Annotated in this window: 35 protein-coding genes (2 of these 35 cut by a window edge); 4 read left to right on the top strand and 31 right to left on the bottom strand. The window is 34.0% G+C overall.

Going from position 1 to position 57671, the window contains the following annotated elements; translation table 11 throughout:
• From GEMHA0001_RS04240 to GEMHA0001_RS04320, 18 genes are all read right to left on the bottom strand, one after another.
• On the bottom strand, positions 1–532 hold the 5' end (the start) of the coding sequence (locus GEMHA0001_RS04240) for a glycosyltransferase family 4 protein (protein WP_003144616.1). Its footprint begins 572 nt before the window's first position; only the first 532 of its 1104 coding nucleotides appear in the window; its start codon is at positions 530–532; its stop codon lies beyond the left edge, outside the window.
• Positions 533–978: 446 nt separating this feature from the next.
• Complete coding sequence (wecB, locus tag GEMHA0001_RS04245) at positions 979–2076, bottom strand: non-hydrolyzing UDP-N-acetylglucosamine 2-epimerase (protein ID WP_003144546.1); 1098 nt, start codon at positions 2074–2076, stop codon at positions 979–981.
• Positions 2077–2130: 54 nt separating this feature from the next.
• Positions 2131–3189: a glycosyltransferase family 4 protein gene (locus tag GEMHA0001_RS04250; RefSeq protein WP_003144621.1), complete on the bottom strand. Its 1059-nt coding sequence runs from the start codon at positions 3187–3189 to the stop codon at positions 2131–2133.
• Positions 3182–3922, bottom strand: coding sequence for a WecB/TagA/CpsF family glycosyltransferase (locus GEMHA0001_RS04255; RefSeq protein WP_003144571.1), 741 nt, complete (start codon positions 3920–3922; stop codon positions 3182–3184). The genes GEMHA0001_RS04250 and GEMHA0001_RS04255 overlap by 8 nt, the downstream gene beginning before the upstream one ends.
• Positions 3923–3931: 9 nt before the next feature.
• Entirely contained in the window at positions 3932–4744 is an 813-nt protein-coding gene (locus tag GEMHA0001_RS04260; RefSeq protein WP_233445915.1) for a LicD family protein, read from the bottom strand.
• A gap of 146 nt (positions 4745–4890) precedes the next feature.
• Complete coding sequence (locus GEMHA0001_RS09185) at positions 4891–5643, bottom strand: sugar transferase (RefSeq protein ID WP_003144577.1); 753 nt, start codon at positions 5641–5643, stop codon at positions 4891–4893.
• 27 nt (positions 5644–5670) lie between these two features.
• Positions 5671–6255, bottom strand: coding sequence for a hypothetical protein (locus GEMHA0001_RS09190; protein ID WP_003144467.1), 585 nt, complete (start codon positions 6253–6255; stop codon positions 5671–5673).
• A gap of 25 nt (positions 6256–6280) precedes the next feature.
• Entirely contained in the window at positions 6281–6985 is a 705-nt protein-coding gene (locus tag GEMHA0001_RS04270) for a polysaccharide biosynthesis tyrosine autokinase (protein ID WP_003144550.1), read from the bottom strand.
• Positions 6986–6996: 11 nt separating this feature from the next.
• Positions 6997–7695 carry a YveK family protein gene (locus tag GEMHA0001_RS04275; protein WP_003144645.1) on the bottom strand — a complete coding sequence of 233 codons (699 nt, stop codon included), beginning with the start codon at positions 7693–7695 and terminating at the stop codon, positions 6997–6999.
• Positions 7696–7716: 21 nt separating this feature from the next.
• Complete coding sequence (locus GEMHA0001_RS04280) at positions 7717–8460, bottom strand: CpsB/CapC family capsule biosynthesis tyrosine phosphatase (protein WP_003144485.1); 744 nt, start codon at positions 8458–8460, stop codon at positions 7717–7719.
• Positions 8461–9930, bottom strand: a complete 1470-nt coding sequence (gene cpsA, locus GEMHA0001_RS04285) for an LCP family glycopolymer transferase CpsA (protein ID WP_003144564.1) — start codon at positions 9928–9930, stop codon at positions 8461–8463.
• Positions 9923–10786 carry a diacylglycerol/lipid kinase family protein gene (locus GEMHA0001_RS04290; RefSeq protein ID WP_003144447.1) on the bottom strand — a complete coding sequence of 288 codons (864 nt, stop codon included), beginning with the start codon at positions 10784–10786 and terminating at the stop codon, positions 9923–9925. The genes cpsA and GEMHA0001_RS04290 overlap by 8 nt, the downstream gene beginning before the upstream one ends.
• A 382-nt stretch (positions 10787–11168) precedes the next feature.
• Positions 11169–11672: a DUF4064 domain-containing protein gene (locus GEMHA0001_RS04295; protein ID WP_003144589.1), complete on the bottom strand. Its 504-nt coding sequence runs from the start codon at positions 11670–11672 to the stop codon at positions 11169–11171.
• A 62-nt stretch (positions 11673–11734) separates the two neighbouring features.
• Positions 11735–12151 carry a hypothetical protein gene (locus GEMHA0001_RS04300; protein ID WP_003144623.1) on the bottom strand — a complete coding sequence of 139 codons (417 nt, stop codon included), beginning with the start codon at positions 12149–12151 and terminating at the stop codon, positions 11735–11737.
• A 444-nt stretch (positions 12152–12595) separates the two neighbouring features.
• Positions 12596–13273, bottom strand: coding sequence for a hypothetical protein (locus GEMHA0001_RS04305; protein ID WP_003144466.1), 678 nt, complete (start codon positions 13271–13273; stop codon positions 12596–12598).
• Between the two features lie 451 nt (positions 13274–13724).
• Positions 13725–19514, bottom strand: a complete 5790-nt coding sequence (locus tag GEMHA0001_RS04310) for a MucBP domain-containing protein (RefSeq protein WP_003144568.1) — start codon at positions 19512–19514, stop codon at positions 13725–13727.
• A 372-nt stretch (positions 19515–19886) separates the two neighbouring features.
• Positions 19887–20765, bottom strand: a complete 879-nt coding sequence (locus GEMHA0001_RS04315) for a glycosyltransferase family 52 (protein ID WP_003144471.1) — start codon at positions 20763–20765, stop codon at positions 19887–19889.
• A 122-nt stretch (positions 20766–20887) separates the two neighbouring features.
• On the bottom strand, positions 20888–22216 hold the full coding sequence (locus GEMHA0001_RS04320; protein WP_003144502.1) for a glycosyltransferase: 1329 nt from the start codon (positions 22214–22216) through the stop codon (positions 20888–20890).
• Between the two features lie 506 nt (positions 22217–22722).
• Between GEMHA0001_RS04320 and GEMHA0001_RS04325 the strand changes: the two genes are divergently transcribed.
• The gene (locus GEMHA0001_RS04325) at positions 22723–23154 is read left to right on the top strand and encodes a sigma-70 RNA polymerase sigma factor region 4 domain-containing protein (RefSeq protein WP_003144570.1); all 432 of its coding nucleotides are present in this window, start codon (positions 22723–22725) and stop codon (positions 23152–23154) included.
• Between the two features lie 226 nt (positions 23155–23380).
• Entirely contained in the window at positions 23381–23905 is a 525-nt protein-coding gene (locus tag GEMHA0001_RS04330; RefSeq protein ID WP_003144497.1) for a sigma-70 RNA polymerase sigma factor region 4 domain-containing protein, read from the top strand.
• Positions 23906–24211: 306 nt separating this feature from the next.
• On the opposite strand, the gene GEMHA0001_RS04335 is transcribed toward GEMHA0001_RS04330, so the two are convergent.
• Positions 24212–31828 carry a YSIRK-type signal peptide-containing protein gene (locus tag GEMHA0001_RS04335; protein ID WP_081450722.1) on the bottom strand — a complete coding sequence of 2539 codons (7617 nt, stop codon included), beginning with the start codon at positions 31826–31828 and terminating at the stop codon, positions 24212–24214.
• Between the two features lie 961 nt (positions 31829–32789).
• Here GEMHA0001_RS04335 and GEMHA0001_RS04340 point away from each other — a divergent pair.
• On the top strand, positions 32790–33623 hold the full coding sequence (locus GEMHA0001_RS04340) for a YwqG family protein (RefSeq protein WP_003144565.1): 834 nt from the start codon (positions 32790–32792) through the stop codon (positions 33621–33623).
• Positions 33624–34089: 466 nt separating this feature from the next.
• On the opposite strand, the gene GEMHA0001_RS04345 is transcribed toward GEMHA0001_RS04340, so the two are convergent.
• From GEMHA0001_RS04345 to GEMHA0001_RS04400, 12 genes are all read right to left on the bottom strand, one after another.
• Entirely contained in the window at positions 34090–37269 is a 3180-nt protein-coding gene (locus GEMHA0001_RS04345) for an SIALI-17 repeat-containing surface protein (RefSeq protein WP_003144630.1), read from the bottom strand.
• A gap of 257 nt (positions 37270–37526) precedes the next feature.
• On the bottom strand, positions 37527–38771 hold the full coding sequence (locus tag GEMHA0001_RS04350) for a glycosyltransferase (protein WP_003144508.1): 1245 nt from the start codon (positions 38769–38771) through the stop codon (positions 37527–37529).
• Positions 38772–38774: 3 nt separating this feature from the next.
• Complete coding sequence (locus GEMHA0001_RS04355) at positions 38775–40358, bottom strand: glycosyltransferase family 52 (RefSeq protein WP_003144486.1); 1584 nt, start codon at positions 40356–40358, stop codon at positions 38775–38777.
• Between the two features lie 257 nt (positions 40359–40615).
• On the bottom strand, positions 40616–41221 hold the full coding sequence (locus tag GEMHA0001_RS09115; RefSeq protein WP_003144465.1) for a MucBP domain-containing protein: 606 nt from the start codon (positions 41219–41221) through the stop codon (positions 40616–40618).
• 173 nt (positions 41222–41394) lie between these two features.
• Entirely contained in the window at positions 41395–47115 is a 5721-nt protein-coding gene (locus tag GEMHA0001_RS04365) for a mucin-binding protein (RefSeq protein WP_003144513.1), read from the bottom strand.
• A 773-nt stretch (positions 47116–47888) separates the two neighbouring features.
• Positions 47889–49829, bottom strand: coding sequence for a PTS fructose transporter subunit IIABC (locus tag GEMHA0001_RS04370; RefSeq protein ID WP_003144464.1), 1941 nt, complete (start codon positions 49827–49829; stop codon positions 47889–47891).
• Between the two features lie 71 nt (positions 49830–49900).
• On the bottom strand, positions 49901–50818 hold the full coding sequence (locus tag GEMHA0001_RS04375) for a 1-phosphofructokinase family hexose kinase (protein WP_003144592.1): 918 nt from the start codon (positions 50816–50818) through the stop codon (positions 49901–49903).
• 2 nt (positions 50819–50820) lie between these two features.
• Positions 50821–51576: a DeoR/GlpR family DNA-binding transcription regulator gene (locus tag GEMHA0001_RS04380; RefSeq protein ID WP_003144459.1), complete on the bottom strand. Its 756-nt coding sequence runs from the start codon at positions 51574–51576 to the stop codon at positions 50821–50823.
• Between the two features lie 493 nt (positions 51577–52069).
• Positions 52070–53458 (bottom strand): polyadenylate binding domain-containing protein, encoded by a 1389-nt coding sequence (locus GEMHA0001_RS08690; RefSeq protein WP_003144588.1) that lies wholly within the window; start codon positions 53456–53458, stop codon positions 52070–52072.
• Positions 53459–53807: 349 nt separating this feature from the next.
• Positions 53808–54734, bottom strand: coding sequence for a nitronate monooxygenase (locus tag GEMHA0001_RS04390; RefSeq protein WP_003144575.1), 927 nt, complete (start codon positions 54732–54734; stop codon positions 53808–53810).
• Positions 54735–54808: 74 nt separating this feature from the next.
• Positions 54809–55795 carry a YeiH family protein gene (locus tag GEMHA0001_RS04395; RefSeq protein ID WP_003144483.1) on the bottom strand — a complete coding sequence of 329 codons (987 nt, stop codon included), beginning with the start codon at positions 55793–55795 and terminating at the stop codon, positions 54809–54811.
• Between the two features lie 194 nt (positions 55796–55989).
• Positions 55990–57165, bottom strand: a complete 1176-nt coding sequence (locus GEMHA0001_RS04400) for a CD0519/CD1768 family membrane protein (RefSeq protein ID WP_003144555.1) — start codon at positions 57163–57165, stop codon at positions 55990–55992.
• A 495-nt stretch (positions 57166–57660) separates the two neighbouring features.
• On the opposite strand from GEMHA0001_RS04400, the gene GEMHA0001_RS08695 reads away from it, so the two are divergent.
• Positions 57661–57671, top strand: the 5' end (the start) of a protein-coding gene (locus tag GEMHA0001_RS08695) for a ZmpA/ZmpB/ZmpC family metallo-endopeptidase (RefSeq protein WP_003144646.1). It continues 6292 nt past the right edge of the window; only the first 11 of its 6303 coding nucleotides appear in the window; it begins with the start codon at positions 57661–57663; the stop codon falls past the right edge of the window.

A 57671-nucleotide genomic window follows, 5' to 3' on the forward strand; every position in this document is an offset into this window, starting at 1 on the left:
TTTCTACAACATCCACGGGATCAATCCAGTTATAAATAACATCGACCATATTTGATTTCATCTTATATTTTTTTATGTAATTTAATCTATCTTGACTTGTGAGGGTAATAATTTTACTAGCAAACTTTGATGCGACTAATCTTTGTATTTTTTTTACCTTTGAGTCTATATCTACAATCGAATTAGTATGATCACAAAATACATATTTAGTTTTTAAACCTATTGTACTTGCAATTCCTAAACTATTCATACTCATTCCAATACCAAAAACAATATCAATCTCATTCTCCATTAAATATTGTCTTAACTTTTTCACAAGTTGTAAAAAGTGTTTACTCATTGATAATTTCCTTGAATATAAATTTCTATATCTAACCTTTTCCTTAACAGAGAAAAATATTGGTTCTGTAGAAATCATTGACAACAAATGAACTTCGTACTTTTCTGATAATTCATTCGATAAATCAACTGCAACTTTTAGCCCACCATCTGTTCTATCAATGATCCATTTTATTATCGCTATTTTTTTCATCTATTCTTTAACTCCTCTTGCTGTATACATTCTGATTTCTTCCTTTCTGAATAATATCCCTATATATATTCTCGCTTTAATAATTTATTTTTTGAAAAATTTTTAACTAAATCATTCAGATAAATCACGCTAAAAGCTTACGTAGGAGCAGGTTAAGCATTTTTAAAATAAAGAATTTTTTATACCTTTATACTCAGCATAATGCGTTTTAGGTCGCATAAACTACTGTACTACTTACCAACTAAGTTTAGTTCTCTATAAAAAACTTATTTTATAATGACTTAGAACAATTTATTTTCTGATTGATCAATTCCTTAATTTGAATAGACATTTACCGTGTTTTTTATTAATCATTTTCTCATAAGTCATATCTTCAAAAATCATTATGTAACTATTATTTGACGACAATTGTTTAAGTGTATTAAATAACACAACATACACAATTCCTATATCTCCTTTAATAATACTTCAGCAATTCTTTCGCTGGCTCTACCATCCCCATAAGGATTACTTGCCTGACTCATTTTTTTATACTCTTCATTATCCTCTAATAGTAGTTTAAAGTTATTATAGATATCTTCTTCTTTTGTTCCTACAAGTTTTAATGTTCCCGCAGCAACACCTTCTGGTCTTTCAGTAGTATCTCTTAACACAAGTACTGGTTTTCCTAATGATGGTGCTTCTTCTTGAATTCCCCCAGAATCAGTTAAAATTAAATAACTCTTATTAAGGAAATTATGGAAATCTATAACTTCTAATGGTTCAATTAGTTTAACTCTATCTTCTTCACCGAATATTCTATTAGCAACTTCCCTAACTTTAGGATTTTTATGGATAGGGTAGATTACTTTTACATTACTATTTTCTTGTAACACACGTTTAATAGCTCTAAACATATTTTCCATGGGTTCCCCAAGATTTTCACGTCTGTGAGCTGTTAACATAATTAAACGATCATCACCTATCCAATCAAATAATTCATGTTTATATTCTGAGTTAATCGTAGTTTTTAATGCATCTATACCTGTGTTTCCTGTAACATAGATAGTATCTTCGTCTCTCTTCTCTACTAAAAGATTCTCTTTTGCTTTTTCCGTAGGCGCAAAATTGAAATTAGATACTATAGATACTGCTTGACGGTTGAATTCCTCTGGGAATGGACTATAAATATTGTAAGTTCTTAATCCCGCTTCCACATGCCCAACTTTTATACCAAGATAAAATGCTGCTAATGCAGTAGCAAATGTCGTTGTTGTATCTCCGTGCACTAGAACTACATCTGGTTTCTCATCTTCTAATACTGGTTTAATTTTGTCTAAAATTGATGTTGTAATAGTGAATAGAGTTTGATTATCTCTCATTATATCTAAATTATAATCTGGTTCAACTTTAAAAACATCTAATACTTGATTTAACATTTCTCGATGTTGCCCAGTAACACATACTTTTACATCAAAATTCCCATTTCTTTTTAATTCATTTACTAATGGACACATTTTTATAGCTTCTGGTCTTGTTCCAAAAACCAACATTACTTTTTTCATCAGCATATCTCCTTATTCTTTTTATTTAAAGTAATCAACACGACTTAATAATCATTATTTTCTCATGTTTGTATATTCCTGTGAATATCTCTTCAAAAATCTGCTATACTCTATCTTATCTAGTGTACTAACTCTAGCCATTTTACCCAAGGCTTCTCTCTTCTCTTCGTTATTAATCAGTAATTCTATACCCCTAGCTATATCTTCAATATTTTCTGGTTCTACTATTACTGAATTATTATCATCTATTAAATCTCCAAAACCTAGTATATTTGTCACAACCGCTGTTTTTTCATGTAGAAACGCCTCTGCTAAAGCTAATCCAAATCCTTCGAATCTAGAAGGAAATACTAGAAAATCAAAACTATTTATTAATTCAGAAATATCGTCTCTATATCCTAAAAATTCTACATTAGTACTTAAAAGATTTAAAAAAACTAAAGTTTTTAATTCATTCTCCATATCTCCCTTTCCTACTAGATATAATTTATAATTACTATAATCTAGTTGTACTAATGATTCTATTAATAAATCTACACCTTTTTGATAATCCAATCGCCCTATATAGCCTATTTTCACACCTGTAAAATTTTTAATTTCAGGTAACGTTTCTTTTGAGTTGTTTATTTTTATTCCATTATAAATTATTTCAATCTCATTTAAACCTAATTGTTTTTTTAAATGTTCTTTAACCGCTATGCTCACAGCGATTACTTTCGCACCTTTTAAAGAATATTTATACATTTTTATTTTATTATCAAAAATATTATGTGCTGTATAAATATGCTTTACCTTAGGAAATATATACATTAATAACCTTGCATAAAATGCTGCCATTCTATGATGTGTATGAATAATATCAATTTTATTTTCTTTAATAATTTTGTGCAGTGTATTAAAGTTTGTCGCAAGTGTTTTAGGTGATTTCGATTCGACATCTAATATTTTATGATGCTTAATTCCATTCTTATTTAACTCTTCTTCCCACAGTCCTCCTGTAGAAGCTACATGAACACTCTCAAATTCTTCTTTTAAATCAGTAGCCAATTGATATACAATTTTTTCGGCTCCTCCTATGTCCATTGTACGTGAAATATGAAGTATATTAGCCATTTTGACTTCTCTTTTCTTTTACTATCTCTTTTATAAATGTTACATTCCCAACAAAATATCTTTTAAATAATCTTCTTGGTTCATTCGCTACTCTGAATAACCATTCTAAATTAGCTTTTTGCATCCACTTTGGAGCTCTTGGAATAGTACCTGAAAGAACATCAAAACTTCCACCAACACCCATAAATACGCTATTTAAGCCATTATCTAAGAACTCTTGGACAATGTATTCTTTCTTAGGTGATGTTATACCAATATATACTATATCTGGATTCTTCTCAGCAATATCCGCCTCAATATTTTTTAGCTCTTCATCTGAGAAATATCCATTTCTTGCGCCAACTATATTTAAATTAGGATATATTTCTTTGAAATTTTCTAACATTTTGTCAACAACTTCTTGTTTTGCCCCAAAGAAATATGCACTATATCCTTTTTCACATGATAATTTCAGAAGATCCTGCATTAAATCTATTCCGGCTACTCTTTCAGGTAGAGGTTTACCTAAATATTTAGAAGCTAAAATAACAGATGCACCATCTGCATTTATTATCTCTGATTTCTTTACAATTTCCTCTAACTTTTTATCTGTTTTACATAGATTTAATTTATCAGCATTAACACCCATTAAGTGTAATGGTTTTTTATTGATAATAAATTCTTCTACTCTATCTATTGTTTCTTGATTCGTTAAAGAATCAATATCAATCCCCATAATATTTACTTTACTCATTTTAACCTCCTATTTCCCATAAGCTGCTTCGAAGTGACCTACTCTATCTTCTTCTTTTGGTAACCTCATAAAATCTCCATAAATATTTTCTAAATACTTTTCAGGCTCACTATGGACACTTAATTGCATACCTTCAAATTCCATTTTTTTAGGTTTTCCAAATACCTCTATTGGAACAATTTCTCTATCACGATATGTTCCAAGTACGTTTCCGCCTCTAGGACTGCTATAAAAATCATATTTTCTTATAACTTTATGTAATTTTTTATTAATCTTTTCTGTATTTAAAATTTTATCAATTTTTGTTATTTTGGCAACTTTTACCAATGCATTCTCGAATGTTCCCCTATCTCTATCAGAAATTTCTTGAACAACAGATAGTTTTGATAACATTCGATAAAATAAGATGTGTTTTTCATGCGTCCACTTAGATAGCCCTTTTTCTGGAAATCCGTCTAGTGGAAAAATATCTAAAAATGGATTACAATCAGTGGTACCAAAAGTTATAACTGTTGATGTATCACGAATCGAAGTATTTCCTAAATTATCTGTATGTTGTTTTAGTAAAACATGTTTTGGTAATACACTTCCTGATATTTCTATAAATTTATCATAGTCTTCTCTGGGCATTCCTAAATCCATATCATCATCCCAAGGAATAAAACCACCATGTCTAATTGCACCTAATAATGTACCTCCTAGAGCATAGTATGTTAAATTGTGTTGTTCGCATATCTCAGAAAATATTTTTAATAATTCAATTTCTTTCTCTTGTACTAATCTAACTTTATTTTTTATATCCATGATTCTTTTCTCTTCCATTTTATCAATTTTTATGTTAATATATCCATATTCACTTATATAAGTCTGTGTTTTAGTTTGGCGACGAAACACAGTCTTTTTTTATTTTAACAAGGAGTGGTTGTATATTCTTATATAGCCACTCCCTATTTTTACTTTTCCCGTTATTATTTACTTCCTTCTCTTTTTAGGACAACCATTATAGTTTTAAGTATAATTTTTATGTCCAGTCTTAGCGACCAATTTTCGATATATTTCATATCTAGTTTAACTACTTCTTCAAAATCAAGTATGTTACTTCTTCCACTAACCTGCCACATTCCAGTAATACCAGGTTTTACCTGCATACGCTTGAAATGATGAAGGTCATACTGAGTATATTCATCAACTGTTGGAGGACGTGTCCCTACTACACTCATATCTCCTTTAAGAACATTGATAAATTGTGGAAGTTCATCTAGTGACCAATCTCTAAGTTTTTGACCGAATGGGAAGACCCTAGGATCATTTTCCATTTTAAACATTAATGTCGTCTCTAGCTCATTTTGGCTTAGAAGTTTTGCCTTTCTTTCTTCAGCATCCATATACATACTTCTAAATTTGTATATTTTGAACTTCTTACCATTTTGGCCTATTCTTGTTTGTGTGAATATAAGTGGCCCCGGTGCTTGCATCTTGACTATTGGTAGTATAATTATACCTACAATAATCGTTAATAATATTCCTACTATTGAGATTGCTATATCCATAACTCTTTTCAGAATTACCTGACGCAATGTTGCGATTTTTATCGCTGATGTTAGGTAGATATTATCACCTTGGAACGTTACTGCAGTGTTCGCTCCAACTTCTTTTATAATTGGTGTAATATTGATTTTTGTCGGGATTCCTAATACTTCAAAAATCTTAAAGATCTCCACCAGACTAGTCTGTGATGATAAGTTAGCCTATATTTCATCAACTCTGTGATTAGATAAGAAATCTCGAATTTCAGAAATATTGTGAACGACTGGTTTAGCATTATACATAAATTCCTCTGAATTATTGGCATACGCTAATACTTGGTAATTGCTAGGCAGTTCTCCGATTGTATCTAAATCACAAAAATCCGATAAGATTATAATATTACGACTATCGTCACGATATCTATTATTTATTCTTTTAGAAATGGTTCTCACACAATAGATAAAAACAAATGCTAGAACTAAATAAATAATTAATTCCATACTTTTTACTATATCAAAAAAATCTTTACGATTAAATATTACTAGAATTAATGTAAATAACGATACTACTTTCAGCACATAGATAAATGTTGCCTTAAGCTCTTTAAGATAACCTCTTTCCGATATTGTCCAATATTCTTCTGACATAAGTGCTACAAGAACACCGATAACATTCATAGCTATGAAAAAATATAAATTATCTTTTGATTTCGATTGAAAATCAAAACTAAAGATGTAAGCTAAAGATAAGGCTATTAAATCAGTCACCAAGAACAGAAACTTATTATTTCTTCGAATATAATACATCTTGTTCTCCTCTTATCTTTTGATATTATTTTTTATCTTTATTTCCTTTTATTCCATAGCTTCCGTAGTGACCGTAGTAACCACCATAACCAAGTTCGTTCGAGTTAACTTTGTTTAAAATTACACCTAGGAATTCTGCTCCACCTTTTTCAAGTTGTTCCTTGGCTTTTTCTATGCTTTTCTTCTTAACACGATTTGCTTCTACTAGTAGCACTACCCCATCAGTCTTAGGAGCTATGATAGCCGCGTCTATTACCTGCCCAATCGGTGGCGTATCGATAATTACATAATCATAATACTCTCTAAATACTTCGATCATAATGTTGAAGTTTTTGTTTTGTAATAATCCTGTTGGGTTTGGTGGTACTTGCCCTGCTGGAATAACATTAAGATGTTCCACGTCAGTTTCGTAAATAACATCCTCGATTGGAGAAACGCCAGATAGGTAGTTAGTTAATCCACTAATTTTATGTTTGAACTTAAAACGACCTGCCATAACAGATTTACGTGTATCGGCATCGACTAGAATAGTTTTGAGCCCTAGTTTCGCTAATGAAATAGCTAGGTTAGTCGATACTGTACTTTTCCCTTCGTTTTCTGAAGTTGATGTAATCGCAATTACTTTTTTATCTTTTCCTAAAAATTGGATATTAGTACGTAAGGCATTGTAATACTCTTCATTTTTAGGATCTACTATTTTTTGGTTTGTTAGTAAATTAATTTGTGCCATGTTTTCTTATCCTATCTCTTTCCTGTTTTTGTATCTGGAACTACACCTAAAAGTACAAGCCCCATTGTCTCTTCAATATCTTCCGCTCTCTTAACTCTATCATCAAGTAACTCAAATAGTATTACTCCCGCTACAGCTAAGATGAATCCTAATGCTGTTGCCAGTGCTCCATTTTTAGGAATGTTTGGAGAACTTGGAGACGTAGCTGCTTTTGCTTCTTCTAATGTTGTTACATCTTCGATTTTTGTTACGTCTTTAATTTGATCTGCTGATACTTCTTTTACAGTATTCGCTAAGTCACTCGCAACTTGTGGATCTTTATCCCGAACAGTGATTGAGATAATACGTGTATCTTTTGGTGCATCTACACTGACTTTCCCTGCTAATTGCCTAGCTGTGATTTCTGTTCCACTTTTTTCTGCAGCGTCTTCCATAACTTTGTTAGAAAGAATTATCTCTTTATAGTCTTTTACTAATAGTGAACCTAATTGAACGTCTTGTGTTGTGATTGCTTTATCATCTTTCTTTTGGTTAACTACGTATACCTTCGTAGTAGATGAGTATTGTGGTGTTACTAAGAAAATACTATAAGCAAGCGATGCTGCAGTAAATAGTAATGTTACTAATACTATTAATACTTTCTTCTCCCAAATTCTTCTTAACAGTAGCATAATATCTAACTGTATTAAATCTTTTTCTTGATTATCCATTATAATTATTTATCCTCTCTTTTATATTATTTTATTCATTAATAGTTTTTCTTGATTTTTTTCGAATAGTTCGTAGGCGATTGTCGGCCCATATTTCTTCTCGATAATGTCGTATGCTTCTTTCATATATGTTCTACGAGAATCCATATTGTGCATGTCACTCGCGATGAAGTGAACTAACTCTTCATCTAAGTATTTTTTAGCACGTTTTTTGTAGTGTTTGTGTTTATCACCGATAAGCTTCGGTTTTAGAACACTAGCTGCATTAACCTGGATGTAAGCACCCATGTTAATTAACTCTTGAACACCTTTTTCATCTACATCATTATATCTTTCAACATGCGCTACTACTGGAGTTAGTCCAAGTAGTATAACCTTGTTTAAAGCTCTGTGAATTTCTTTATAACGCATTTCATAAGGAAACTCTACAAGTACGTAGTCAGTCTCCGCTAATCTTGGATATGCTCCACTTTCGATTTTTTCGATTTCCCCTTCTTTGTAGTAGACTTCGCTACCTAAGTACACCCTTAGATCTTCAGCTACTTCAGCAGCGATTTCTTCTACTCGTTTGAAGTTTTCTCTAATTATTTCTATATCTGTTTCGAACATCCCGCGTCTTCTGTGAGGTGTTGCGATAATCGTTCTAACACCTTGTCTATAACTTTCTTCTAGTAAATCACGAGTATCTTTTTCAGTTTTTGCACCGTCATCTACTCCGAAGACTACATGGGAATGTATGTCTATCATTCTAATTCCGTCTTTCATCTACTTACCTTCCAATACTTCTTTAATATTTTCTGTAACTTCTGTTAAACTTTGTTCATTTATTTGTGTCATATATAGTGTCGCACCAGGCATTGCGTATGAAGGTAGCCCCATACTTCCTGTTCCAGTTAATGCTTGTGATGTTACATTATAATCTTTTCCTGCGCTAAGCTGTTCATTCGCAAGTCCCATAGCTGTCTCTATCGGCATATTTGTTTGAATTGATTCACTTAGTTCTTTAATAACACTTTGGTAATTTGATAATCCTTGTTTTGAAGTGATTTTCTTAATTATCGCAGTAATAACTTTTTCTTGGTTTTTACCACGGTCATTATCTCCACCTGTAAGACCATATCTCTCACGAACAAACATTAAAGCATCTTCAGAATTCATATGTAATAAACCTGGTTGGAAAGCTTTTTTCCCACCATATGATACAAACGCCTGATCATTATACACATCTACCCCTCCAACTACATCAATTAGTTTTAGGAATGATGTGAAGTTAAGTCTAGCGTAGTAATCTATCTTAATGCCGTATAGATTTTCTAGTGTATGTATTGAAGAATCTACTCCGTACAGACCTGCATGTGTAAGTTTGTCATATTGGTTATTTCCACCATCGGCGATTTTTACATAAGAGTCACGTGGTGTTGTCGTTAGTAAGATTTTTCCAGTTTTTTTATTAACTGTCATAATAATATTAACGTCTGAACGACTGACACTAGATACCGGTCCATATGTATCGATACCACTTATGTAGATATTGAATGTATCACCAGCATTTTGTTTTGCTTTCGCATTTACCGATTTTGTTATTTTATATTCATAGATTTTTTTCGTTTTATCTCTGAAATCTGCATGTTGACTTATGATTAAGTCTTCGAATGAACTGTTAAGAATCATCGCTCTGCTAGTTCCTGCGGCTAATTCCTCATAAGCTGAGATGTAGTTTTTAGATTCTGTAAGATTTAGACTTTGTTTTTCTTTATCACGAATCTCTTTCATCAGCTTATTAATGTTTTCACCATCTGCAGATACTGGAGCAGCAACTGCCTCTCCTTTTAAGTCTGCAAGTTTTTCAGCTGCATCGTTTTTCATAACAACGACGCTCATAGTATACTCACTAACTGCTGCATTACTGTTTAAGTTATCGAATAAGCCGATTGCTGTTCTAAACTGCATGTAAGAAAATACTAAGGCAATATTCATAACGATCAACATTATCGCATTGAATATTCTCGCTTTTTTCTTAATTACAAGGAATATCGCAAGTATTATCGCTAAGATTATTACTCCGATTATTCCGTAGTTGATACCTCTAAAATTTAGAAAGTCATACTTCAACATCGTCCAGCTAACTAGACCTCCGAGTAAAATTAATAAAACGGTCAATATTCCATTGACAATTTCAAAAGCTCCTATACCAGATTCGGCCCTAGAGTTACGGCCATTTGAATATCTACTCATTTTTTTCCATCCTCTTTAATTTATAAAATTTACTAATACAGCTAAGTTTCAAGGTTTCTTCGCTGTTTACTAATTCTCCATCAATTTGGAAGCATTCTTGGTTTGTTTTTATTGTTAGACTATTTGTTTTTATGTGATGTACCTTCTTTAATTTGTTGTGCTGTTTTAAAAGTAGGCATAAATAATTATAAATAAAGGTTGCTAAAGACATATTTTCCATAATCATAATGTGAAGTTTGCCATCTTGACCTGTAGCAGTCGGGGCAAATTTTATCCCACCACCTTCATAAGGTTGAATCATCGCATTAAGCAAATACAGCCTATCGGTCATAATTTCTCCATCATCCCATGAAATTTTCGCTTTATATTTTTTCAGCATTAAAATACCTATTACTCCTTGAAGAAGATAGATATACTTGCCTAAATATTTCTTTAACTTCGAGCCATTGGCTCTTTTTATGATGTCAGCATTAAAACCGATATCAAATCCCGAACAGAATTTTCTATCGTTAACAACACCTGCATCATATTCAATAAATCTCTTCGATTCTAATAATCGACTTATTTCAATGTCTTTTTTGAACTTTATAGACCTCGCAAGATCATTACCCGAGCCATATGCAAGATAGATAATCTCTTTACCATGATAATTATTTATCACTTCGTTAATAGTTCCGTCTCCTCCGATTACTATTAACTCACCGCCGTGAATCTCATTCATAAGGTCTTTTGCATTGGTGTTTTTAGAGGTTTTCAACACTCTGTAAGGCAACTTCTTTTCGTTTAAAACTCGCTCTATTTTTTCTAGTTCAATTAGACTTTTTTTACTCCTAGAATTAACAATTATTTCAATCATATTACGAACCTATATAAAAATACTTCATCCTAATAATTATACTATAAAAACTACTATTTATCAAAGATTTATCTATTTTAAATCCATGAAAACAATAGATTTTCACGCTTTTTTTAAGACTAATTCTATTATTACAATTTGTCAGTAAAAACTGACTATAAAAAATTATTTTTTATATTTAGATAATCTCAATATTAAATTTTATTTCTAAGTAAAAGAGATCTTTGAAATCACTTATTTAACAAAAAGTAAAACAATTACAAAAAAAATAAAAAACTATTCTATTGATATGGGTATGAAGATAATATTAATCTTCGATAATACTCAATCAATAAAATAGTTTATAAATTCCTCAAATACTTTACTAATTAGTAGTACTCTCTTACATGTACTCTAATCTGTCAATTTCTGGTTTTTCAGAAGTTGTTTGTGTAAAATCTGAGTTGTCAGTGTTTTTAGGTGGTCTTCTTACGAATAGCATAATTGCCACTATGAAGTATAAAACGTATACAGGAAGTAGAAGACCTACTGTCATTAATCCAACTAAAGCCGCTGCGATTAGGAATAAGATTCCTGAAATAAATCTCGCTCTCATAGTAAATGACGCTATTAAAGCTAAAACTACTAGAACAATAGCAACTATAGCGTATATTTTAACACCTGTCGCAAGTAATGTTACGATATCCATACGCGTAGAAGCCATTAATGATTTCATCGCTGGATCTTGTAATAAGTTATGTAGCATCTGTTCTAGTTCTGGTTGTCTTAACGCTGTTTCCAATTGTCCAGAAAATGCTCCAAGAGACATTAAACCTGTCACAATTATCATAATAACATTCGCTATCCAAGCTAAGATTTTTTCTATTTTTCTGCTAAATGGTTTCATAATATGCTCCTTTTTTAATATATTATTATATTATATCACAAAATACCTCAAACTAGTATTATTTAGCCTTTTCTAACAAATAACATAATAGCGACAATAAAATACAGTAAGTAGACAGGAAAGGCAATTTCTGTCGCCATTCCAGCAATCATAAGAGCTAAAAATAAAAACAGCACACCTGAAAAAATTCTATATTTCATCTTGAAAGTCGCTAATAATGCTATAAACACTGTTAGTAAAGCTGAAAATTTAATAAGTATTATAAATAGTTCAATCATCCTATAAAATTCCATTCCTGTGTAGATTAAAAAAGTTTCTACGAAGCTAGAAGATGTAAACCTGATAAATTCAGGCGTTAAAAATATCCCTTCTAGCGACCTATCAAAAAAACCTGTGTACATTAAGACTACCGCTGAAATTAAAATTATATTCGCTATCCAAGCTAGTGTTTTTTCTATTTTTCTACCGGTTGATTTCATGAACTTCCCCTCTTTTTCAATTATTAACTAAATTATATCATAAAGGGGAGTCAATTTATTTAGATTTAGCTACTCTAACAGAAAAAATCTACAGACGACTCCATCGAAATATGAATGGATTTTTATCTCCATTTTTTGCTTCTTCAGATTTATTATTATAGATACGCTGCTCAAATCTATATAAAAAACCTAAGCAGCAAAATATGATATTTAGATCTTCTACTAATTCGCCTAGTTAAGAAGATATATATCTATGCTACTTAGGTTCTATTAACATTTCACTCGCGCCCCGGAATTGGCTGTGAGCCTAGTTGATTGCACCCCAATTTGGCAACTGCAATATAGTTTATCTGTAAGCTAGTTTAGTTACAAGCTAATTTCATTACAAGTTGGTTTAGTTGCGAACTAATCCAGCTTCAAGTATAAAATTTTAACCTTTAAATACTATCTTCCACGACGTTTTGCATGTGGAGCAGTTTTTCTTACAGGTTTATGGTTTTGTTGAACAACAGGTCTGTGTGCTACTGGTTTTTGAGCTACTGCTGTTGGTCTTTGAACAACTGGTCTTTGAGCCGGTCTGTGCGTTACTGCTGTTGGTCTTTGAGCTGGTCTGTGTGTAGTTACTACTGTTGGTTTGTGGTTTGCCACTACTGTGTGGTTTGTAGTAGAAGAGTAACTTACAGTTCCCGAAGCAACTAATTGTTTTTGAACTTGAGTTGTAGCTACTACGTGTGCTTGTGTTTGAGTAGTTACATAAGTGTATGTTAGAGTGTATGGCTTACTAATTTGGCTTTCAGGCTTTTTAGTGAAGTACACTTGGTATACTAATTCTTGATCATAGATCTTGTTAGCTGCGATTTGACCTTTACTTTCATTAGAAAAATCACGTTTTGAAATATTGTATTCATTAGCTAAGTTTTGAGGAAGAGAGATTGTCGCAAATACGTTCTCGTCTCCTGATAATTTTGCACTTTCTGCTAATTTTTTGTTACTTCCTTCTTCTAGGTAATCAACTCTTACATTGATTTTTTTGTTTGCAGCTTCTACTTTTACATCATTTACGTTAGCAAATGAGAAAACGAATAAAGCTGGTAATGCTGCTTTTAATAGTTTTTTAAACATAGTTTCTCCTTAATGTATATTTTCTTGGAATTGATATCTTAATATAATTACGTATCTTTACCGGAATTAATAATATCATAAATGAATATTTACGTCAATCATTTTCCGAAGAAATTTTATTATTTTACAAAAAATATCCAGTTAAAAAACAACCCAGCAACTACGATCTTAATCCAACTTAAAATATACTTAAAACACACTTAAAATGTACTTAAAATACTATTAGCCATCTATATAATTAGACTAGTTTTCTAGTGTGTTTTATAGCACTCCCTTTCTTTTAATAAAACAAAAAATAAGATAATAGTAATATATTTAATTAATATATATTAACTTTATTTCTATCCTTAGTTAGAGCCTCCCAACTATCTTTCTATATCAAAAAAATCGAGGATGAGATTACTCTCATTCCTCGATTTATGAATAGTCATAAGTTACCTAGGGTTCAATCCTATTTATCTTCTTTTTGACGTCTTCTTACTGCTAATGCGATTCCTGCGATTAACGCACCGAATCCTACAGCAGCCGAGTTAGTTGTTTCGCTACCCGTGTTAGCAAGACGTTTAACTTGTGATTTAACTACACCTACTGAACCTCTTTCTCCTTCTGGTTTAACTGGAGAATTTGGATCCATTGGTTTTCCTGGTTTTTCAGGTGTTTCCGGAGTTCCTGGTGTTCCTGGTGTTTCTGGGTTCTCAGGTTTTTCAGGAGTTTCCGGCGTTCCTGGTGTTTCTGGGTTCTCAGGTTTTTCAGGAGTTTTCGGAGTCTCTGGAGTTCCTGGTTTCTCAGGTTTTTCAGGTGTTTTCGGAGTCTCTGGAGTTCCTGGTTTCTCAGGTTTTTCAGGTGTTTTCGGAGTCTCTGGAGTTCCTAGTTTCTCAGGTTTTTCAGGTGTTTTCGGAGTCTCTGGAGTTCCTGGTTTCTCAGGTTTTTCAGGAGTTTCTTCTTTAATTTCTTTATACACATAAGTAACTTCTGTTGTTCCTTCTGTTACTTTACCAGTTTCAGCACCTTTAGTTGCAGTTGGTACTAATACGTATTTCTTACCATCTTTTGTAGTGATTGTAGCTAGTCTGTTATCAGTTGTGTCATATGCTGAACTTATAGATCCGTCTGTAGTATCTTTAACGTCTTCTGCGATTGTGTTACCCGCTTCATCTACATAGCGAACTACTACGTTTCCTTTAATTTCTTTATACACATATGTTACTTCTGTTGTTTTACCTGCTTCAATACTTCCGTTTTCGTTACCTTTAGTTGATGCTGGTACTAGTTCGTATACTTTTCCTTCTGGAGTAGTGATACGAGTTGGTTTCACATCTTTATCCGTAGTGTTGTACGCTGCACCTGGTTTACCCTCTTTAGTACTCACAACATCTGCTTGAAGTGTGTTTCCAGCTTCGTCTACGTAGTGAACAACTACTTGTCCTGCTTTTTCGTATACATAAGTGATTTCTGTAGTTCCTTCTACAACAGCACCGTTTTCTGGTTTAGAACCATCTTTAAGTTCTTTAGCTGTTAAGTAGTAAACAGTTCCGTCTTTTTCGATTTTCTCTGGTTTGTTGTCAGTTGTGTCGTATTTCTCACTTAGTGATCCATTTTCTACATCTTTAGTATCCGCAGCTAATGTGTTTCCTTCTGTATCCACGTAGTGAACTACTACATTACCAGTGATTTCTTTGTACACATAAGTTACTTCTGTTGTTTCTCCAGTTTTAACTTTACCTGTTTCATCACCTTTAGTTAATTGAGGGATTAATTCGTATACTTTTCCTTCTGGAGTAGTAATACGGTTCGGTTTCATTCCATTATCAGCAGTATTGTAGTCTGAGTTTGGTTTACCGTCTTTTGTATTAACAGCACTCACTTGAATAGTGTTACCTTTTTCATCAGTATAGTTAACTACTACTTGTCCTGCTTTTTCATAAACATAAGTTACTTCTGTTTTACCTTCTACTACGTCTCCATTTTCTGGTTTAGAATCATCTTTAAGAGCTTTTTCTGTTAAGTAGTAAACAGTTCCGTCTTTTTCGATTTTCTCTGGCTTGTTGTCAGTTGTATCGTATTTAGCGTTTAGAGAAGCACCTTTAGTGTCTTCTTTGTCTTCAGCGATTACGTTACCTTCTGCATCAACGTAGTGAACTACTACATCACCAGTTACTTCTTTATAAACGTATGTTACTTCTTTAGTTTCTCCAGTAGCAACTTTACCAGTTTCTTCTCCTTTAGTTGCTGTTGGTACTAATTCGTACACTTTCCCTTCTGCTGTTGTGATACGAGTTGGTTTCATTCCGTTATCTGCAGTGTTGTAGTCTGATCCTGGTCTTCCATCTACAGTGTCTTTAGCACCTGAAGCTACATTCGCACCATTCGCATCAACACCTACTAATGGAGTTCCATCTTCTGTTTGGTAGTTAACTACTACTTGTCCTGCTTTTTCGTAAACATAAGTTACTGTAGTTGTTCCTTCAACAACATCACCAGTAGTTGGTTTAGAACCATCTTTAAGTTCTTTAGCTGTTAAGTAATATTTAACACCATCTTTAGTGATTTCATCTTTTTTGTGGTCTGCTGTGTCGTATTTAACGTTTAGAGAAGCATCTGTTTCATCTTTTTCGTCTTCAGCGATTACGTTACCTTCAGCATCTTCATACTTAACGACTACGTTACCTTTTACTTCTTTATAAACGTATGTTACTTCTTTAGTTTGACCTGATGTTACTGTACCTGTTTCATCACCTTTAGTTGATGCTGGTACTAGTTCGTATACTTTTCCTTCTGCAGTTGTGATACGAGTTGGTTTCATTCCGTTATCTGCAGTGTTGTATTCAGAACCTGGTTTTCCATTATCAGTGTCTTTAACACCTGAAACTACATCTTTACCATCTGCAGTTCCTACTAATGGAGTTCCGTCTTCTGTTTGGTAGTTAACGATTACTGATCCAGCTTTTTCATAAACATAAGTTACATTAGTTTTACCTTCTACTACATCTCCGTTTTCTGGTTTAGAATCATCTTTAAGCGCTTTAGCTGTTAAGTAGTAAACAGTTCCGTCTTTTTCGATTTTCTCTGGTTTGTTGTCAGTTGTATCGTATTTAGCATTTAAAGAAGCACCCTTAGTATCTTCTTTGTCTTCAGCGATTACGTTTCCTTCTGTATCAACGTAGTGAACTACTACATCACCAGTTACTTCTTTATAAACGTATGTTACTTCTTTAGTTTCTCCAGTAACAACTTTACCAGTTTCTTCACCTTTAGTTGCTGTTGGTACTAATTCGTATACTTTCCCTTCTGCAGTTGTGATACGAGTTGGTTTCATTCCGTTATCTGCAGTGTTGTAGTCTGATCCTGGTCTTCCATCTACAGTGTCTTTTGCACCTGAAGCTATATTAGCGCCATCTGCAGTTCCTACTAATGGAGTCCCGTCTTCTGTTTGATAGTTAACTACTACTTGTCCTGCTTTTTCGTAAACGTAAGTTACTGTTGTTGTTCCTTCAACAACATCTCCAGTAGCTGGTTTAGAATCATCTTTAAGCTCTTTAGCTGTTAGATAGTATTTAACACCATCTTTAGTGATTTCATCTTTTTTGTGGTCTGCTGTATCGTATTTAACGTTTAGAGAAGCATCTGTTTCATCTTTTTCGTCTTCAGCGATTACGTTACCTTCAGTATCTTCATACTTAACGACTACGTTACCTTTTACTTCTTTATAAACGTATGTTACTTCTTTAGTTTCTCCAGCAGCAACTTTACCAGTTTCTTCACCTTTAGTCGCTGTTGGTACTAGTTCGTATACTTTTCCTTCTGCTGTTGTGATACGGTTTGGTTTCATTCCGTTATCTGCAGTGTTGTAGTCCGATCCTGGTCTTCCATCTACAGTATCTTTAGCTCCTGATTCTACATTAGCACCATCTGCAGTTCCTACTAACGGAGTTCCATCTTCTGTTTGGTAGTTAACTACTACTTGTCCTGCTTTTTCATATACATAAGTTACTGTAGTTGTACCTTCTACTACGTCTCCAGTAGCTGGTTTAGAATCATCTTTCAATTCTTTAGTTGTTAAATAGTATTTAACACCATCTTTAGTGATTTCATCTTTTTTGTGGTCTGCTGTATCATATTTAACATTTAGAGAAGCATCTGTTTCGTCTTTTTCGTCTTCAGCGATTACATTACCTTCAGTATCTTCGAATTTAACAACTACGTTACCTTTAACTTCTTTATAAACGTATGTTACTTCTTTAGTTGTTCCTGATTCAACTTCACCTGTTTCTTCGCCTTCAGTTGATTCTGGAACTAATTGGTAAACTTTTCCTTCTGCAGTTTTAATACGTTCTGGTTTCATTCCGTTATCTGCAGTGTTATAAGCTGTACCTGGTTTACCGTTATCAATATCTTTTGCACCTGATTCTACAGTTTTGCTTTCATCACCAACTACTGTTCCTGTAAGCGGAGTTCCATCTTCTGTTTTGTAGTTAACGATTACTGATCCAGCTTTTTCATAGATGTAAGTTACTTTTGTAACACCTTCTACTACTGTACCTGTTTCAGCTGGTGATGTAGTTTCTTGATCATTTACAGTAGTTTTAGTGTTTGCTTCATTTAGATAGTAAACATTTCCTTGTGCATCTGTAAGTTTTTGAGGTTTTTCAGTTTCGTTTTCTTTAGTGTTGTACGTTACGTTTTTAGGCGTTTTAACAGTTTTATCTTCTACAACTACTTCTTGTCCATCAGCATTTACATAGTAATGCTCAGTTACTACTTCAACTACTGTCTCAGGAGTATCAGTGTAAGGATCTTTTAATACTGTTCCGTCTTCTGTTTGGTAGTTAACTACTACAGAACCTTTTTTCTCTACTTCACGAGTTTTTTCTTCGGCGTAAGTGTAAGTGATTGTTGTAGTACCACTTGCTACACGGTATGCACGAAGAGGAGTGATTTCGTCACGATAAGAATACTCTTCAACATCCAACGAAGGAGCATTAAGTCTAAGAAGAAAACCACCATTTTCTAATTCCAATGTATCTGAGTTAGAAACGCCTGATGTATCTGCTGTTAGATCTCTTGTAGGTCTTCCTTTAGCATCAACTTGGTCTTCAGCTATTCCCGCTAATCCTATAGAAACATATCGTTTGAAATTTAAAAGGTTATCTTCAAGTCCTTTTCCTTGAAGATATGCAAGATACCCTTTTACAAGAGTTTTGTTCTCTACTCCTGTTAAAGTATCTGGAGCCGCTTTAAATTTTTGTACCATTGCATATGTTCTATTTAAATTAGCCCCAGTTCCATCTACATCATCTGCTACATTATCACTAGATGACAATGGTATGCTTCCTGTTAAAGCCTGACTCTCAGTATTAGCTGTTACATAAGTGTTTTTCTCAAGTACGAAAACATAGTCTCCTTCTTTGATTCCTCCATCAGCAGTTACATTAGCTGAATTGAAGTCTTTTGCTGCAGCTTCTCCAGCTTTGAAAGCTTCTACCATCTTAGCATCAGAAGTGATTGCACCTGAATCTGCTTGTACATATTTACCATATGTTCCTTTTCCTGTTTGTTCAACGATCCAAGCTTTCCCACCAGCTTTTACAGTATCATAAGTGATTTTACCTTCTGCATTACTTAATCCTTCTGGAGTAAGTTTCGCGGTTACATCACCTAGAGTTGTGTCAGAGTATACTCCTCCACCGTTTCCAGTAGTTTCAACTTTAGGTTCTCCGATTAGGTGGTAAGTTTTCCCATCTTTTTCGATTGTTGCTTTTTTACCGTTTTCTTTAGCGTCGTTTAGGTCGCTATCTTGTGCATCGCCACCTGTAGTTTCTTTGAAAACTTCTCCTGATTTACCGTATACATTGTATGTTGTTTCAATCGTTTTATCAGCACCAGAATTTTGGTTTTTATTTTCTTCTAGTACAGTATTACCTTCAGCAGTTACGTATTTGTAATCTACTTTTCCAGTTTTAGTAATTGTATTTGTTCCCTCTGCAGTTGGATTAGTTGAAAATTCCCTACCTTCATTTGGATTCTCAATATTAGCTGTATCTACAATTACTGACCCCTTATCATTTGAGATCGTTGTTGTGTTGTCGCTGTTTTCTTTCATCGCCGCTTCTGCAGAATTGCTTCCAGCTGACAATGCGATTGCAGTACCAACGATTACACCGATTGCTCCGATTTTTACCGAATCAGAACGCCCATTTTTGAACTTACGTATCGAAAATTTATCATTCTTATTTATTAACATAAATCTACCTTTCATTTTGAATTTTTTTATAACTTAACAATATTTTTTTTATGATTTTTCCAAACAAAACTTAAATAATTACCATTAGTTCAGAAATTCTCAAAATACATTTTAGCACTTTAGCAACTAAAATGCAATTATTTTGACATTAAATGGATATTAATAATATAAAATAACGTTTGTTTTTTTATTTTCAATATTTTACATAAATTTATATATAATGATAAATACCAAAAATCAAATATTTCTAATAATTTACAGTAAAAAATTCACCCTTTCGAGCGGATTTTTATATTTCATACTATTTTATTGAATTTTTTTTTTATTTTTCGGATTTTCCAAATCTACTATCGAGTATATTGAGATATAATTTTACCAACCTAGTGTTACAGTTATAAAATCACACCCAAGACGGCGTAGTTCTTTTTGTCTATCATTATAAAAAGGCACTTCAATTCCTTTTACAACTACGTTCTTCATATTTTTGAGATGTAAACTTACAGATGATGTAAAATGATATACTTCGACAAATTCATACTCTTTAAATAACTCTACTAGAGCATCTTCGAATATTAAAGGTGTAATCAGATATTCCACATTGTCGATTTTAAATTTCTCTTTTGGGTGAGGTACATAATAATCTACACTCAGCGCTTTTGCATAAGTCGTAATAAAATTTACCGAAATACTCTCGTCCTCTTCTGAAAAATTTTGCCCGAGAAGAACTTTAGCCGTTCTGCCATTTTTTACTGGTTCTATATCTAACTTAAAGAAATTTTCTAAACACATCAACTTCTCTTTTGAGACAACATGAAAATCACTATCGTACAATGTATAATGTTTTTCTGTATTGTTGATTAAATCATCACGAGTTAAACCATATTTCCCTACTTGCATATTGTTTAGAGGTTGTGCGTACATTCCTTTTGGATAGATATTAGCATAACCATCATCAAAACTCATAAGGTGCTTATATTTTGAAGAAGCAACTATATCCAGTATCAACTGATTATCGAAACTAGCGTAAAATATTTTATCGTATTCTTTTGCACACTCATTAAGAGCTTGTTCGTAAGTCATTTCATAAGTACCATGAAGTACTAAATCAAAATCACGAGAATAATGTTCTTGCCTTTCATTCATCACAGGCGTGATATATACTTTAAAAAATCTTTCTTCTGAATACAGGTTTTGAATATAGTTAGCTATCTTAGCTTGCAATGGTGTCGTTGCGATTATTAGATTTTCCATGTCTTTCTCCTTTCACTTTTTATCTAAATTTAAAGGGAATTACTCAAAAATCATGATTTCAAAGAAACGTTTATATCGAATCAACCCCTTATTTCTTATTTTTATTATATTGCTTAGCCTGCTTATCTCTTATTCATTAAATCCAAATAGTATTTACTTACATTTTCTAGTGAATATTTTCTCGCAAGAGTTATATTACCCTCATTAGATTTATGGAAATCATCTTGTTCCATCTGCATTATTTTTTCTACTAGCTCGATTTGATTTCTAAATAATGTTATTGAATCCGACTGACTAGCGTAATATCTATGAGCAAAATCGACATCAGATAACAATCCTAATAGACCTTGACTTGCTGCTTCCACAAAAGCATTCGCAAAAAGTTCCGAAAAACTCGCCGAAATATAACATTTATGTTTTTGATAAGGTACTTCATCCACAATTCCTACAAATTTGATATTAGGAGTAAGTTCATACTTAGCTTTTAACTCACTAAGACGCTCTTCTGTCCCACCGTAAAATGTGATTTTGGTATTTGAACCAAGGTTATATAACTGAATAAAAGTTTTAATAACAAGTTCTACATTTTTCAGTTCTTGCATATTACCTACAAGGCAATAATCTGTAACTGGACCAATATTTTTCACCTCGGCAAAATTCTCCGTAACCATCGGTGGTAAAAATCTCACATCATAATCAAGTTTAGCAAGTTCTTCAGTAAGTCTTTCACCTGCGACTAAGTAACTAGTTTTCCCTCGAAGATTCGCAAGTTCTAAGTTACGAAGGACATTTTCATGAATAACTTCGTAATAGTTTTTTTCAGTATTTTCCATAAAACGGCATAGGTTCGGCGCTGGAACGATATGCTGATCACGAATAAGAAGATCATCTTGCTTAGCATTAACCGCAAGATATTTCACCAGTAAATCCTCCTCTGCCAGAATTTCATCATCTTTAAGGAAAATATATCCAGGATAGAATAGGCGAACTGGCACCGGCTGTTTAAATGGATCCATGTATTTCATTTTTAAGGCTACGCTACCGTCACTATTGTACAGCAACACCTCTCCAGCCTTGTAATCTTCAAAAAGAAACGGTGCTTCAGTGAAATAAAATTTACCTGAACCGTCTCCTAGAGTAACAGAACTAACAAAACCATCTTCCGTCAGAACAAGCTCATCACCTTCTTCTAATTCAAGAACATCAGGACGAATTGAAGGATCTTTATGACCGATGTCAGAATAACTAAAAGGCACACAAATTATCTCCTTGTCTAGAAAACCTAGTTTTTTAATATCTTTTTTCCAATTGTCTCTAATTTGAGGTGCACTTGCTAAATGCAGATAGTCTACATTTAGGTTTCTCGCTACCTTCGCTCTATATAATTGAGTCGTTTCAAAACCGTATCTACTAGTTTCTCTAACCGGATGCATAGTTATTATTCTTGGCATAACATTTCCTTTCCTTAACAACTTTTTAACAGTAATTCTCACAGCTGTTTTTATACTATTTTAATCAATTAATTTTATCATAAATACATATAGTCCGCAATAGAAGGGGTATAAACTAAAGAAAGGATTTTTTCTCCATTCACCTAATTTAAAAACAAGTTAATACTCTCAACAATCCAAGTTATATTCTTCCCATACCTTTCCTCTTTCATCTATCCATATTTTAGTAGCTATTTTTTCATATCCATATTCTGTATCTCCATTTGGATATTTCCTATCTTCAACCAAGAGATATCCTGGAATATTTCTTCTTTTTAAATGCCCCAGTATTTTTTAAAAATTTAAATAATTATATCTCTTGATTAAATGCACTATATTTTACACGTAATCTTTAAAAATAATTTATTCATAATATGTATTTATTTACTTTTTTTCTATAAATCTGTTATAATCATTATCCCCTAAAAACCCCCTTACTTCATTTAATATCAAAGGAGAACAACATTATGAAAATGTACAAAATCAATAACAAACAGGAAGTAGAGGTTTCAGATAAAATCTATTCAGCTATTTGCTATATGAGCTACAAGGTTAGACGTGCGAAAGCAAAAGATAAGAAGTATAATCTATTTTTCATATATGCATTCGATACAGAAGATAGTGACGGGGAAAATCTAATTAGGGATAATTCTCCTTTAACAGATGAGATAGTAATTACTAATGATATTTATAGGGCATTATATGATGCACTAGCTACTCTATCTACAGAAGATCAGCTTCTTCTAGTTGATTTATTTATAAAAGAAAAGTCTATACGTAGTATTGCAGAGAGAAGGCACTGCAATCCTATGACTATCTGTCGACATCGAGATAAACTATTTAAGAAGCTTGCTATATTACTTGAAAAATATAAGGATAATATTATCATAAAAAATTAGTACAATGTGAACATTGTGTGAACTTTTACATAATTTTTGTTACAAATAGCAAAAAAACACACTATATATAGTGAAGGGGACTTTTTTCGTAAGGGGGTAAATTCATTTATATTTTACAATATAAATATTTCCTACGTTACTTCTATTTCAATATAGATTTCTTTTCATAATTGTCTTTATAGAGAAGATATTTATATAGAGAGTGGCACTCAGGAGGTTATTTATAATGAAAAGAACACTATATTTAAACGATAGGGAGATAGAATCTTTTTACGAATTGCTTGAAGTTAAAAAGGACTTAATTTCTATGGCGCTTTATAAGGTTAATATACCTAAGAGACTTCATCATGAATTTTACAGTTACGGACTTGAAGGTTTATTGGTTAGTTTCTTAATCCTAAATGAAGGGAAAATTGAAGAAAAAGACTTCGACCGATTTGCTTTCACTACCATTAAAAGAAAACTAATCGATGAAATCCGCTATAGAAATAAAGACAAGAGTGTCCCTTTGGATATTTTCGACAATAATAAATTAGATGCTACAGATGATAATTATTCACTAGTATATATCCAATTGTTCGAATATTTAAAAGATACTCTAGAGGAGCAAGAATTAAAATTTTTCTGCGAATTTATAAAAACTTTGAACATAAAACAAACCGCAAAAGCAATGAATATCTCATTAGCCACGGCATATAGAATCCACAAACGTATAAAGGGAGTTTGTGAGGAATTTTTATTAACTAAATAGAATATTATTATTAGCCACTCTCTATGTGAATATCTAACATATATAACTCCTATCAGACAAAATACTAAACTGACTTAATCTCGTCAGTTTTTTTATTTACCGATAGAAAATAGGCGATTTCAAGAACTATCAAGTGTCACTTTTTATATGGAAATCAGGTAGTATTTTTATAAAATCATTTTTAGGAATAGAAAGAGATCCTCTAAAGTAATTTAGTCTCGTCAATAAAGCATAAAAAAGACACCCTTGAAAATTATCAAGGGTGTCTTTATATATCATAAGAGTATATTCTTTACAAATTTCAAATTAGTTTTTATCGTTTTTACGACGTCTTCCAGCAAGTAATCCTCCTAGGATTGCCATTCCTAATCCTGCTAATCCAGTATTAGTTTCAGTTGTACCTGTATTTGCTAAACGTTTTGGTTGAGGTTTCGGCTTAGCTACAGTTACTTTTCTGAAGATGTGACGTACATTTCCATCTTTATCAACAACTGTTCTTACGAACTCGTATCCTGGGATCTTACCAGCTTCTAGATTTCCGTTTTCAGTTGGTTTTAATGGATTTCCGTTTTCATCAACCCATGTTGTAGATTTTTCTACTGGAGTTGTAACTTTTTCGTATACGTGCTCGATATCTCCATTTGGAAGTTTCTTAGTCTCTACGAAGCGGTATCCTGGAATATCTTTCTTCGGTTGATCTCCGTCTTCTGTTGGATAGTTTGGAATTTCGTTTCCTTCTTTATCCTTGAATGAAGTTTTAACTTTTTCGTATACGTGTTCTACGTCTCCGTTTGGAAGTTTCTTAGTCTCTACGAAGCGGTATCCTGGAATATCTTTCTTCGGTTGGTCTCCATCTTCTGTTGGATAGTTTGGAATTTCGTTTCCTTCTTTATCCTTGAATGAAGTTTTAACTTTTTCGTATACGTGTTCTACGTCTCCATTTGGAAGTTTCTTAGTCTCTACGAAACGGTATCCTGGAATATCTTTCTTCGGTTGGTCTCCGTCTTCTGTTGGGTAGTTTGGAATTTCGTTTCCTTCTTTATCCTTGAATGAAGTTTTAACTTTTTCGTATACGTGTTCTGTATCTCCATTTGGAAGTTTCTTAGTCTCTACGAAACGGTATCCTGGAATATCTTTCTTCGGATTTGTTCCTTCTTCAGTAGTTGTTCCTGGAATTACATTTCCATCTTTATCTTTATAAGTTGTTGTAACTTTTTCATAGATGTGTTTTGTATTTCCTTTTGCGTCTACTTCAGTTTTAACAACTTTGTATCCTGGGATTACTTCAGATGGTGTTTTTCCATCTTTAGATGGAATTAATTCAGTTTCTTTTCCATCTTTACCTACAACTACGAATTTAGTATCTGGACGTACTGTTGGAGTATATGTAGCTGTAACTGGTGTTCCGTTCTTATCTACACGTTTAACTGTTACTCCTTTAGCTGTACCTGTGAATTGTGGTTCTGGAGTGAATGTTACTTTACCGTCTTTATCGATTGTGTAAGTTCCTTCTCCTGGTACTACTTTTGTAGTTGTTCCGTCTTCGAATGTTGGTGGTACTGTTTCATCGATTGGCACATTAGGATTTCCTGGTTTGAATTCTGGTGTTCCTGTTTGTGGTTGTCCTTTAGGTCCTTCAGATTTCGCAGGTGTTCCTTCTGGTGTTACTGGTGTAACTGTCGGTGTGTATTTAGCCGTTACTGGTGTTCCGTTCTTATCTACACGTTTAACTGTTACTCCTTTAGCTGTACCTGTGAATTGTGGTTCTGGAGTGAATGTTACTTTACCGTCTTTATCGATTGTGTAAGTTCCTTCTCCTGGTACTTTCTTCTCAGTTGTTCCATCTTCAAATGTTGGCGCTACTGTTTCATCGATTGGTACATTAGGGTTTCCTGGTTTGAATGTTGGTGTTCCCTCTTGTTTTGCACCTTGGATTCCTGTTGATTCTGCAGGTGTTCCTTCTGGTGTTACCGGTGTAACTGTCGGTGTGTATTTAGCCGTTACTGGTGTTCCGTTCTTATCTACACGTTTAACTGTTACTCCTGTTCCTTTTCCTGTGAATGTTTTCTCAGGTGTGAATGTTACAGTTCCATCTGGATTTACTTTGTAAGTTCCTTCTCCTGGAATTGTCTTAGTTGTTGATCCATCTTCGAATGTTGCTGGTACTTCATCATCCATTGGTACTTCTGGGTTACCTGGTTTGAATGTTGGTTTTCCAGTTTGTTCTTTTCCTTGGATATCTGTTGTTTCTGCAGGTGTTCCTTCTGGTGTTACTGGTGTAACTGTTGGTGTGTATTTAGCCGTTACTGGTGTTCCGTTCTTATCTACACGTTTAACTGTTACTCCTGTTCCTTTTCCTGTGAATGTTTTCTCTGGAGTGAACGTTACAGTTCCGTCTGGTGCTACTGTGTATGTTCCTTCTCCTGGAATTACTTTTTCTTTTGAACCATCTTCGAATGTTGCTGGCACTTCATCATCCATTGGTACTTCTGGGTTTCCTGGTTTGAATTCAGGTTTTCCTGTTTGTTCTTTACCTTGGATATCTGTTGTTTCAGCTGGCTCAGCTGTTGGTGTTACCGGTGTAACTGTTGGTGTGTAAGTCGCTGATGTTGGTGTTCCATTCTTATCTTTAACTTGTACTGTCGCTGGATCTGGTGTTCCTACGAAGTCTTTATTTGGTGTGAATGTTACTTTCCCTGTTGTTGGATCAATTGTGTATGTTCCAATTTGTTTTCCATCTTTTGTTGCTGGAATTGTTGTATCTGTAACAGGTTTTCCATCTACTACGAATTGAGCTGGTTGCTCTGGTGTAATTGTGATTGGCGCTGTTTCATCACCCTGAGTGAACGTTGGTGTTCCTTCTTGTGTTTTACCTTGGATGTCTGTTGTTTTAGCTGGCTCAGCCGTTGGTGTAACTGGCGTTACTGTTGGTGTGTAAGTAGTTTCTACTTTTGTTCCGTTAGTATCTTTAGCTACAACTTTCGCTGGATCTGGTGTTCCTGTGAAGTCTTTGTTTGGTTGGAATGTGATTACTCCTGTTGTTGGATCAATTGTGTATGTTCCAACTTCTTTTCCATCTTTAAGCGCTGGCATTGTTGTTACTTCGTTACCACTTGGATCTACTAGTTTAACTGTAGATTTGTCGATTGGCGCTACTTCGTCACCTTTTTTGAACATTGACTCAGTTTCTTGAGTTTGAGGTTGTCCTTGTTTTCCAGTTGTTTCTTTTGGTTCAGCTGTTGGTGTAACTGGCGTTACTGTTGGTGTATATGTTGCTGTAGCTGGTGTTCCATTCTTATCTTTTACTTCTACTGTTGCTGGATCTGGTGTTCCTGTGAAGTCTTTATTTGGTTTGAATGTAACTAATCCAGTTGTTGGATCGATTGTATACTTACCAATTTCTTTTCCATCTTTTGTTGCTGGAATTTCTGTTGAATCTACTGGTTGTCCATTTACCACGAATTTAGCTGGTTGCTCTGGTGTAATTGTGATTGGAGCTGTTTCATCACCTTGTGTAAATGTTGGTTTTCCTGCTTGTTCTTGACCTTGTTTACCTTCAGGTGTAACTGGTGTTCCTGTCGGTGTTACTGCTGTTACTTCTGGAGTATATTTACCTTTTGAAGTAACTGGAACTTTGTTTCCTTCTGAATCAGTTGCTGTTACTGATACTTGTACATTAACACCTTTAGCTTTTCCTGTAAATGTTGGAAGTGGTTCAAATGTTACTACACCTGTTGCTGGATCGATTGAGTATGTTCCTTCTCCATCAACTATCACTTTACCTTCAGCATTAGCTCCTTCTAACGAGTATGCAGCTGTTGTCCAGTCTACGTTTGTTCCATCTAATGTATTATCTGTATTATTTAATTCAGAGAAACGATCTTTTCCTGATTTAGATGTTTGTGGTTGTCCTTGTTTTCCTGTAGTTTCATCTGCAGATGGTGCAATTCCATATACAGTTGGTGTATATGCATTTTCTACCGCTACTGTCACTGGATTTCCTGACTCATCATTAAATGTTACATCAGCCGCTACTGTTACCGGATTTGCAGTTCCTACAAATCCTTCTACTGGAGTGAACGTTACTTCACCTGTATTTGAATCTACAGTGTATGTTCCTTCTGCAGTTGTTAATGAGGCAACTTTTGCTCCTGTTTTTGGATCTACTAGTTTGTAATTTGATACTGTAGTTCCTTCTTTTCCATCATTGAAATTGTCTGCCATTGAGTCAGTTTGTTTTTGACCTTGAGCTCCTGATGATTTTTCTGGTTCTGTTACTACAATGTAGTAAGTTGTTTCTGCTACTGCGTCTTCTGTAACTTCACCAGCATCTGTTCCATCTACTGTTGGAGTTGTTACAACACCGTTTGAGTCTACTGCGCTTGCTGTTACTTTGTAACGTCCTTTTTGAGATAATACATAAGCGTTAGCTTTAGCTAGGTTTGCTTCTGCAGCTGTTTTCAGAGCTGTACGTGCAGTTTCTACTGCTTTTTCAGCTTCTAAAGCTGCAGCACGTGTTGACTCTACTTCAGTATCTTTTGTTGCAAGATTTGCTTTAGCTGTTGCTAATTGCGCTTCTACAGATGTTTTAAACTCTTTAACTTGCGCAAGTTTTCTCTCTGCTAATTCTTGAGCTGTTGTCGAGATCGAACGTAGTTTTAAATTATCCAATGCTTTTTGCGCGTCACCTTCTATTCTTGAAGCACGATCTAATAGTTCTTGAAGACGAGCTAATTCATTTTGTGTATCTTGTTGTTCTTTTATCGCTGTTGCTGCCGCTTTTGTTTTTTCTGCAGCTGTACGTTGTGCTGTGATATAAGCAGTTTCTTCAGCTTGAGCTCCATCAAAATTAGTTACTGTTCCATCTGGTGCAGTTACTGTTACTTTTGTTTTGATAGTATCAGAATCTGTTGCTGATGTTTTATCATCGATTGTATCTGCGAATGCTACGTTTGCCTTAGTTGATTTAACTAAGTCTACTGATGTATCTTTTGCTTCTGAATAACTTGTTGAAGTCCCTGTTGGTTTAGCATTTTGAATTGATGCTACGTCTGTCGAAATTGCTTCACGGTATGCTACATATCCTTTGAATCCTGATTCTGTCTCAATTTCCCAACCAGCATTTGATTTTTTAGCTGTTACTGCTGAACCGTCAGAAGATGTCCATTGGTTTGTTAATGAATCGTAACTTACTGTAACTACCATTCCTTGTTCTGAAGATGTGTGATCTTTTTTAACTAGTGTCTCTGTACGTGTAACGGCTCCTACTGCAGTTACCTCACCTTTTTTACGGATTTCAGCAATTTTATCTACTAGTGTTGCCGCTGAAGATGTTGCACTCCATGTACGTTCAAATTCATAAACAATGAATTTAACATCACCATTTGCTTGAGCATCTGTATAAACACGACGTTCAATAAGAGTTGATGTACCGTTATTATTATCTTTTAATTCGTAAGCTTTTTCAAGAGGTAACGTATATTTACCTGTTGCACTGTTAAATACCGCTTTATGAGTATTATTTGCTGCATCAGTTACCATAGCAAATTCACGTTGAATATTCGCTTTAACCTTATCAGTTGTTGCTTTCGCTACAATATTATCCACACCTACATATTTAGTAGATTCCGGTGTTACAGTTAAGTTAACAGTTGAATCACCTGTTGCAGATGCTGCTGCTAATACCGCACCTTCTTGTACCGCTGTATTAGTAGTACCTGCAGCTACTGTCCAGTTTCCATCTTTAACTACAAGTTTTGTAACTGTTCCATCTGGCATTGTAATTTCAGCTTTGTTAGCTCCTTTTGAAATTGTCACAGGTACATTTGTTGCGTAAGCTTCAACATTCTTAACAGTTATCTTAGGTGCTACTGCAATTGTAATATTTTCATGAGCTTCTTGACCATACATATTCCAATCCATATTTGTTGCATTGGTTGTATTATTGTAGTCTTTCGCATAAACAGCTGTTGTGAAAATCCCAGCTTCACTTGCTGTTCCAGTAATCAACCCTGTCTTAGGATCATAATTTAATCCTGGTACAACATCATTTATTGGAGTTTTACTTCCCGTATAATTACCATTTAAAGCAGTATGAGCTGTGACTGTTTGTGGGGCATTTCGAGTTTCTCGATTATATTCTGTAGTAAGTACAGTTCCATCTACTGCAGTGAATGATGCTTGTCGGTCATTTGCCGCAGCTGTTGCTGACCCTGCTATTATCCTTTCACCATTTCGAGTATAGTTTGCTCGATTATCTCTAGTCATACCATCATTATCAACATATTTAATATCATGACTAACTTGATCGCCTATAGTTACTAGTTTTGATGACCCTTGAATAAGTGGTGCAGATGAATCTTGCCATCCAACCCAACCTGCTGTTAAGTTACGAAAATCCACTGCTTGAGTAGAACCATCTGGTTTAGTAACAGTAACTTTGTAACGCATGTCATAAACACCATTTTGAAGGGTTGATGCCGCATATCCCTCTACTGTATCTGAGTTTGCATTATACACAGTACCAGGAACCATATTAGTAAGTACTATATCTGTAATACTATACCCTGCCGCTTTTGCTGCATCAGATAAACTAAATCTTTTCTTCACATCTGTAATATATACATAGTGATTTCCTTGTTCATAAGTATAACCATAGATTTCTGTAGCTATGTATTCATACGCTCCTCCAGATCCCCATATTGTATTCCCATTAGCACGACCTGTAGGGCGAATTTTACCTTTCCATAGTTCTGCTTCGCGTCCAAGTTTCTGAGCTTCTGTTTTTGACAGAGGAATATCAGTACGACCACTTATCCCTGCTTTTCCACTATTAGATGCAAGAACCTCAGTGTTTTCAGATTGATATCCATGAACATAAATTTTATAATTCTGATTTCCATCTAAAATTTGATAAGATTTACCTGTAGAACCAAGAAATTCACCATTTTCTTTTCTTAGTTCTTTAGAAGCAGCTGTATACCCTTCATTAGCTGAAAGAGCTACTCCGTATTTACCATCACGGCGAACACCTGCATTTTCTAACTCAGAGTATACTGCTTTAATAGAGTTTCCAAGTTCTTCTAGGCTTCTAGCGATTTGTTCTTTTGTTGTTTCATCATTACCAAGTAATTCGTTAGCTACTTTGATAACTTCTTCATTTTTAGCTACAGCTTTTTCTACAGCTGGTTTTGCTTCTAATTTAACTTCATTTTTACGAATTGCTTCTTTAGCAAGTACGTTTGTTACTTCTGCTTCTGAAGTTACTTGAGTTAATTCTTTTTTAGCTTCTTTAACTTCTGCTGTTTGTTTTTCTTCAGATTTCGCTTTAGCTTCGTCTTTTTTAGCTTCTTCTTTCGCTGCTACTGCAGTTGCTTCTGACTCTGCTACTGCTTTAGTTAATACATTAAGTGTTGTTACTTTTGCATTAACTTCGTCTTGAGTAGCATCAGCTTTTTCGAATACTTCTTTTGCTTTCGCTAATTCTTCACGAGCTGTTTTTAATACAGCTTCATCAGCATTTTTAGCTGCTTTTAATTTTTGCTCTAAGCTATCAATGTTTGCTTTTAGAGCTGTTTTATCAGCTGCTTTTGTTTCAGGAGTTTCTGCCCCTACTTTTGCTGCTACTGCTGCAGAAACACTTTCTTTAGTGTTTTCTACTTTCGCTGTTTTTTCTACAGCTTTAGGTGCTTCTTCTTTTACACCTGCATTTGTTGCGTTATCCTCAGTTGTGTTGTTTGACACTTCTTCAGATGCTTGAGCTACTGCTCCAGCTCCTAAGAAAATACTCGCACCGATTACTACTGATGCTGTACCAACTTTGAATTTTTTGATAGAATATGATTCTACTTTTGTACCTTCTTTAGTGGTTTTTAAGTACTTATTATTTTTTCCTCCTTTGGTATATCTTTTTAACTTCTTCAGTGATAACTCTCACCTAGGGTCAATATTATGTAGAAATTATAATGAAAAACACAAAAAATATAACAGAATTTTTTATATTTTCTAAATAGTTTCTATACACAATACTTTCCCAAAATACAAATTAAATATATACTCTTAATTTTACTAATTTGTATATACATTTTACTGATTTTGAAATTTTTATTGATTTCATTTACTATATTACCAAAATTTATTATATTATGTCTATTTAAAACCTTGTTAACATGTTCTAATAATTCTTAAATCAGTGTATTTTTTATTAATTTTTCAATACTCTCTATCGCCAACGAAACCCTATCCATACCCCATAAAAGTTGTCTAACCAACTCTGCCTCGTTATATAAAACTCTAAAATTCAAGTCAATTATTTTAAAAAATTTTTTCTATATTTTTTAAAAAATAGAAAAATTTACTTAGAAATTACAGTTAACAATATATATTTAGAAATTCTACAAAAACAACATCTACTACATATATGTAAGGATTTATGATGATTTTCATTTTCAATTAAAACACATTTAAAATAACTTGAAAATCAATAATTTTTTACTTAAAATATACTCTAAAAAACCTTAAATATATTTACTATTCTAAAAGATCACTCTACATATGAGCTCAAATCCATACATTCTATACAATTTCCCCTTATACTATGAACTTCTTCCCCCTTACTATGAACTTGTTACTATTGACCTAGTGCTAGTCGTATGTTAGAATGAAGGCGTGGAGCTACATACATTAAAATCTTGACAAATGTATAATAGAGTTTATTAAAAAAATTAGATTAACGACAATAAAGCAAGCACTTTTAGTTTAATCACTTAAAAAACTTTCCACAAATTTATAACAACAATAATCGATAAAGTATTGACAGTTTATAAACTTAAACTGTTTTTCAAACAAGACTACTAAATTACAAACATGTATACCGGAGGGTTTTATGATTACAATCGAAGATATCAATAAGGTAATAGAAAAAATAAAAAACGAGAACACAAAAGAGTACATTAGCATTTCTATCAATGGAGATAGAGGTCTTAATGTTAAAACTAGTAAATTCGGGGGAGTCCCTTACATCGCACAAGATACTGAGGTACCGGTAGATGCAGAAGGAAATCAACTTGCACTACTAGCTCAAATCAACTGTACTGAACTTCCAGAAAATGATATTTATCCTAAAGAAGGATTACTGCAATTCTGGATTTCACGCGATGATTCTTTCGGATTATTTTCTAAAGGAACTAATGTTGTAAAATACATCAAAGATATAGATGAAAACATAACAAACGGAGATGTACTAAGTAAGTATCATCTTCCTAGTGAAGACAACGACGAGGAATATTCTCCATTCCAAGAAAGGGATGCATCATTTGCATTAACATTCAACAAAGGAACTTCAACAATTACAGCTACGGACTTCTTATTCGAAGATATCGCAAAAGACGCTATCCGAGAGTTATTCCCAGAGGAACAAGTAGAAGATTTATACGAAGACCTTGATAGTGAGGTTTATGAAAAACTATTTAAAGCATTCGAGGGAGTTAAACACGCTATCGGCGGTTATCCAACATTCGTTCAATGGGATCCTCGTGACCCTGAGAATAAAGAAGCATACAATACAATGTTACTTCAAATAGAAAGTGAATGGGATCCTAATACAAAAGACAATCTTATTATGTGGGGCGATTCAGGAGTTGCAAACTTCTTTATAAACAAAGAAAAATTAGCAAACTTAGACTTCGAAGATGTACTATTCAACTGGGATTGTTGTTAATTAAGACTCTCTCAAATTCGGAGCACAGAGAAAAATAAGAAATGAGACTTAGACAACAATTTGTTGCTTATATTTTCTATTATTTAATACACTACCTTACTTAATGAAATATTCAAAAGGACAGAGAGTAAAAATTTACTTTCTGTCCTTTTTTGGGAGTATATATTTGATTATAATTTTTTAGATACCCATAACATTCTCCAAACCACAACATGGACAAGTTGGATAACCAAAATCTTGACTATCAGCCTCAAAATAACTATATAGTAATTCTCTTATTTATTAATCTCTATTTTTTACCTTTATTATTTTAAACCTTATCGCTTCAAATTTTAGACTCTTTGTAAAATTAGATATTGGAATTTTTTCCATATCCCGAATTTAATGTACAAGCAAAATAAACCTCTTTCGGAATTTTATTTTTGAGTTATTTTCGTGTTTTCAAACTACATAATATAATTTAAACTTATTTTTCTTCTCGGCGTTTTCTTACACTCATCACTAGGGCGGCTAGCATTGTCATGAAACCTAGAGTAGTAACACCTGATGAAACTTCACCTGTATTCGGTAATCTTTCTGATTTTTTTCTATTTCCATTACTTAACGTAACTATACGTTCCTCAAGATCTTCTACAGTCGGTAAATCTTGAAGTTGTTCTTTCGGATTCGGTATAGGTTCAACAAGTGACCCCTTATACTCAGGCACTTCTACTATAGTTGGTCTATCCGACGGAACTCCTCCTTTATATTCTGATATTTCTAACACTAGTGGTTTTTCAGATGATACCCCTCCTTCAAATTCAGGAATGTACAGTACAGGTGGTTCTGTCGATACCACCCCTCCTTCGTATTTTGGTATTCCCAATACAGGGGGATTTATCGATGATGCTCCTCCTTCATATTCTGGTACTTCTAATACCGGAGGCTCTTCAGAAGACACTCCATCCTCATATTCTGGCACTTCATTTTTCGGTGCATCTGATGGCACTTGCCAAGTTGGTTTTACAGGAATATCGTAATCATATTGATAGACTACTGTCGTCGTTCCTTCTACTATTTTCCCTGTTTCTGCAGTTACATTGTTAAATTTAGCTGAAACTGGATAAACTCCATGGTATTTATATACTTTTCCATCTGTAGTCGTTATTTTTTCTACTAATTTTTCTTTAGCATTGTAATCTTGTGTAGACCACTCTTTAACTTCTTCTCGAGTTGATACTACTTTATCACCTGATTTTGTAGTATATGTGTAAGTTGTTTTTAAAACAGCATCTTTTACTAACGTTTCCGCTGGTTTTATTTCATTTCCTTCTGCATCAACATACTTAACAACTACAGAACCCGCCACTTCTTTTTCCGTAGGCTTCGTATCTTCTTTAGTTACTAAGCGATAAACATAGGTAACCTGTGTTTTTTCTTTATTGATTATTCCTTCTTCAGATGCAGAACCTTCTTTTAATCCTAAGTACTCATAAGTAAATCCTGTTTTATCACCTAAAATTGTTTTATATCTTTTCGCAGTAGCATCATAAGTAGGTTCTAAGTTTTCTGTAATTTTCTCTTCCCCTACTTTTGTAGAACCTGAAAGAACATCGTATGTTTTCACTTTTACATAAGCTACATCTTTAGCAATCACTTCAGATGATTTCAACACTTCTCCTGATTCAGATTCATAGTTCACACTAACAGATCCTACTTTTGTATTTTCAATTTTCACCGGTGAATCAGATAATTTTGTAGATAATCTATAATAATGATTTACAACTGTTTCTCCTTCTCCCATCACTTTATAAGCACGAATCGGAGTAATTATTTCTTTAACTTTGTAATTTGTTTCTTCTTTAGTTTTTATATCTTTCTTAGTTAATTCCGTCTCATTTGTAGTTGAATTTTCATTAACAACATTAATATTACTTAAGTCGTCAGAAATTGTCACAATACCTTTATTCACATATACAGAATCTTCTCTTGTTTCTACTTCAGGATTAACTTTTTCCCAATTGCCATAATGTTCCGGTTCTACATCTTTGTGATAAGATAGTATATAACCTTTTTGTATACCTCTATCAAACCCAAATTTCAAATAATTTTTCTTTGTTTCTGTCACATCTTTATGATTATCATATTGATTAACAATTCTTTGAGTAGAGTCCACAGCAACAGATAAATTGTTTAATACATTTTGACCTTCTTCAATATGCTTTCTTAAATTTTTAAGGGCCTCTTTATTTTGTTGGAAAAACATAATTCCACGGTCTGATTCTATCGCTATATCAATATTATTTTGTTTAATCATCTCTATTGCACTAGCGATATTCTCATCAACCTTAGCTTTTCTCGTTTTTAAATCTTGTTTTTCTTCATCACTTTTTGCATTTTGATTGAAGTATTCTAATATACCATATACTTCAGAATGCATAACCTCTAAAATTTCTCTTAAAGATTCTTTTTTAAAGTTATGAACTTTAGAACTAGTTATTCCAGGAGGAAAACCTTTCAAACTATTAGAATAGAATAAAGTAGTTTCGTTATTAAACGTAACTTTACCATCGTCCGCTGTACCGAAGATTTTATCCTCTCCTATCGTTGAATACACTCCAGTTAAGGGTTGATCCCAAAAAGCATAAGATGGATACCCCTGAATCCCTTCTTCTCTGACATACGGTTCAGTTTTATTATACTCTGGTGTCGCAGCAATTTTTTCTCGTCTATACTTTACTGTATTAACAGTTCTCGTACCACTTCCATGAGCATATGTATCACGATCCATGACAAGAACCGTATCCCCTTCTTTAAGAGTCACATTTTCTTTCGTGAAATCTTTAGCTGCCCCTTGCCCATTTTTCCATTTCGCAACTGCATCTTCATCACTAGATACCCCGCTAGCTTCTACGAATTTTCCATAATGTCCATCTGAAGTTTCTTCAACTAAATATACCTTCCCTGTAATTTTTCCGTAGTTTATTTCTCCTAGATTGTTGTGCATCCCTTCCGGAGAAACCGGTGCTTCTACATCATTAAATTTAGTTTTTTCATAAGTCGCTTTATTAGCAGCTACTACTTCTGAGCGAATCCATTTGTATTCTTTATTGTTAGCTTGAATTATCGCTTCTTTTCCTGTATCTTCATCGATAGCAGTACCTGTTTTTTCTACAGTTGATCCACGATAATCTTTCCCATCTGTATCGTACGCAATACCTTTCTTATCATAAGGTGTCACTACAGTTCCTTCTTCTCCAGCTACTTTTTTTGAATCTTGTAGTTTTGAATTATCATCTTCTAATAGATAATTAACCGTTGCCTTAGATTTGAATTTTACAGAATCTGTACCATCCGCATCTCCTGTGTTTTGATTAGCTTTAGTCGGTTGATTATATCGTATATCAGCCACCACATCAACAGTCACTTTTTTCGCAGGATTTTGATCATCTGTAAAAGTCGTCTTAGCAGTTGATGAAACTTTTTCAAATTTACTTACAATTGTTGTTTCATTTTTCCCATCTGAACTTACATTAGCAGATGCAGTTCCACCACCAACTAACATTGCTAAACCTAAAATTGTTATTGCTCCAATTAATTTCGAATCTGTTCTACCATTTTTATACTTTCTTAGAGAAAATTTCTCTTTTTTAATATTTTTAAACATTATTTCCCTCTCTATTATTTTATTACTTCTCTTTATTATATCTTTCTTACTATAAGAAATCACTAAATTTAATATCTAAATAATTTCTAAACAGCTATATATCACGTTCTCGATTTTAACACATTAAATAGTTTTTATCAAATATTCGGCAACATTAATTCGCACTTTATAAAAAAAATATCTCCCTAAGCTTTCACTCAGGAGATATTAACTTAATATATTTTCACTTAATTTCAAATTAATGAAAATTTTGTTTCTTAAAACCTCAAAACTTCCCTATAAATTTTTATAACTTTATTTTTTTCATACATTTTCGAGAATGTCGAAGATAAATATTCTCCACTTTCCTGAAACACCTTCAACTTCTCTGTTAATTCTTCAAACGAATTAAATAGTTGGGTATTATCACAAACACCTGCATAATATCTGTGAGCTAAGTCTACATTAGAAAGCAAGCAGACTAATCCTTTTGAAGATGCTTCTACCGCAGAATTAGCAAAACATTCACTTAAAGAACAAGATAAATAACCTTCATGATTTTCATACGGTACTTTTTTTACAAATCCTGCAAATTTAACATTATCGGGTAAGTTATCCTTGGTATATCCATCAGGTAAATTACCGTAGATTGTAAGTGTACTATCAGGTGTACATCTAAATGCCTCTATCGCAACCTCACATTTTTTTATAACAGTCATATTACCAACTATACACCAATCTTTTACAGTTGTATATACTTCTCTTTTAACTTCTTCTACATAAATAGGTGGCAGGAAACTTACCTTATCCCTTCCCAATCTTTCTTCTAAAACAGGACTTGCAACAACATTAGTGCACCAAGTTTGCAAAACAAATCTCATAAATGGAGCAAGAATATTGTAGTGGGTATAAGCAAAAAGTTTTCTTCCGGTATTTTGGAAAAACTTTCGTAGTTGCAGAGGATATTCGTTAACCATATCTATAATAAATCTATCATTAACAGTTGAATTTTCCGCAAGATATTCACTTACCAATTGCCACTGCGTTAGGGTTTCATCTGTTTCTTTTATATGATACTTATGATAATTTTCAGAAACATCACCTTCTAATACTACTCCATCTTTGTCATAAAGAATAAATTTACTTTCGTTAGGTATATATTTATATAATAGTTGTGAAGTATAACATTCAACAGTACCATCATTATAGTGAACTAATCCAACATAACCTTCTTTAGTATATTCAACTTCAGAAGCCTCTTCTAAATTTCCTAGGAAATCTTTTTTGACACAAGGTTTATCCCTAGCTATATCTGACTTTTCAAAAATTACATGATAAAAATTTTTAAAACCCAGACTTTCAAGAGTTTCTACAAAATTTGGAACAAAATTATCTAGATTTGTCAAAATCATTTTTTGTTCAACACCTATTTTTTCGAAAATATTTTGACGTGCAAGTTGACTACTTTCGAATCCATAAATATTACGAGGAACCCCCTCTTTTATCGTAAATACTTTAACCATTTTCTACTCCAATACATCCTCTAATCTTAAACCGCGACTCTTCGCAAGCCTACTTCTAAAAATTATACCCCTATTATCTTCTTCAGGTAACCCATAATAGGCAGTCACTGTATTCACCAGCATCGCATTATCTTTCGTTACCATACGCGCCCATAGATGCCAATCTTCAAAACCATCATACTCAGGATCATACCCACCAGCTTCTATAACTGCAGATTTCCTATAAATTACAGTAGAATGATTAAACATATTTTTATAGGCTAACTGAAACCATAATTCCTCACCTGATAGATTATTGAAATTACCTCTTTTAATTCCACCTTGTAACTTATCTTTATCAGTATCCACTTTAGAACCGATAATATCTAACTTGTCGTTCAACTCTAATTCATTAAGAAGAAAATCTAAATGCCATGGCATCCATTCATCATCGGACTCCTGTCTTGCGATATACTTGGCAGTGGCTAACGAAATCCCTATATTAAGAGCTCTCGATATACCACCATGAAGAACTTTGTGATAAACCACTCTCTCATCATTTAAATATTTTCTACATACTTCTTCAGTCCCATCAAGAGATCCGTCATCAACAATAATCAATTGGAAATTTTTATGAGTTTGATTTAATACCGACTCAATAGCATTAGCTACAGTTTTCTCACAATTATAAACTGGCATAATAATATCTACTTCCGCATCCGATAAAGATAAATCCATCGATTCAATACCGTAATTTCTTAGAATTTCTACCTCATTGGTTGTTAAAAATGTTCTGAAACAATGAACACTCACACCAGGAATATCTTTCACAAGAAAAAGAGAAGTAGAATAAAAACCATAGACTTCTACGTTCTCATAGTTTGACAATAAATCATAAATTTCTTCTTCGAAACATTTATCAACTTGAACTGTTTCCACATTTTCTACATTAACCGAAACACGAGGATGAGCATAGTATAATACGTCTCCCAGTCTTTCCAAAGCTTTCTGCGTCAGTTTTTCTGTAATTTTTATATCTTTTTCATCTATATAATTACCAAGCGCTTGTCCTATAAAGACCTTCACTCTTTTTCCGTTAGTTGCTCTAGCGAAATTATTTGGTTTAGTATCGAAAGGTATTTTTATTAATTTTTCAGTTGAGAATACGGTGTTAGTGTCAAATATTGTATAGTGACCTTGAGATAAGTTTATAACCTTCTCCAGAGTTATTTCATTTGGTCCGACTACCCTATCTGTACAGCGAGTATACATATTTGGTGTAATAATCGAGGTACTGCCATCATCAAACGTATATAATCTCATAAAATTAGGATTAAAGATCATGTGAGCCACCGGATTATCTAAACTCGCTAGATAGAACTTATCAATTTTAGTATTCACTAATTTTTCCCTAAGTTCGCTAGTCCACTCTTTATTATCAATAAATAGGGTATCTTCACAAAACTCCTTCATTTTCTTAGCGTATATTTTCTGCCTATTATCATTAGACATTTTCAAATATATTCCAAAAAACTTCTCACCTGTAATCTTAGCCAACTCTTGCGCTACTAAGACTTGAAATGGTGAGGTGCAAAAAACAATATTCATACACTATACCTCTCTATTAAGCACTCTATTAGACGCTAAAACTACGCCAAAAAGCTTTTTCCTTTCATAATTATAAATATTTTATCACGTGGAAAAATTCTAGTCAAATTTACTATTTAATGCTTTTATATGCATTTTAATTCCAATTTTTTAAAACTTATACTAACACTTGACAAAAGCACCCTTGAAAATTATCAAGGGTGCTTTTTAGCCATTTATTATTAACTAGTTTGTCTTTATGATCTTATATGTTAATCTTATTTTTCTTTACGACGTCTTACCGCTGCAAGCATTCCACCAAGTGCCGCAAGTCCTAATCCTGCTAATCCAGTATTAGTTTCAGTTGCACCTGTGTTAGCTAATCTCTTAACTTGAGCATTTGCTTTTGGTTGAACTGGTTTTTGATCTTGTTTTGGTTGTGGTTTTGGATTTGCCACATAGTTGATTACTGTATCTTGACCTGGGTTTGTAGGGATATCTGGTATGATATATCCTTTAGTTGGGTCTTGTGGATCAACTGGTTTAAGTGGATTTCCATTTCCATCAACTGGAGTATATCCTGGTACGTATGGTAATACCGGTCTTTCACTTCCTGGTTTTGTTGGATCTGTTGGGTCGTTTGGATATTTAATTTGGCTTGTTGGTTGTCCTGGGATGTTTGTTACCCATGATCCTAATGGTTTGTAAACGTATGTTACTGTTGAACCATCTTTTCCAATCTTACCTTTAGCTTCTCCATCTACACGAACAAGCACATAACCTGGAATCACTTTTCCACTTGTAGTGTACTCATCTCCTTCTTTTCCTTCTGTTGTTTCTGCAGGAATTAAGTCTTTTCCATTTTCATCTACATACTTAACCACTAAGTTTGCTTTGTTTGCTACGTAGTTAATTACTGTATCTTCACTTGGATCTGTTGGGATGTTTGGTACTACATATCCTTTTGTTGGATCTTGTTGGATCTACTGGTTTAAGTGGGTTTCCATCTTTATCAACTGGAGTAAATCCTGGTACGTATGGTAATGTTTCTGTTGGTTTACCTGGTTTTGTTGGATCTGTTGGATCGTTTGGATATTTGATTGGACTTGTTGGTTGTCCTGGAATGTTTGGAATCCATGAACCGATTGGTTTGTAAACATATGTTACTGTTGAACCATCTTTTCCAACTCTTACCTTTAGCTTCTCCATCTACACGAACAAGTACGTATCCGTTGATTACTTTTCCTGTTGTAGAGTACTCATCTCCTACTTTTCCTTCTGTTGTTTCTGCAGGGATTAAGTCTTTTCCATTTTCATCTACATATTTAACTACTAGGTTTGCTTTATTTGCTACGTAGTTGATTGGAGTGTCTTGACTTGGATCTGTTGGAAGATCTGGTACGATGTATCCTTTAGTTGGATCTTGTGGGTCAACTGGTTTAAGTGGGTTTCCATCTTTATCAACTGGAGTAAATCCTGGTACGTATGGTAATGTTTCTGTTGGTTTACCTGGTTTTGTTGGATCTGTTGGATCGTTTGGATATTTGATTGGGTTTGTTGGTTGTCCTGGAATGTTTGGAATCCATGAACCGATTGGTTTATATGTTACTACTTCTGTAGTATCTTTTGAATCTGCAGTTACTTTTGTAGCTGGTACAGTTGCTTTGTCAGCTAAGTATCCTTTAACTACTGGTGATTTAACTTCTGTTAAGTCTTGTGCTGGTGTCCAGTCTCCGTATGTAACTTCTCCTGTAACTAAGTTTACTTTTGCTTCACGTGTAAATTTAGCTTCTTGTGTCACTACTTTTGGTGTTCCATCTTCATTTAACACTGGAGTTCCATCTGCGTATACGTATGTGATTGTACGTGTTACTGTTTTGTTTAGATCTTTTTCTTCTAATCCAGCTGGATATTTAGGTCCTTCTGGGTTGTTTGGATCTACTGGAGTTCCTGGTGTTTTCGGTTGATCTGGTGTTACTGTAACTTCTTTCGCTTTAAGCGTTACTTTGAACTCTTGATCTGTATCTTTATCTTTATCGAACTTACCACCTTCTGGGTATGTATTAGATACTAATTCATATCCTTTGTTTTCAAGTTCTTTAATCTTAGCTTTTACTTCTGCTTCTTTTGTTAATGGTGTATCTGAATCACCTTGTTCAGTAATAGCATCTACTCCTGGAATTGGATTTCCTTTTTCATCTACGAAAGTTGTTTTCGCTTTTTGAGTATCTTTTACGTAGTTGATTACTGTATTTTGACTTGGATCTGTTGGAAGATTTGGTACTTCATATCCTTTTGTTGGATCTTGTGGGTCAACCGGTTTAAGTGGGTTTCCATCTTTATCTTTTGGAGTGTATCCTGGTACGTATGGTAACACTTCTGTTGGTTTACCTGGTTTTGTTGGATCTGTTGGATCGTTTGGATATTTGATTGGACTTGTTGGTTGTCCTGGGATATTTGGAATCCATGATCCGATTGGTTTGTATGTTACTACTTCTGTAGTATCTTTTGAATCTCCAGTTACTTTTGTAGCTGGTACACTTGCTTTATCAGCTAAGAAGCCTTTTACTACTGGTGATTTGACTTCCGGTAAGTCTTTAGCTTCTGACCAGTCTCCGTATGTAACCTCTCCTGTAACTAAGTTAACTTTTGCTTCACGTGTGAATTTAGCTTCCTGTGTTACTGTTTTTGGTGTTCCATCTTCGTTTAATACTGGAGTTCCATCTTCGTATACGTATGTAATTGTACGTGTTACTGTTTTGTTTAGATCTTTTTCTTCTAATCCAGCTGGATATTTAGGTCCTTCTGGGTTGTTTGGATCTACTGGAGTTCCTGGTGTTTTTGGTTGATCTGGCGTTACTGTAACTTCTTTTTGTTTTAATGTTACTTTGAACTCTTGATCTGTATCTTTATCCGTATCGAACTTACCACCTTCTGGGTATGTATTAGATACTAATTCATATCCTTTGTTTTCAAGTTCTTTGATCTTAGCTTTTACTTGATCTTCTTTTGTTAATGGTGTATCTGAATCACCTTGTTCAGTAATAGCATCTACTCCTGGAATTGGGTTTCCTTTTTCATCTACGAATGTTGTTTTCGCTTTTTGAGTATCTTTTTCGTAGTTAATTGGTGTACTTTGAGTTGGATCATTTGGAATATCTGGAATGATATATCCTTTAGTTGGATCTTGTGGATCCACTGGTTTAAGTGGTTGTCCATTTCCATCTTTTGGAGTCATACCTGGTACGTATGGTAATACCGGTTTATCAGTTCCTGGTTTTGTTGGATCATCTGGATTATTCGGATATTTGATTGGGTTTGTTGGTTGTCCTGGAATGTTTGGAATCCATGATCCTAGTGGTTTGTATGTTACTACCTCTGTAGTATCTTTTGAATCTCCAGTTACATTTACAACAGGAACACTTGCTTTATCAGCTACAAATCCTTTAACTACTGGTGATTTAACTACCGGTAAGTCTTTAGCTTCTGACCAGTCTCCGTATGTAACCTCTCCTGTAACTAAGTTAACTTTAGCAGTACGAGTAAATTTAGCTTCTTGTGTTACTGTTTTTGGTGTTCCATCTTCATTTAATACTGGAGTTCCATCTTCGTATACGTATGTAATTGTACGTGTTACTGTTTTGTTTAGGTTTTTTTCTTCTAATCCAGCTGGGTATTTAGGTCCTTCTGGGTTGTTTGGATCTACTGGAGTTCCTGGTGTTTTCGGTTGATCTGGTGTTACTGTAACTTCTTTTTGTTTAAGTATTACTTTGAACTCTTGATCTGTATCTTTATCCGTATCGAACTTACCGCCTTGTGGGTATGTATTAGATACTAATTCATATCCTTTGTTTTCAAGTTCTTTGATCTTAGCTTTTACTTCATCTTCTTTTGTTAATGGAGTTTCTGATCCACCTTGTTCAGTAATTTCAGCTACTCCTGGAATTGGGTTTCCTTTTTCATCTACAAATGTTGTTTTCGCTTTTTGGATTGCCGTATATTTAACAACATATTCGTAATCTTCATCTGTAGCTGTTGTTGCTTGTACTGGTACTTTTTCAACACTTGCGATATATCCTTCTTTTTGAGGTACTGCAAGTTCTGGAAGATCAGTACTTTGACCATCAGTTCCTTTCCAGTTAATATAAACTGGTCTGTCATTAGAGTTAATTACCGCTTTACCTTCTGCAGTTAACTTGATTGAACCTGTGTAACTTACAGTTTGTTTTTGTGATGGGAATACTTCTGTACCTGCAAGATTTGCAACATTATCAGCGTATACAAATTTAATTGTACGGTTTACTTCTTCTACTTTTGTTTTCTTAACGTAATCATATTCTGCTGGAGTAACAAATGCAGATCCATTTATACCTTTAGCTTTTAATTCTTCTTCAGAATATAAATCTCTTGCTCTTGTCTTCGTAACACTTAGTGTTCCTCTTACGTTTTCAGGAGGAAGATCTGCAAGAATGTATTCTTCTCCATTAACTTCTTTAACTAAGTCTACGTGATCATTACTTACATCATATTTGTTTCCAAGCACATTAGTATAATCTTTTGAACCATCTTCACCTAAAGGAATATTCCCCGTATATCTTGTTGGTTCGAAACCTATAACTTCACCTGTTACTAGATCTTTGAATGTTCTAACAACAGCTCCTGTTGGCGGCTCACCTTGAACCTTACCATCACCATTAATACTCCAACCATTTGGAACTTTAGTTATAACATCTTCTTTTCCACCGTTAATAGGTTCTCCACCTGATACAGTAAGAGTTGCTGCAGTTTTATCATTTCCTACATAACCTTGTTTAATTAATCCATTTTCATAAGTAATATTAGAATATTCACTTGTTAAAGTTTTGTCTTTTATTACTTTTTCAACACCTAAAGATTGAAGAGGCATAGAGACTATAGAATCTTCTTGAATAGTTCCTTCTGTAACAGTAAGTTCTAATTCCGTTGGTGAAATTAATCTAGGTGTTAATGTAAAACCAGTATCTCGACCATCTTGTAAAATCCATACATTGTTTTCATTAGCTCTAGCATTAGACCAACGATTTTGTGGACGGTAAGTAATACTATCACCTTTATTAGGTTTAATAGTAGACGCTGTATTTAATCCATTTATAAAGTTAGAACTTCCTGCAAGTTCTTTAAATTCTGTAAAATCAGCATTAGGAAGTTTGATCGTAAATTTAGATCCTACTCCATAACGAACATCTGAATCAGTTTTTAATACGATTGAATCATTTCTACCTATTTGCTCATTATTAAGGTATGTCAATCCATTGTTTTCACTTAGTGATGCACTAGTACCTTGTTTTTGATAGCTAGGTTGTTGACCTTTTCTTATATAAGTGTGTTCAAGAACCGTACGCCCATCAATTTTAATAGTCGCTGTATACGGAGTGTCTTTTGAAATTTGTGGAGCTAAATATCCATTACCCGATAAATTACTCGCTCCAAACGACACATTCGGATAGTCTTTTACTTTATCGTTCCACTCGATGTTGTAAGTATATGTTCCAGTTTCGTTAGCTACCGCTGGTTGCTCAGCAACACGCTGATCATAAGTCATACCACGTTGTGTACGTTGTGCCCAATATGGTACAGATTTGTTATTGTTGTTTCCTGTAGTTGTTTTAAAGTCGATAGATTTAACTTTACCAACTACTGTTCCATCAGTCGCTCTGATTTCTGTATTTACAGCCAAACCAGCACCTAGCTCAGCTAAGTTAGTAAGTTCAATTTTTGTAATAGAACCCGCTTTAAGTGTAGATGTACTAATAGTAGTATCAACTCCCCATCCTGTAGGAGCCGTATTATCTGCATTCATTTCAACATAAGCATTTGTTACAGCATTAACTGTTTCTCCATCTCTAAAAACATCTTTTCCTGTGATTTTTGAAGCAGTCTCAGCTAATACTGTTTCTACTTTCCCACGGTGTCCTGCACGTTGCATTGTTACGTATACTGCTTCGATAGCTTTCTCTAATTCTTTACGTTGTTGATCAGCATCTGATTTTGTTGAAGAATCTGAGTTGAAGATATCTAATGCTTTTGCGATTTCTTTTTCAGATGTTGCTACCGCTGCTTTAATTTCTGCTTTAGGAGCTTCTTCTTTAACTTCTTTTGTTGCGAATGTTGTTGCAGCTTGGTTTACTGCTTTTGCTTCTGAAACTGCTTTTTCTAAGTTTTCTTTAGCTACTTTAGTTTCAGATTTTTCTTCTTTTTTGTCTACTGCTTTTTCTGTAGTTTTTTCTGCTGTATTTAAGTTATTGATAGCTGCTTCTAATGCTGCTACTTGTGCATCTACTTCAGCTTGTGTAGCTGTTGATTGTGCTACTAAGTCTTTAGCTTTGTTTAATTCTACTGCTGCACTTACAGTTTTAACTTGTTTATCTTCTGATAACTCTTTTTCTGCTAATGTTACGAATAGGTTATCTAATTGACTGATTTTTGCTTGAAGAATAGCTTTGTTTACCTCTTTTTTAGCTTCAGCTTTTACTTCTTTTACTTCCGTAGCTTTTTCTACTACAGCTGATTTTGTTTCAGTTTTTTCCTCTATTGGTTTTTCTGCTGCTACTTTTTCAGTAGCTGCTACTGTTGCTTCTTCTTTATTAGTGTCTGCTGCTTGCGCTGCTCCACCTAAAAACATAAAAGCAGAAGCAATAAGAACCGATGCCGTTCCAGCATTAAACTTTTTAATACCGTACTGGTTAACTTTTTCGAATTGCTTCTTGTTATTCATTCTTGTATTATTTTTACTAAACATACCTTCTCCTTTTTCTTTTAGATTAAAATAAAAATAAATCATAATGACTATGATACGTATTTTACAAAATGTAACTTAAACGTACCTAAAATTTAAAAAATTTATTTTTTTTATTTTATTATAGCTCATTTGTCTCTAATTTACAATATATTTAATTGCAATATTAAAACAAATATCAACTGTTGTATATACTAACCCAAAAAAATTTTCAAAATTCCCCTCTTGGGAATACGTTTTCAAAACTGTTTCAATATGTGTTTTAAATTTCTATAAAAAAATAATTAATACTCTTTTTTGTTATAATAAGCTAACTAAACTCTAAAAGTTATTTTCTTTAATTATTAAATATAATTTTATTTTTACTTAAAATGAAATTTAAATACATTAAAATATACCCTATACCCCTATATTGATTTTTCTTCTTTTTGTGTAAATATTTTTTCTTCTATATATATATATATATATATCAAGTTTCTTACATACCCTATATAGGTATACCTCCATCATGTAAACAGAAAAATTCTATGTCACAACATATCCTTCTATAAACACCTATTATTTAAGTAAAATAAAAGCACCCTCAAAAATTATCAAGGGTGCTTTTTAGCCATTTATTATTTACTACTTTGTCTTTATGATTTTATTTTTTATCCTTATTTGTCTTTACGACTCCTCACCAATAGGAAAATATAATTGAAATTTCCTCTGCAAAGAAAATCAGAATCCTTATAATCTACTTTATATAGATTTTTGTAAATAAAATATTTAACGTATTAATCTTCTATCTTTTTCCCAAAACTTAGTGATGCGATTAATAGTAATGCACCTAATACTGCACCAATTACTAAAGCTAATAGATACATAGGCCAATTACTTACAGCACCTGCTGCGATAGCAAAAATTCCTCCGTGAGGAGCTTTTGATACAGCTCCAAAAGTCATACTTAACGCTCCAGCGATACCACTTGAGATGAATAACGGTGGAATAACACGTGTTGGGTTACTTGCTGCGAATGGGATAGCTCCTTCTGTGATGAATGATAATCCCATTACGTAGTTTACTAACGCTCCACTACGTTGAGCTTTTGGCCAGATGTTTTTGTTGATTGTTGCTGAAACAGCGATTGCTAATGGAGGTACCATACCACCGATCATAACTGCTGCCATTACATCACTCCCTGCTGAACCAGCAGATGTTAATAGCGCTGTACCTGTTACGTAAGCAGCTTTGTTAATTGGACCACCCATATCGATAGCCATCATCGCAGCTACTACGAATCCAAGGATGAATTTACCGCTTCCGTTAAGACTTTCGATAAAGTGTTTTAATCCTTCCATAACACTTGCCATCGGCGCGTTGATTAGGAAGATCATTAGTAATCCCATGATTAGTGACCCTAAGATAGGGAATAGGAAGATTGGTTTAATACCGTCTAATGAACGAGGCATCCAGCTGAATGAAATTTTTAATACTTGGATAATACCACCAGCTAAGAACCCGGCTACTAACGCTCCTAAGAATCCTGAAGGAGTGTATGCTAATAAATCACTTTTCAGACCTAAAATACTTGGATCAGCTAAAATACCACCAATCATACCAACAATGAATCCAGGACGGTCAGCGATAGAACGACCGATGAATCCAGCTAGGATTGGTAACATCATACTAAATGAAATTTTACCGAAGTAGAATAACACTTCTGCAACTTTGTTGTAAGATGGGTCTTTCGGATCAAATGAGTTAATACCCCAGATGAATGATAATGCGATAAGAATACCACCAGCTACTACGAATGGTAGCATGTTGCTTACACCTTCCATTAGGTGTTTGTAAGCACGACGTCCGATACTTTCATTTGCTGAAGAATCTTCTGAAGCATCTACTGCTCCGTCGTGTTTGTAGATAGGGGCTTTTCCATCTAGGATTGTTTGAATAAGTTCTTCTGGTTTGTTAATTCCGTCCGCAACTTTTGTCATAATTGTTGGACGTCCATCAAAACGTGCAACTTCTACTTTTTTATCAGCCGCAACGATGATTCCCGCTGCTCTTTCGATATCTTCTTTTGTAAGTTTGTTTTCTACACCGATTTGACCGTTTGTTTCTACTTTAACATCTAGTCCCATCGCTTTAGCTGTTTCTTTGATTTTTTCCGCAGCCATGAATGTGTGAGCAATACCTGTTGGACAAGCTGTCACCGCAATGATATATGGTTTTTCTCCACTTGGAGCTGCTGTTTTTTCTTCTTTTGGAGCTTCTGTTTTCGCTACGAAGTCTGCAAATACTTTTTCTACGTCTTCTTTCGTAGTAGCTTTATCTAATCCTACTTTTACATCTGCATCCATTAGAGCTTGTGATAATGAAGCTAGAGCTTTAAGGTGCTCATCTGCTCCACCATCTGGCGCACAAATCATAAAGATGTGTTTAGCTGGTTGTCCGTCAAAACTTTCCCACTCAACACCTTCGTCACTTTTCGCGTAAACGATCATCGCTTTATCGAAGTCTGCACTTTTTGCATGAGGGATAGCTATATTTTCTCCTACACCTGTAGTTGATTGAGCTTCACGAGCTAGTAAGGCGTTTAAGAAGTTTTCTTTACTAGCGATAATATTTTTTTCCACTAACATGCTTGTTAGTTTATTCAGAGCTTCTTTTTTGTCAGCAGCGCTGAATCCGAATTGAACTAAGTCATAATTTAGAACATCTGTTAATTTCATTTCTTTCTCCTTTGTTAATTATATATTTCCGAGGAAATATTTTATTTTTCTATAAATAATTTATTAAAATTTTATTTTAATTTCTTAACTTCGATTTGTGGTAGTAATTCTTCAATTAACTTTTTATTTCCTACTCCTACTGAGAATGATGTCGCACCACCTGCAGCAGATGCATAGCGTAGGGCTTCTTGGTAGTCTTTTGTTTCATTGTATTTTGCAACGAACATCGCAAGCATACTATCTCCTGCCGCAACAGTCGATACTATCTTACCTTTAGCTACGTTAACTTCGAATACTTCTTTATCTTCAGTTAGCAGTAAAGCTCCGTCTGCTCCACGTGAAACAAGGACGTTTTTCGCTCCACGTTCTTGTAATTTTTCAGCGTATTGTAAGATTTCTTCTATACTATTTAAGGTTACACCAAACATTTCACCAAGTTCAAATTCATTCGGCTTAACTACAAATGGTTTGTATTGAAGTGTGTCTAACACTAACTCTTTATTACTGTCTACAACTAATGTTGCTCCTGATGCCGATACTCTCTTAGCAATTGCTTTAAAGTCTTCAACACCCATTCCCGCGATAACATTACCTGATAAGAATACTACGTCTTCTTTCGTCAACACTTCTAATTTTGTAAAGAAGTCGCTCACGTTATCTAGGTTTACACTACTACTTTGACCATTAATTTCAGTCTCAGTTTCTGTAGTTAATTTCATGTTGATTCTAGTCGCTCCGCGCGTTTCTACAAAATCATGTTTTACACCTAAGTTATCTAGTTCTGATTTTATAAAATACCCTGTGAATCCAGCGACAAACCCCCACGCTTTACTATCAACACCAACGTTGTTTAGTAAGATAGAGATGTTAATACCTTTTCCACCTACTACGTACTTCGCTTCTTGGGTTCTATTTAGCTTTCCAAGTGCGAAATTTTCCGCCGTCGTCAGCATGTCAACAGCTGGATTTAAAGTAATTGTATAATACACTGTTAGTCCTCCTTTATACTTTTTACTTCTATTATATTTTTAAATTTCTTATATTGTTCTGGAACTTCATAAGATACGATAGTTACATCATCTAATTCGGCAAATTTTTGGAATTTTCTATGTCCAAATTTTGACTTATCAGCAAGAATGTATTTTCTCTTACCATTTTTTAACGCCGTCGCTTTTATGAATGCTTCATTTTCTTCAGCTGTCGTCACACCAAAAGTTTCATCTATTCCATTACAACCTACAAAACACATATCAAAACTATATTTCTTCAGTTGTTCGATAGCTACTGAACCTATGACAGCTTGTGTCGAGTGTTTTATCGTTCCACCTAATATTATTGTATGAATTTTGTTATTAATAAGTTTCGGTAAATGATATGTTGAATTCGTCACAACAGTTATTCTTCTATCACGAAGGTATTCTATCATTTCATATGTCGATGTCCCCGCATCAAGATAAATCGTCTGCCCTGATTGTAAGATATTATCGCAAATGTACTTCGCAACTTCTCTTTTTTCCTGTAGGAAGTCTGCACGTTTTGATTCGACACTTTCTTCACTACCTCGAGCTGCTGAGCGTTTCATCGCACCACCGTGTGTTCTATATAATAAATTTTTATCTTCTAGATTCGTAAGATCACGCCTTATCGTAGCTTCTGAAACATTACAATGTTCCATCAACTCCTTTAGATTCAATGATCCTTTTTCATCTAATAAATCTAAAATTTTATTCCATCTTTCATTCAACATTTTCTTCTCTCCTAACTCCCATGATTATTATATCTAATATAATATAGCTATTCAATCAAATTCAAGCAAAAACACTCATAAATAATCAAAATAAACGATTAAAATGAGTGTTTTATTTTTTATATTTGATTGTTTTTCTAAATGATGAGCGATTTTTTATTTTCATATTTGTTTCTAAGATTTTTTCATAATGTGTGAGCGATCTTAAATCAGATCAGTTTTTTTGAAATTATTACCGCAAAATTTTTTTCCACAAAATAGATGAGCGATTTCTCATTTTTCTATAATAGTCAGTAGAATCAAAAATATGTGTTTCAGTTATTTTTACTCATCTAAACTCTACACTTCCCTAATTCAATTTTTACTACTCGTAAGTATTATACTCTTGAGTAGTAAAATTACAAAATATGAAAATTAATAAGAACTCCCAATAGAAAAAGGTTCAAGTTTTGTACCTGAACCTTTTTATTAATCTACTAGATCATCTTATTAATTATCTTCTTTTTTTGAAAGCAACATCTTCTTCAGCTCTATTCAGCTTTTGAAGTCTTCTGCTTCTTGCTCCACCAGCAACTGCTACAGTTTCTACTTGGTGAGTTTCTTCAACTTGAGGAGCTGGAGTTTCTACTACTGGCGCAGTTTCCACTTGTGGCGCTACCTCTACGTGTTGTTCTGGTGCAACATTCACTTCTTGAGAAGCTTGCACTTGTTGTTCTTCTTGAACTTCATTCACAACAGCTTGTTCTTGTACTCCTTGTTGTGCATTTGGATTGAACCCTTGTGGTTGTCCTCCGTGTTGCGTATTTGGATTGAATCCTTGTGGTTGTCCTCCATGTTGCGCGTTTGGGTTGAACCCTTGTGGTTGTCCTCCATGTTGCGCGTTTGGGTTGAACCCTTGTGGTTGTCCTCCGTGTTGCGCGTTTGGATTGAACCCTTGTGGTTGTCCTCCGTGTTGCGCATTTGGATTGAACCCTTGTGGTTGTCCTCCGTGTTGTGCGTTTGGATTGAATCCTTGTGGCGCTTGCCCTTGGAATCCTTGTTGCGGGCGTCCTTGTGGTGCATTCGGATTGAATCCTTGTGGTACTTGTCCTTGGAAGCCTTGTTGTGGGCGTCCTTGTGGTGCATTCGGATTGAATCCTTGTGGTGTTTGTCCTTGGAATCCTTGTTGCGGGCGTCCTTGTGGTGCGTTTGGATTGAATCCTTGTGGCGCTTGCCCTTGGAATCCTTGATTCATACCATTGTTAAATTGCGGTTGATTCGGAATTGGATTACCGAATTGATCATATTGAACTGGTTGTCCAAATGGATTTGCAAATTGGCTATAGTATTGTTGAGCTTGCGGTGTTTGTCTTAAGAAAAATCTAGCAAACTCACTGTTTGAGTTAGTTTCTACCGCGTTTGATGGTAGTGACATTAACACAAAGAAGAATACAATAGCATAAACCGGAGTTAATAAATACACTGAGAAATAACTTAAAATGTAATATAAAGCTATTAAAATAACAATTCCCCATGTTGCAAAACCTACATCACGTAGTCTTCTTGTGAAACTTGCAGTTAGAGGTAAAATTAAAATAAGTCCAGCTATAAGAATAAATATTCCGAATGCTAATCCTGTTTGAAGAGTAGATACTCCATCACTTAACGCTCCTCCACTAAGTAGGTAATCTGAGCTGCGGCTTGATTTTCTACCAATACTCGTAATTGAAGAAAACATACCTTGGAATACTATAACTGTTAGTAAGATAAGTCCTCCTAAAATACTCCCTACAGGAAACCAGTGTCCAGATACAGATGTATAACCTGTGAAGTCCACGAAACCTTTAAAGAAGTCTTTAAAAGAAGAACCATAAGTAACATGTTTACGTCTTTGGTCTATCATAAAACCCTCCTATTGTAATAAAGATAAATTATATAACTATAATATAATAAAGAGTAACTATAGTCAATTGAAATATGGTTATTCTCTATAATTTTACAACCTTTAGGAATTTAGATAAAAGTTAATTTCACACTATATTTTACATTTCCTTTCCATCAAACAGATTACTTCTATAAAAAGTAAAGGACTTATCCAAAAACTCTAAATTTTAACAAAGTTCATAGACGCAGTGGTTTATTGATATCTAAATTTGCTTTATAAAATCTTTTTAGATATTTAATAAACTGCAAGGGAGTGACTCAACAAAATCACGATTTTTGAATCACTCCCCTAAGATCTAATTTATATTCTATATTTCTGTTTTTTCCAACACTTCTCGTGCTTCTTTTATTACATCTTCTATTATGTTTTTAACAGGGCGAATTTCATTAACTAGCCCTGCTATTTGTCCTGCCATAACAGATCCGTTTTCCACATCTCCATCATAAACAGCGCGCCTTAATGACCCTAACGTCAACTCTTCTAACTCCATAAGAGTTGAAGATTGTTCTTCTAGTTCATGATATCTTTTTGTAAGTTCATTTTTAATACTACGCACAGGTGCTCCGAATTTTTCTCCTGTTAAGGTAGTCGATGTATCGACCGCTTCTAAGATCATATTTTTATATGCATCTGTCACCGGACATTCTTCTGAAGCTAAAAATACAGTTCCCATCTGAACTCCACTCGCTCCCAAGCAATATGCCGCAGCCATTCCACGTCCATCAGCAATACCACCAGCCGCAATTACAGGAATATTCACCGCACTTGTTACCTGTGGTAATAGCGCCATAGTAGTACTAGTTCCAACATGTCCTCCAGCTTCCATACCTTCGACAACAACAGCATCACAGCCTAACTCTTCCATTTTCACCGCAGCTTTCACAGAAGGAATAACTGGAATAACTTTTATCCCTGCTTCTTTTAAACGTGGCATGAATTTTCTAGGTGTTCCCGCCCCTGTTGTGACGATTTTGACACCTTCTTCAATAACAACATCGATTATTTCATCGATATTCGACATCATAAGCATTAGGTTAACCGCAAAAGGTTTATCGGTAAGTTCTTTACACTGTTGAATTTCTTTACGTAGTTCTTCAGGACTCACTCCCCCTGATGCCAGTATTCCTAACGCCCCAGCATTAGATACTGCTGAAACAAGTTCATGTCTCGCTATTTGAGCCATCGCTCCTTGAAAAATTGGATACTTTATCCCTAAAAGATTAGTAATTGTCATAACTATCCTCCAACATTTTATTATTTTTAATTCCACCTGGCTACACTTCTTAAAAAACACGCTTAGTCGTCTAATTAGAAAATAAATTTAGCAACTATGTAGCAAACTACCATTAAAATCACCGATGATAAGAAGCACGCTGTGAATACTCGCACACCACGTTCTTTAATAACTTTAAAGTTAACACTCATACCAAGAGCTGCCATTGCCATACCTAAGAAGATATACGCTGCATCAACGAAATAAGGTGCTAATGGTTTTAAGAAAGTAACATAGCTTCCTAAAATACTCATAAAGATAAATCCTAAAATAAAGTACGGCATCGGAACTTTACCTTTTGTTTCATCTTGAGTTTTTTTATTAACTACAATTAGCACACCTGCCACAACAATAAGCATAAGAACACGTGACAACTTAGTAAGAATCGCAGCATCAAGAGCTACTTGACCACCTGCTCCTCCTGCAGCTACCGCATGAGCTATTTCATGAAGACTTCCTCCGGTAAATACTCCGTAGTTATACTCATCGAGACCTAAATAAGGTTGCAAGGCTACTTCTATCAAGGTAAATACTGTACCAAGTATCGCTACTACCGCAACAGCAAGAACACTGTTATCTGTTTTCGCACGAAGTTGACCACTTACCCCCATAACTGCCGCAGCACCACAGATACCACAACCACATGAAGAAAGCAAGGCAAGTTCATGATCAACTTTAAACGCACGACACATAAAGTAAGTTAAAGTAATCATGAATAGTACAATAAAGAAAGCAACGACTAATGTTTTCTTCCCTTCGGCTAAAAGTCTATCTAACGCTAGCTTAAATCCGAGTAAAATTATCCCAAGGCGCAAGAACTTATTACTTATAAACGGAATATCCGCCTTAACCTGTTCTTTCAATCCTTTTGACGTTTGTAACGTCATACCGATAACAAGCGCAATTACCAAGTGTCCAAAAAGTTTTAACGCTGGTACTTGCGCAAGATATTTCGCCACTAACGAAATAACTAACATTATACCTAAGGTATAATAAAAATTAACACTCTTAAATCTTTCCATAAAAGATTTCCCCTTTTATAATATTTGTTAAAAAGTACATATAGCTTAATTATACTACTTACCGTACTTCTCTTCAAGGAATCATAAGAATTAATAATATCCATCAATAGTTTTTCAAATATAAATTTCAATAAATTTCTAAAACTCTATAATAAAAAGACGTAACTTTTAAAGCAACGTCTTTTATAATTCTATTATCCTAATAGTACAAACAAGTAGTGGGCTACAATACCCGCGACTATACCACCTATTGTGTGAGAAAGAATGGCTTTTGAAGATAATTTTCTAACTCCAAGCGCATCCATCATACCGATATGTGTACTTAAGTATCCACTCCAACACATTCCCATCGCTGTAAATACTGCGATATCATTTGGTCCAATAAGACCGCTTCTTAAAAATTCTGGTACCAACGAGATTGCTCCACCCACAGCTCCTAAAGCTGTAATCGGAAAGGCAATCGCTTCTGCAGAGTGGAATCCAAATAGTGGTTCAAGAATAAATTTTAATTTTTCACCTAACCAAGGTAGGAAACCTACGCCTTCATAAGCTGCTCCAGTATATCCTCCAGCAGGCATTTTGAATGTTAACATCATTACAAAAGTACAAACGATAAGCACTCCTGGAATAATAGCCATACCCATTTCTACTCCTACTTTACCACCTTCTAAGATAGTATCTAGAGTACGTTGAAATAGATTGCCATCTCGTACGATTCTAACTTTATCCAGTGATTGACCTTCAACTTCAGCATCTACAACTGGATCTTCAGCTTCATCCCCGTAGTATTTCTTAGTTTGTCTTAACATTAGACGCACACTTATTATACTACCTATAATAGCTCCGACATTTCCAATAATCGCCGCTTTAACAAAACCAGCTCCTTGTCCCATCATAAACATCGTTACGATAAGCCCCATACCAAATGCTGTCCCTAAGTTACATAACGCTGGAACTTGGTATTTTTTGAAGAACGCTATAAAACGTTTATCTTTAGAGAATGGAATAATTGCTGGATTATCTGATAAATACGTCGCTACTGCTCCAGTTACACTTGCTCCAGGCATTCCCCAAAGAGGTTTCATAAGCGGTGCAAATATTTTATTAATTAATGCTATTGCCCCAAATTCTGATAACAGAGCACTTATTGCTCCAGCAATAACAGCCATCGCCATAATGAAAAATACTGTATTCAGTAATAAATCATGAGCTGTTGCCATCATAGTTTTAAACATAAGCGGTGTTCCCATTTTTCTCGCCATAAATCCAAATATTGAGAAGAATATCGCTAAAAAGACAAATGTTTCCAAACTTACAGCCTTTTTAACAACTACATTCTTTTTATGTTTTCTTGTTGTTTCTTTGCTCATAAAAAATCTTCCTTTCATATATTTTTTTGTTCTAATATTTTATTTTCAACTTCGATCTCCTTAAACTGTAATAATACAATTTAATTTACACATTATACCATAAAACCTTTGGTGTCGCAACTATTTCTATAGTATGATAACTAATTAAAGTACGATTTTCAGAATATAATGATTTCTCAAGATATTATAGCTAATTATCCTCTTCTATTTTTAACTATTTCTTTCACTATACTCTAAAATATCTCCTTATTTTATAAACATTAATTTTTTATAAATTTTATCATTTATATATCTTCAACCTTAACATATTTACATTTTTTAATCTATAGACTAACACTTTAGATAAAATAACAATATTTATTATTCTAAATATTCACAAACAAAAAAAAATTATTGAATTTATTCTACTCTATTTAAGCTAGATTAATTGCAATAACATACCTTTTTTGATAGAATTAAAAGGCAACAAAAAAATGTATAGGAGAAAAAAAATTAATGCGATTGAA

The organism is Gemella haemolysans ATCC 10379 (genome assembly GCF_000173915.1).
GTDB classification, from domain to species: domain Bacteria; phylum Bacillota; class Bacilli; order Staphylococcales; family Gemellaceae; genus Gemella; species Gemella haemolysans.

Coding starts and splice junctions, on each gene's coding strand:
- wecB (WP_003144546.1), bottom strand. CDS start 2,076: ATGAAAAAAGTAATGTTGGTTTTTGGAACAAGACCAGAAGCTATAAAA.
- GEMHA0001_RS04250 (WP_003144621.1), bottom strand. CDS start 3,189: ATGGCTAATATACTTCATATTTCACGTACAATGGACATAGGAGGAGCC.
- GEMHA0001_RS04255 (WP_003144571.1), bottom strand. CDS start 3,922: ATGAGTAAAGTAAATATTATGGGGATTGATATTGATTCTTTAACGAAT.
- GEMHA0001_RS04260 (WP_233445915.1), bottom strand. CDS start 4,744: ATGGAAGAGAAAAGAATCATGGATATAAAAAATAAAGTTAGATTAGTA.
- GEMHA0001_RS09190 (WP_003144467.1), bottom strand. CDS start 6,255: ATGTATTATATTCGAAGAAATAATAAGTTTCTGTTCTTGGTGACTGAT.
- GEMHA0001_RS04270 (WP_003144550.1), bottom strand. CDS start 6,985: ATGGCACAAATTAATTTACTAACAAACCAAAAAATAGTAGATCCTAAA.
- GEMHA0001_RS04275 (WP_003144645.1), bottom strand. CDS start 7,695: ATGGATAATCAAGAAAAAGATTTAATACAGTTAGATATTATGCTACTG.
- GEMHA0001_RS04280 (WP_003144485.1), bottom strand. CDS start 8,460: ATGAAAGACGGAATTAGAATGATAGACATACATTCCCATGTAGTCTTC.
- cpsA (WP_003144564.1), bottom strand. CDS start 9,930: ATGAGTAGATATTCAAATGGCCGTAACTCTAGGGCCGAATCTGGTATA.
- GEMHA0001_RS04290 (WP_003144447.1), bottom strand. CDS start 10,786: ATGATTGAAATAATTGTTAATTCTAGGAGTAAAAAAAGTCTAATTGAA.
- GEMHA0001_RS04295 (WP_003144589.1), bottom strand. CDS start 11,672: ATGAAACCATTTAGCAGAAAAATAGAAAAAATCTTAGCTTGGATAGCG.
- GEMHA0001_RS04300 (WP_003144623.1), bottom strand. CDS start 12,151: ATGAAATCAACCGGTAGAAAAATAGAAAAAACACTAGCTTGGATAGCG.
- GEMHA0001_RS04305 (WP_003144466.1), bottom strand. CDS start 13,273: ATGTTTAAAAAACTATTAAAAGCAGCATTACCAGCTTTATTCGTTTTC.
- GEMHA0001_RS04310 (WP_003144568.1), bottom strand. CDS start 19,514: ATGTTAATAAATAAGAATGATAAATTTTCGATACGTAAGTTCAAAAAT.
- GEMHA0001_RS04315 (WP_003144471.1), bottom strand. CDS start 20,765: ATGGAAAATCTAATAATCGCAACGACACCATTGCAAGCTAAGATAGCT.
- GEMHA0001_RS04320 (WP_003144502.1), bottom strand. CDS start 22,216: ATGCCAAGAATAATAACTATGCATCCGGTTAGAGAAACTAGTAGATAC.
- GEMHA0001_RS04325 (WP_003144570.1), top strand. CDS start 22,723: ATGAAAATGTACAAAATCAATAACAAACAGGAAGTAGAGGTTTCAGAT.
- GEMHA0001_RS04330 (WP_003144497.1), top strand. CDS start 23,381: ATGAAAAGAACACTATATTTAAACGATAGGGAGATAGAATCTTTTTAC.
- GEMHA0001_RS04340 (WP_003144565.1), top strand. CDS start 32,790: ATGATTACAATCGAAGATATCAATAAGGTAATAGAAAAAATAAAAAAC.
- GEMHA0001_RS04345 (WP_003144630.1), bottom strand. CDS start 37,269: ATGTTTAAAAATATTAAAAAAGAGAAATTTTCTCTAAGAAAGTATAAA.
- GEMHA0001_RS04350 (WP_003144508.1), bottom strand. CDS start 38,771: ATGGTTAAAGTATTTACGATAAAAGAGGGGGTTCCTCGTAATATTTAT.
- GEMHA0001_RS04355 (WP_003144486.1), bottom strand. CDS start 40,358: ATGAATATTGTTTTTTGCACCTCACCATTTCAAGTCTTAGTAGCGCAA.
- GEMHA0001_RS04365 (WP_003144513.1), bottom strand. CDS start 47,115: ATGTTTAGTAAAAATAATACAAGAATGAATAACAAGAAGCAATTCGAA.
- GEMHA0001_RS04370 (WP_003144464.1), bottom strand. CDS start 49,829: ATGAAATTAACAGATGTTCTAAATTATGACTTAGTTCAATTCGGATTC.
- GEMHA0001_RS04380 (WP_003144459.1), bottom strand. CDS start 51,576: ATGTTGAATGAAAGATGGAATAAAATTTTAGATTTATTAGATGAAAAA.
- GEMHA0001_RS08690 (WP_003144588.1), bottom strand. CDS start 53,458: ATGATAGACCAAAGACGTAAACATGTTACTTATGGTTCTTCTTTTAAA.
- GEMHA0001_RS04390 (WP_003144575.1), bottom strand. CDS start 54,734: ATGACAATTACTAATCTTTTAGGGATAAAGTATCCAATTTTTCAAGGA.
- GEMHA0001_RS04395 (WP_003144483.1), bottom strand. CDS start 55,795: ATGGAAAGATTTAAGAGTGTTAATTTTTATTATACCTTAGGTATAATG.
- GEMHA0001_RS04400 (WP_003144555.1), bottom strand. CDS start 57,165: ATGAGCAAAGAAACAACAAGAAAACATAAAAAGAATGTAGTTGTTAAA.